Annotated in this window: 52 protein-coding genes (1 of these 52 running past the window's edge); 33 read left to right on the plus strand and 19 right to left on the minus strand. The window is 66.7% G+C overall.

Annotation, left to right across the window (positions count from 1 at the left end):
* Window positions 1–176: 176 nt before the first annotated feature.
* From B5X78_RS10610 to B5X78_RS10630, 4 genes are read right to left on the minus strand one after another with little or no spacing between them, the layout of a single operon-like run.
* Complete coding sequence (locus B5X78_RS10610) at window positions 177–563, minus strand: STAS domain-containing protein (protein ID WP_079724522.1); 387 nt, start codon at window positions 561–563, stop codon at window positions 177–179.
* A gap of 31 nt (window positions 564–594) precedes the next feature.
* Entirely contained in the window at window positions 595–978 is a 384-nt protein-coding gene (locus B5X78_RS10615) for an STAS domain-containing protein (protein WP_079724523.1), read from the minus strand.
* Window positions 975–1,409, minus strand: coding sequence for an ATP-binding protein (locus B5X78_RS10620; protein ID WP_079724524.1), 435 nt, complete (start codon window positions 1,407–1,409; stop codon window positions 975–977). The genes B5X78_RS10615 and B5X78_RS10620 overlap by 4 nt, the downstream gene beginning before the upstream one ends.
* Window positions 1,403–3,385, minus strand: coding sequence for a SpoIIE family protein phosphatase (locus tag B5X78_RS10630; protein WP_176140842.1), 1,983 nt, complete (start codon window positions 3,383–3,385; stop codon window positions 1,403–1,405). Before B5X78_RS10630 ends, B5X78_RS10620 begins: the two co-directional genes overlap by 7 nt.
* A 231-nt stretch (window positions 3,386–3,616) precedes the next feature.
* Here B5X78_RS10630 and aceE point away from each other — a divergent pair, with 231 nt between their 5' ends.
* Together aceE and B5X78_RS10640 are read left to right on the plus strand one after the other, a co-directional pair.
* Window positions 3,617–6,310 carry a pyruvate dehydrogenase (acetyl-transferring), homodimeric type gene (gene aceE / locus B5X78_RS10635; protein WP_079724525.1) on the plus strand — a complete coding sequence of 898 codons (2,694 nt, stop codon included), beginning with the start codon at window positions 3,617–3,619 and terminating at the stop codon, window positions 6,308–6,310.
* Between the two features lie 268 nt (window positions 6,311–6,578).
* Window positions 6,579–7,571: a hypothetical protein gene (locus tag B5X78_RS10640; RefSeq protein WP_079724526.1), complete on the plus strand. Its 993-nt coding sequence runs from the start codon at window positions 6,579–6,581 to the stop codon at window positions 7,569–7,571.
* An 11-nt stretch (window positions 7,572–7,582) separates the two neighbouring features.
* On the opposite strand, the gene B5X78_RS10645 is transcribed toward B5X78_RS10640, so the two are convergent.
* On the minus strand, window positions 7,583–8,596 hold the full coding sequence (locus tag B5X78_RS10645) for a DUF2272 domain-containing protein (RefSeq protein ID WP_176140843.1): 1,014 nt from the start codon (window positions 8,594–8,596) through the stop codon (window positions 7,583–7,585).
* Between the two features lie 135 nt (window positions 8,597–8,731).
* Between B5X78_RS10645 and B5X78_RS10650 the strand changes: the two genes are divergently transcribed.
* Window positions 8,732–10,012, plus strand: a complete 1,281-nt coding sequence (locus B5X78_RS10650; RefSeq protein ID WP_229730704.1) for a serine hydrolase domain-containing protein — start codon at window positions 8,732–8,734, stop codon at window positions 10,010–10,012.
* A 49-nt stretch (window positions 10,013–10,061) separates the two neighbouring features.
* Here B5X78_RS10650 and B5X78_RS10655 read toward each other — a convergent pair whose 3' ends face one another.
* Complete coding sequence (locus B5X78_RS10655; protein WP_079724528.1) at window positions 10,062–13,163, minus strand: discoidin domain-containing protein; 3,102 nt, start codon at window positions 13,161–13,163, stop codon at window positions 10,062–10,064.
* 275 nt (window positions 13,164–13,438) lie between these two features.
* Here B5X78_RS10655 and B5X78_RS10660 point away from each other — a divergent pair, with 275 nt between their 5' ends.
* The 3 genes from B5X78_RS10660 to B5X78_RS10670 all read left to right on the plus strand — a co-directional run bounded on the left by B5X78_RS10660 (window position 13,439) and on the right by B5X78_RS10670 (window position 16,854).
* Window positions 13,439–13,645 carry a hypothetical protein gene (locus B5X78_RS10660; protein ID WP_079724529.1) on the plus strand — a complete coding sequence of 69 codons (207 nt, stop codon included), beginning with the start codon at window positions 13,439–13,441 and terminating at the stop codon, window positions 13,643–13,645.
* A gap of 164 nt (window positions 13,646–13,809) precedes the next feature.
* Window positions 13,810–14,787 (plus strand): polysaccharide deacetylase family protein, encoded by a 978-nt coding sequence (locus B5X78_RS10665; RefSeq protein WP_079726136.1) that lies wholly within the window; start codon window positions 13,810–13,812, stop codon window positions 14,785–14,787.
* A gap of 114 nt (window positions 14,788–14,901) precedes the next feature.
* Window positions 14,902–16,854 carry an alpha/beta hydrolase family protein gene (locus B5X78_RS10670; RefSeq protein WP_079726137.1) on the plus strand — a complete coding sequence of 651 codons (1,953 nt, stop codon included), beginning with the start codon at window positions 14,902–14,904 and terminating at the stop codon, window positions 16,852–16,854.
* A gap of 1 nt (window position 16,855) precedes the next feature.
* Here B5X78_RS10670 and B5X78_RS10675 read toward each other — a convergent pair whose 3' ends face one another.
* The 3 genes from B5X78_RS10675 to B5X78_RS10685 form a co-directional block, all read right to left on the minus strand.
* On the minus strand, window positions 16,856–17,806 hold the full coding sequence (locus tag B5X78_RS10675) for a GAF domain-containing protein (protein WP_079724530.1): 951 nt from the start codon (window positions 17,804–17,806) through the stop codon (window positions 16,856–16,858).
* An 88-nt stretch (window positions 17,807–17,894) separates the two neighbouring features.
* Complete coding sequence (locus tag B5X78_RS10680) at window positions 17,895–18,686, minus strand: DUF2884 family protein (RefSeq protein WP_079724531.1); 792 nt, start codon at window positions 18,684–18,686, stop codon at window positions 17,895–17,897.
* A 96-nt stretch (window positions 18,687–18,782) separates the two neighbouring features.
* The gene (locus B5X78_RS10685; RefSeq protein WP_079724532.1) at window positions 18,783–19,040 is read right to left on the minus strand and encodes a helix-turn-helix domain-containing protein; all 258 of its coding nucleotides are present in this window, start codon (window positions 19,038–19,040) and stop codon (window positions 18,783–18,785) included.
* 147 nt (window positions 19,041–19,187) lie between these two features.
* Here B5X78_RS10685 and B5X78_RS10690 point away from each other — a divergent pair, with 147 nt between their 5' ends.
* Window positions 19,188–19,610, plus strand: a complete 423-nt coding sequence (locus B5X78_RS10690) for a hypothetical protein (RefSeq protein WP_079724533.1) — start codon at window positions 19,188–19,190, stop codon at window positions 19,608–19,610.
* Here B5X78_RS10690 and B5X78_RS10695 read toward each other — a convergent pair.
* Window positions 19,607–19,987, minus strand: a complete 381-nt coding sequence (locus B5X78_RS10695) for a YciI family protein (RefSeq protein WP_079724534.1) — start codon at window positions 19,985–19,987, stop codon at window positions 19,607–19,609. The genes B5X78_RS10690 and B5X78_RS10695 overlap by 4 nt on opposite strands.
* Before the next feature lie 192 nt (window positions 19,988–20,179).
* Between B5X78_RS10695 and B5X78_RS10700 the strand changes: the two genes are divergently transcribed.
* The 7 genes from B5X78_RS10700 (at window position 20,180) to B5X78_RS10730 (ending at window position 26,004) form a co-directional block, all read left to right on the plus strand.
* Window positions 20,180–20,599: a YciI family protein gene (locus B5X78_RS10700; RefSeq protein WP_079724535.1), complete on the plus strand. Its 420-nt coding sequence runs from the start codon at window positions 20,180–20,182 to the stop codon at window positions 20,597–20,599.
* A gap of 81 nt (window positions 20,600–20,680) precedes the next feature.
* The gene (locus tag B5X78_RS10705; RefSeq protein WP_079724536.1) at window positions 20,681–21,091 is read left to right on the plus strand and encodes a VOC family protein; all 411 of its coding nucleotides are present in this window, start codon (window positions 20,681–20,683) and stop codon (window positions 21,089–21,091) included.
* A 29-nt stretch (window positions 21,092–21,120) separates the two neighbouring features.
* Entirely contained in the window at window positions 21,121–21,534 is a 414-nt protein-coding gene (locus B5X78_RS10710) for a VOC family protein (protein ID WP_079724537.1), read from the plus strand.
* Window positions 21,535–21,544: 10 nt separating this feature from the next.
* Complete coding sequence (locus B5X78_RS10715; RefSeq protein ID WP_079724538.1) at window positions 21,545–22,210, plus strand: dihydrofolate reductase family protein; 666 nt, start codon at window positions 21,545–21,547, stop codon at window positions 22,208–22,210.
* Between the two features lie 89 nt (window positions 22,211–22,299).
* The gene (locus tag B5X78_RS10720; protein ID WP_079724539.1) at window positions 22,300–23,559 is read left to right on the plus strand and encodes an RNA polymerase sigma factor; all 1,260 of its coding nucleotides are present in this window, start codon (window positions 22,300–22,302) and stop codon (window positions 23,557–23,559) included.
* A gap of 104 nt (window positions 23,560–23,663) precedes the next feature.
* Window positions 23,664–24,050, plus strand: a complete 387-nt coding sequence (locus tag B5X78_RS10725) for a BlaI/MecI/CopY family transcriptional regulator (protein WP_079724540.1) — start codon at window positions 23,664–23,666, stop codon at window positions 24,048–24,050.
* Between the two features lies 1 nt (window position 24,051).
* The gene (locus tag B5X78_RS10730) at window positions 24,052–26,004 is read left to right on the plus strand and encodes a M56 family metallopeptidase (RefSeq protein WP_079724541.1); all 1,953 of its coding nucleotides are present in this window, start codon (window positions 24,052–24,054) and stop codon (window positions 26,002–26,004) included.
* Between the two features lie 47 nt (window positions 26,005–26,051).
* Here B5X78_RS10730 and B5X78_RS10735 read toward each other — a convergent pair whose 3' ends face one another.
* Entirely contained in the window at window positions 26,052–26,297 is a 246-nt protein-coding gene (locus B5X78_RS10735) for a DUF3297 family protein (RefSeq protein ID WP_079724542.1), read from the minus strand.
* Between the two features lie 131 nt (window positions 26,298–26,428).
* On the opposite strand from B5X78_RS10735, the gene B5X78_RS10740 reads away from it, so the two are divergent.
* The 3 genes from B5X78_RS10740 (at window position 26,429) to B5X78_RS10750 (ending at window position 28,256) form a co-directional block, all read left to right on the plus strand.
* The gene (locus B5X78_RS10740) at window positions 26,429–26,971 is read left to right on the plus strand and encodes a DUF6630 family protein (RefSeq protein ID WP_079726138.1); all 543 of its coding nucleotides are present in this window, start codon (window positions 26,429–26,431) and stop codon (window positions 26,969–26,971) included.
* Between the two features lie 88 nt (window positions 26,972–27,059).
* Complete coding sequence (locus B5X78_RS10745; RefSeq protein ID WP_079724543.1) at window positions 27,060–27,941, plus strand: MBL fold metallo-hydrolase; 882 nt, start codon at window positions 27,060–27,062, stop codon at window positions 27,939–27,941.
* A 66-nt stretch (window positions 27,942–28,007) separates the two neighbouring features.
* Window positions 28,008–28,256: a hypothetical protein gene (locus tag B5X78_RS10750; RefSeq protein WP_079724544.1), complete on the plus strand. Its 249-nt coding sequence runs from the start codon at window positions 28,008–28,010 to the stop codon at window positions 28,254–28,256.
* A 13-nt stretch (window positions 28,257–28,269) separates the two neighbouring features.
* Here B5X78_RS10750 and B5X78_RS10755 read toward each other — a convergent pair whose 3' ends face one another.
* The gene (locus B5X78_RS10755) at window positions 28,270–28,638 is read right to left on the minus strand and encodes a VOC family protein (protein ID WP_079724545.1); all 369 of its coding nucleotides are present in this window, start codon (window positions 28,636–28,638) and stop codon (window positions 28,270–28,272) included.
* Between the two features lie 213 nt (window positions 28,639–28,851).
* On the opposite strand from B5X78_RS10755, the gene B5X78_RS10760 reads away from it, so the two are divergent.
* On the plus strand, window positions 28,852–29,244 hold the full coding sequence (locus tag B5X78_RS10760; protein WP_079724546.1) for a hypothetical protein: 393 nt from the start codon (window positions 28,852–28,854) through the stop codon (window positions 29,242–29,244).
* A 28-nt stretch (window positions 29,245–29,272) separates the two neighbouring features.
* Here B5X78_RS10760 and B5X78_RS10765 read toward each other — a convergent pair whose 3' ends face one another.
* Entirely contained in the window at window positions 29,273–29,653 is a 381-nt protein-coding gene (locus tag B5X78_RS10765) for a hypothetical protein (protein WP_079724547.1), read from the minus strand.
* Between the two features lie 249 nt (window positions 29,654–29,902).
* Here B5X78_RS10765 and B5X78_RS10770 point away from each other — a divergent pair, with 249 nt between their 5' ends.
* From B5X78_RS10770 to B5X78_RS10780, 3 genes are read left to right on the plus strand one after another with little or no spacing between them, the layout of a single operon-like run.
* Window positions 29,903–31,702: a sensor histidine kinase gene (locus tag B5X78_RS10770; RefSeq protein WP_079724548.1), complete on the plus strand. Its 1,800-nt coding sequence runs from the start codon at window positions 29,903–29,905 to the stop codon at window positions 31,700–31,702.
* Window positions 31,699–32,139, plus strand: coding sequence for a response regulator (locus B5X78_RS10775; protein WP_079724549.1), 441 nt, complete (start codon window positions 31,699–31,701; stop codon window positions 32,137–32,139). The genes B5X78_RS10770 and B5X78_RS10775 overlap by 4 nt, the downstream gene beginning before the upstream one ends.
* Window positions 32,140–32,141: 2 nt before the next feature.
* The gene (locus B5X78_RS10780; protein ID WP_079724550.1) at window positions 32,142–33,650 is read left to right on the plus strand and encodes a sensor histidine kinase; all 1,509 of its coding nucleotides are present in this window, start codon (window positions 32,142–32,144) and stop codon (window positions 33,648–33,650) included.
* A 25-nt stretch (window positions 33,651–33,675) separates the two neighbouring features.
* Here B5X78_RS10780 and B5X78_RS10785 read toward each other — a convergent pair whose 3' ends face one another.
* From B5X78_RS10785 to B5X78_RS10795, 3 genes are all read right to left on the minus strand, one after another.
* Window positions 33,676–36,015, minus strand: coding sequence for a GH92 family glycosyl hydrolase (locus B5X78_RS10785; RefSeq protein WP_079724551.1), 2,340 nt, complete (start codon window positions 36,013–36,015; stop codon window positions 33,676–33,678).
* Window positions 36,016–36,103: 88 nt separating this feature from the next.
* A complete protein-coding gene (ada, locus tag B5X78_RS10790; protein ID WP_139381531.1) occupies window positions 36,104–37,159 on the minus strand; it encodes a bifunctional DNA-binding transcriptional regulator/O6-methylguanine-DNA methyltransferase Ada in 1,056 nt (351 codons plus the stop codon).
* Window positions 37,160–37,281: 122 nt separating this feature from the next.
* On the minus strand, window positions 37,282–38,208 hold the full coding sequence (locus B5X78_RS10795; protein WP_079724552.1) for a LysR substrate-binding domain-containing protein: 927 nt from the start codon (window positions 38,206–38,208) through the stop codon (window positions 37,282–37,284).
* A gap of 83 nt (window positions 38,209–38,291) precedes the next feature.
* On the opposite strand from B5X78_RS10795, the gene B5X78_RS10800 reads away from it, so the two are divergent.
* The 8 genes from B5X78_RS10800 to hemC all read left to right on the plus strand — a co-directional run bounded on the left by B5X78_RS10800 (window position 38,292) and on the right by hemC (window position 47,564).
* Window positions 38,292–39,347: a YeiH family protein gene (locus B5X78_RS10800; protein WP_079724553.1), complete on the plus strand. Its 1,056-nt coding sequence runs from the start codon at window positions 38,292–38,294 to the stop codon at window positions 39,345–39,347.
* An 83-nt stretch (window positions 39,348–39,430) separates the two neighbouring features.
* Entirely contained in the window at window positions 39,431–39,823 is a 393-nt protein-coding gene (locus B5X78_RS10805; protein WP_079724554.1) for a DUF2946 family protein, read from the plus strand.
* An 86-nt stretch (window positions 39,824–39,909) separates the two neighbouring features.
* On the plus strand, window positions 39,910–41,988 hold the full coding sequence (locus B5X78_RS10810; RefSeq protein WP_079724555.1) for a TonB-dependent receptor family protein: 2,079 nt from the start codon (window positions 39,910–39,912) through the stop codon (window positions 41,986–41,988).
* Window positions 41,989–42,091: 103 nt separating this feature from the next.
* Complete coding sequence (locus tag B5X78_RS10815) at window positions 42,092–43,654, plus strand: serine hydrolase domain-containing protein (RefSeq protein WP_217698673.1); 1,563 nt, start codon at window positions 42,092–42,094, stop codon at window positions 43,652–43,654.
* A 56-nt stretch (window positions 43,655–43,710) separates the two neighbouring features.
* A complete protein-coding gene (locus B5X78_RS10820; protein WP_079724556.1) occupies window positions 43,711–44,964 on the plus strand; it encodes a serine hydrolase domain-containing protein in 1,254 nt (417 codons plus the stop codon).
* Between the two features lie 48 nt (window positions 44,965–45,012).
* Window positions 45,013–45,696, plus strand: a complete 684-nt coding sequence (locus tag B5X78_RS10825; RefSeq protein ID WP_176140844.1) for an alpha/beta hydrolase — start codon at window positions 45,013–45,015, stop codon at window positions 45,694–45,696.
* 110 nt (window positions 45,697–45,806) lie between these two features.
* Window positions 45,807–46,562 (plus strand): LytR/AlgR family response regulator transcription factor, encoded by a 756-nt coding sequence (locus B5X78_RS10830; RefSeq protein ID WP_079724558.1) that lies wholly within the window; start codon window positions 45,807–45,809, stop codon window positions 46,560–46,562.
* Between the two features lie 81 nt (window positions 46,563–46,643).
* Entirely contained in the window at window positions 46,644–47,564 is a 921-nt protein-coding gene (gene hemC, locus B5X78_RS10835) for a hydroxymethylbilane synthase (protein WP_079724559.1), read from the plus strand.
* Window position 47,565: 1 nt separating this feature from the next.
* Here the strand turns inward: hemC and B5X78_RS10840 are convergent, their stop codons facing one another.
* Together B5X78_RS10840 and B5X78_RS10845 are read right to left on the minus strand one after the other, a co-directional pair.
* Window positions 47,566–48,531 (minus strand): DUF481 domain-containing protein, encoded by a 966-nt coding sequence (locus tag B5X78_RS10840; RefSeq protein WP_079724560.1) that lies wholly within the window; start codon window positions 48,529–48,531, stop codon window positions 47,566–47,568.
* 207 nt (window positions 48,532–48,738) lie between these two features.
* Entirely contained in the window at window positions 48,739–49,425 is a 687-nt protein-coding gene (locus B5X78_RS10845) for a hypothetical protein (protein ID WP_139381532.1), read from the minus strand.
* Window positions 49,426–49,614: 189 nt separating this feature from the next.
* Between B5X78_RS10845 and B5X78_RS10850 the strand changes: the two genes are divergently transcribed.
* The gene (locus B5X78_RS10850) at window positions 49,615–50,586 is read left to right on the plus strand and encodes a helix-turn-helix transcriptional regulator (protein WP_079724562.1); all 972 of its coding nucleotides are present in this window, start codon (window positions 49,615–49,617) and stop codon (window positions 50,584–50,586) included.
* A gap of 61 nt (window positions 50,587–50,647) precedes the next feature.
* Here the strand turns inward: B5X78_RS10850 and B5X78_RS10855 are convergent, their stop codons facing one another.
* A complete protein-coding gene (locus B5X78_RS10855) occupies window positions 50,648–51,247 on the minus strand; it encodes a lipocalin family protein (RefSeq protein ID WP_079724563.1) in 600 nt (199 codons plus the stop codon).
* A gap of 185 nt (window positions 51,248–51,432) precedes the next feature.
* Here B5X78_RS10855 and B5X78_RS10860 point away from each other — a divergent pair, with 185 nt between their 5' ends.
* The 3 genes from B5X78_RS10860 to B5X78_RS10870 all read left to right on the plus strand — a co-directional run.
* Window positions 51,433–51,756: a hypothetical protein gene (locus B5X78_RS10860; RefSeq protein ID WP_079724564.1), complete on the plus strand. Its 324-nt coding sequence runs from the start codon at window positions 51,433–51,435 to the stop codon at window positions 51,754–51,756.
* 79 nt (window positions 51,757–51,835) lie between these two features.
* Window positions 51,836–53,950 (plus strand): prolyl oligopeptidase family serine peptidase, encoded by a 2,115-nt coding sequence (locus tag B5X78_RS10865; RefSeq protein ID WP_079724565.1) that lies wholly within the window; start codon window positions 51,836–51,838, stop codon window positions 53,948–53,950.
* Window positions 53,951–53,965: 15 nt separating this feature from the next.
* On the plus strand, window positions 53,966–55,904 hold the 5' portion of the coding sequence (locus tag B5X78_RS10870; RefSeq protein WP_425478720.1) for a S9 family peptidase. 191 nt of this gene lie beyond the right edge of the window; 1,939 of the gene's 2,130 nt are visible here — the first part of the coding sequence; it begins with the start codon at window positions 53,966–53,968; its stop codon lies off the right edge, out of view.

Genomic DNA, 55,904 nt, shown 5'->3' on the forward strand with positions numbered 1-55,904 from the left:
CATCTCCAAGCCGGTGCACATCCTGACCACCAGCGCCACCCCGCGACGGGTGGTCAACATGACCGCCATCGCGGCGGTGGATGCGCAGATACGCGCGCAGCTGGATGCGGAAAAGGCCAGCCTGGGCTGATGGGCGACCACGGATGGAAGCAGCCGCAGGCTGCTTTCATCCTGCGTCACGCGGCCGGATCACCCTCGCCGAGGATGCGCCGCTGCAGCGCATCCAGATAGATGTCCACTTCCTCGGCGCTGGCGAAGATGCTGTCCAGCGGCACCGCCTGCACGATCTCGATCACGCGGCGGATCTGTTCCTGCGGATGCAGGATCAACACGCGGCCCTCGTGCGGGGCCAGCGCCTTGCGCGCTTTCAGGATGCAGCGCACGCCGGCGCTGCTGATGTAATCCAGGTTGGCCAGATCCAGCACCAGCGCATTGGGCTTGCCTGCGAGCAGCGGCTCCAGCCGCTCGTCCAGAAGCTCGTGACTCATGGAATCCAGGCGCCCGGACAACAGCACGTACTGGTTGCCGTTGACCGGCGGATAGACCTCGATGTCCAGCGTCATGCCGATGTTCCTTCCCTGGCGTGTGGGTCCGTCATTCGTTTTCGTCGCCCTGCAGCACCTTGCGCTGCATCGCGTCCAGGTAGGCGTCGGCCTCGGCGGTGGAACCGAAGATGTCGTTCAACGGCACCGCCTTGACCACGTCGAAGACCTTTTGAATCTGCGGCTGCGGATTGACCACCAGCACTTTGCCGCCGTGTCCGGCCAGCGCCTTGCGCGCCTTGAAGATCGAGCGGATGCCGGCGCTGCTGATGTAGTCCAGGTCGGAGAAGTCCAGCACCAGCGAATGCAGTTGCCGGGTCAGCAGCGGCGCCAGCGCCTCGTCCAGATCCTCGTAGGTATGGGTGTCCAGGCGACCACCGACGGCGACGCGCTGGCTGCCCTTGCCGGGCGGAAGAACGTTGATGGTCAGGTTCATGCTTGGCTCTCCGGCTGGCCCATCCGCAGGGTGACGCGCAGGACGTTGCAATCATCCACGCGTTGGTAGGTGATCTCGTGCGCCAGTTGTCGGATCAGGTACACCCCCAGTCCGCCAATGGCACGTTCCTGGATGTCGGCATCCAGGTCCGGTTCTGGAGCGCTCAGGGGATCGAACGGCGCGCCGGTGTCGCGGAACTCCAGCGTCAGCAGGTCGTCGTGGATGCCGATATCCACCGACAGCTCGTGCTGGGCGCGGCCGCTGGGCTGGCCACCGTAGTCGATAGCGTTGCTGGCCAGCTCCTCGACAATCAGGCGCACGTCGTCACGCAGGGCGCGGTCGATGCCGTGCCGGCCGAGCACCACTTCCAGCGAAGCATTGAGATCTTCGACCCGGGCATATTCACCGGGCACGATCAGGCGTATCAGCATGGTCCCGTCTCCTTTGCGTCCTGGCGCAGGCGCATGGCCAGCACCGTGATGTCATCCGATTGTGCGGCAGGGTGGGCGAACTGGTGCACCTGCGCGATGACGTGTTCGCACTGGGCCTGCGCGGTGAGCTCGGCGCCGAGGATGGCGCGCAGGCGCTCCAGGCCAAAGGCCACCTGCTGCGGATCGAAGGCCTCGGTGACCCCGTCGGTGTAGGCCAGCAGGGTGGCGCCGGCGGGCAGGCGGCCGCGCCAGGTCGGGAACTCGCCGCTGACCTCGAAGCCCAGCGGCGGGCCCGATTCCATCGGCACCAGCTCATGGCGACCGTCGGCGTGCAGCAACAGCGGCGCGTCATGGCCGGCGCTGGCCAGCACGATGTCGCCATGGCGCAGATCCACCTGGCCAAACAGGACGGTGGCGAACATGCAGGTGTCGTTGCCGTCCACCAGCCGCCGCGACGCTTCGGCCAACACCTGGCTGGGCGTGCCGCCCGTGCGCGCGGCCACTTCCAGCACGGTCACCGTGCGCGCCATGAACAACGCCGCCGGCACGCCCTTGTCAGAGACATCGCCAATGGCAAACCAGAGCAGGCCTTCGCTGCCTTCGATGAAACTGTAGAAGTCGCCACCCACTGCCTTGGCCGGTTCCAGCAGCGCCGCCACTTCCAGGTGGCGATCATCCTGATCGATCACGCGTGCGGCCGGCAGCATCGCCAGCTGGATTTCGCGGGCGATGGCCAGTTCGCTTTCAATCTTCTGGCGGGCCGCGCTCATCTCCTCGATCGCGTCCAGGTGCTGGCGGATGGAACTGCGCGCATGCTCCAGCGTGCGCGCCAGCAGGCCGACTTCGTCGCGGCGTTTCTGTGAGGGCACGGGCAGGTCGTAGCGGCCATTGGCCAGCGAAGCGGCCGCGGCCGTGATGTCTTCCACCGGCCGGCTGATGCGCTTGGCGAGGTGGCGCACCAGCAAGGTACACACCAGCGCCAGCAGCGCGCCGACGCCCAGCAGCAGGGTCAACGCCTGGTTCAAGCGCTCGATGATCAGCGGATACGCCTGCGCCACCAGCAGCGACCAGCCGGTCTGGCCGACCGGCTCGACCACGGTGAAGCGGGTCTCGCCGGTCAGCGTGTCGGTATGTACCAGCTGCAACGGCTGGCGCAGGCGGGCGGCATCGGCGGTGGGCAGCAGATCCGAGCGCCCGCTGCGGCGGATGAACTGCTCCAGGGTGAGGTTGGCGGCCACGCTCACATCCGGATTGGTGGCCAGCGTGCCGGCCGGCGCCACCAGCGAGACCCGCCAGCCGGGCAGGTGGGCCAGGCTCTCGAAATTGCCGGTCAACTCGGCCAGCGGCAGATCCAGGCTGACCATGCCGCGCGTGGTCACGCCCTTGCCGCGCGGCCGCAGCGGGCGGTTGTAGGTGACCATCCAGATGCCGCCGGCGGTTTCGTTGCGATACGGTTCGGACCACCAGCCATCCGGCGCCGACAAGGTCCGCTGGAACCAGCCCTGGCGGCGATAGTCGTAGCCATCGGCAACGAAATCGCGATCCCGCGCGGGACCGCTGGCCGAGATGTAGCGCGCGTAGGGCGTGGTGCGCGTGCCATCGGGCTCGAGCACGATCAGTCCGCCAGCACAGCCCGGCGTGGCCAGCACCATCGCGCGCAAGGTGGTGGTGAGCTCCTGCGGGTCCAGATCCGAATTGGCCACCAGGTCGGACACCCCGCGGGTGGTGATGGCCACCGCGCGCAGCGACGCATCCAGGCGGTCGGCCGCTTCCTGCGCACTGGCAATGGTGTCGCGGCGCGCATCGGCGAAAATCACCCGGCGGGCGAACCAGGCGGTGGCCACCGCCAGCGCCAGCAGCAGCACGATGTTGATCAGTGCCGACCACAGCGCGATGCGGGTGCGCAGGCTCTGGCGCCAATGCACCACGCCGGTGTTGACCGGCGACAACGGCGACTCCTGCCGACTTGCGGTCATCCGACCCCGACTCCCTGCGCTGTTCCCCTGGCCGGATGATACGTCGGCATGACCTGCCCGGCGTGACTGCAGAGGTCTGATTTTGGTGTGGTCCCGGGCGGGCCGGGAATCGCTGAAACAGGCTATTCCATACGCCCGCGTAGCCATTGGAACGGGGAGCGGTGCGTTACACTTCGTGGTCCTGAATACGACAACGTCAGCGCGGGCCCCGCGCGACCGATGGGAGTGGTGATGAACTGGTTGAACGAGATGTTGCAGAGCGATCCCGATCCGCAGGAAACCCGCGAGTGGATCGACTCGATGCAGGCGGTGATCAACAACAACGGCGCCCTGCGTGCACATCAGTTGTTGGAAGGCATGGTCGAGGTGACGCGCCGCGCGGGCGCCTACCTGCCGTTCTCGCCCACCACCGAGTACGTCAACACGATTGCGCCGCCGAACGAGGCCAAGTCGCCGGGTGATGCGGCGCTGGAATGGCGCATCCGCTCGATCATCCGCTGGAACGCGATGGCCACCGTGGTGCGTGCCAACCGCAAGCCGGGCGATCTGGGCGGCCACATCGCCAGCTTCGCTTCCGGCGCCACCCTGTACGACGTGGGCTTCAACCACTTCTGGCGCGCGCCGAGCGAGAACCACCCGGGCGATCTGCTCTTCATCCAGGGCCACAGTTCGCCGGGCATCTATGCGCGCGCGTTCCTGGAAGGCCGCATCAACCAGGCGCAGCTGGACAACTTCCGCATGGAAGTCGACGGCCAGGGCATTTCCTCGTACCCGCATCCGTGGCTGATGCCGGGCTTCTGGCAGACCCCGACCGTGTCGATGGGCCTGGGCCCGCTCGCCGCGATCTACCAGGCGCAGTTCATGAAATACCTGGAGCACCGCGGCCTGATCGAGAAGTCCGATCGCAAGGTCTGGTGTTTCATCGGCGACGGCGAGTCGGACGAGCCGGAAACCCTGGGCGCGATCGCACTGGCCGGCCGCGAAGGCCTGGACAACCTGATCTTCGTGGTCAACTGCAACCTGCAGCGCCTGGACGGTCCGGTGCGCGGCAACGGCAAGATCATCCAGGAACTCGAAGGCGTGTTCCGCGGCGCCGGCTGGAACGCCATCAAGCTGCTCTGGGGCGGTTACTGGGATCCGCTCCTGGCCCGTGACAGCGACGGCGTGCTGAAGAAGCTGATGATGGAAACCGTCGACGGCGAGTACCAGAACTGCAAGGCCTTCGGTGGCGCTTACACGCGCGCCAATTTCTTCGGCAAGTATCCGGAGACGGCGGCGATGGTGGCCAACCTGTCCGACGATGACATCTGGCGCCTCAACCGTGGCGGCCATGATCCGCACAAGGTCTATGCGGCGTACCACGAGGCGGTGAACACCAAGGGCATGCCCACCGTGATCCTGGCCAAGACGGTCAAGGGCTACGGCATGGGTTCGGCCGGCGAGTCGCTCAACCCGACCCACCAGACCAAGAAGCTGGATGACGAAGCCATCCGCACCTTCCGCGATCGTTTCAACATTCCGATCAGCGACAAGGAGCTGGAAGAATCGGCGCAGGTGCCGTTCTACCATCCGGGCGAGGATTCGCCGGAAGTGCAGTACCTGAAGGAGCGCCGCGCCGCGTTGGGCGGTTACCTGCCGCAGCGTCGCCAGAAGGCGGCCGAGTCGTTCGACGCGCCCAAGCTGGAGAACTACGAGCGCCTGCTCAAGTCCACCGGCGAACGCGAGATCTCCACCACCATGGCGTTCGTGCAGGCCCTGAACATCACCCTGCGTGACAAGGCCATCGGCCCGCGCATCGTGCCGATCGTGGCCGACGAGGCGCGCACCTTCGGCATGGAAGGCATGTTCCGCCAGATCGGCATCTACGCGCCGTTCGGCCAGAAGTACAAGCCGGTCGATGCCGACCAGCTGATGTACTACCGCGAAGACCAGAGCGGCCAGGTACTGCAGCAGGGCATCAGCGAGCCGGGTGCGATCTCCTCGTGGATGGCCGCTGGCACCAGCTACTCGGTCAGCAACGTGCCGATGCTGCCGTTCTACATCTACTACTCGATGTTCGGCTTCCAGCGCGTGGGCGACATCGCCTGGCAGGCTGCCGACATGCGTACCCGCGGCTTCCTGCTCGGCGGCACCGCCGGCCGCACCACGCTCAACGGCGAAGGCCTGCAGCACGAGGACGGCCACAGCCACCTGCTGGCCGGCGCCATTCCCAACTGCCGCAGCTACGACCCCACCTTCGGTTTCGAAGTGGCGGTGGTGCTGCAGCACGGCGTCAAGCGGATGATGGAAGAGCAGGTCGATGAGTACTACTACATCACCCTGATGAACGAAAACTACGCCCACCCGGACATGCCGGAAGGCGCGGCCGAAGGCATCATCAAGGGCATGTACCTGCTCACCGATGCGGGCAAGCCGAAGAAGGGCGAGCTGCGCGTGCAGCTGCTCGGCAGCGGTACCATCCTGCGCGAGGCCATGGCGGCGGCGGAACTGCTGGACAAGGATTTCGGCGTGACCGCCGACATCTGGTCCTGCCCGAGCTTCAACGAACTGCGTCGCGATGGTTTCGATGCCGAACGCTGGAACCGCCTGAATCCGGAAGCCAAGTCGCCGCGCAAGGCCTACGTGACCGAACTGCTGGAAGGTCGCCAGGGCCCGGTGATTGCCGCCACCGACTACGTGCGTGGCTACGCCGATCAGATCCGCGCGTTCGTGCCCACGGCGTACACCGTGCTGGGCACCGACGGATTCGGCCGCAGTGACACCCGCGCCAACCTGCGCCGCTTCTTCGAAGTGGATCGCTACTACATCGCCCACGCCGCCATCGCCGCCCTGGCCAAGGACGGCAAGATGACCGGCAAGGACGTGGCGCGCGCGATCAAGCAGTACAAGATCGACGTGGAAAAAGTGAACCCGCTCGGCGTGTAAGCGCAGCGGGGAGCAAGACAGGAAAGGCGCCTTCGGGCGCCTTTCTTCTTTTCCGGCTCTCGTGTGCGATGGCGGCCGTGTCGCTCCCTCCCCACGGCGTCAAAGATCCGACGCCGATGCCTGCGCATGAACCCGACACAACACCGGCCATGCGCACTTAGCGAAATACGTACATGCCGGGAACTAGCATGCGGTGACCCGGTCAACCAACGTCCAGACCCGCGCGATACCTGCACGTGGCATTGATGAGCACACGCCTTCCGTGAGATTGGCATTACCCGACGAAGCGGCATCCCGCTGGCTGGCCATTGCCATCACGGCGGCGATCCTCGTGCTTGTTACGCAGCTGTTGTTGCGCGGCCCCTTGTTGCCGGAGCGCGTGGCGGGCGTGCTGATGCGCGTGTCGTTCATTCCGCGTCCGCGCAGCGTCGCTGCCCCCGCACCTCTGCCTGCCACGACAACGATGACATCGGAGCAGGCGCGCGCGATCCTGCAGGCGCATGCAGGCGATGCGTCGGCGGATCTGGCGCCACCGGCCGTGCGGCCCGCGCCCACCACGCCTGCGCAGACCATGACCGAGCGCGTGTACACCAGCATCGGCACCGTGCGCGTGCCGCCGGGTTCGCGTATCGATCCGATGAAAGCCGCGGAAATCCCCGCAACCGCACCGGGATTGCCCAACGAGCGGCAACTGGCCGAAGCACGCAAGGTGCTGGAACGTCCCAATCCCATCCAGTACGACGAAACCCGATTCGCCAAGGACTGGGTGAGCGATGGCACCCTTGGCGACGTGGCGGCGCAGAAGTTGAACAGCGCCGCGGCCACCATCGCCAAGAAGATCTTCGGAGAGGACATCCAATCGCCGGTGGCGCGACCACCGCCGGACGTGCGCTACAACCCGGCCCTGTACGAACAGTCCGCCGACCTGGGGCGTGCCGCCACCGGCGATGCCTACAAGGCCGCGCCGATCGCTTACGAAAAAGTCCCCGACCTGAAGGGCGAAGGCAGCCGCCGCATCCGCGTGGCGATGGAAGCGCTGCAGAAACGCATCAGCGCCTGTGATGCCGCCAAGGTGAAGCCATTGATGGCCACGGTGCGATCACACCTGACCGAGCTGGAACGGGTGGAGTACGCCTTGGCCCATGGCGCCGATCCCATCCAGGCGCAGCAGATGCTGCCGCGCCGGGGTGACAGCAACTACGACCTGGCGCGGCGCGCGCTCTGGTACGCCGATCACGAGCTGGCCAGCTGCAAGCGATGAGCGCCTGATCGTCACGGCGACGGCGTGTCCTTCGCCGGGCAGCGCGGAATGCTCGAACCCACCACGCAGTACACGCAGCATTGTTTTGCGACGACGGCCGTGGTTGGCAATGACAGCGGCACGGGCGGCGCCAGGCCCACCAACTTCGCCGCGGGCTTGAGCTTGAGCCAGACCGCCCAATCCTGGCGGTTGAAGTTGCAGGCGGCCTCGTTGTCGGGCGTGCAGGTCGGCTCGATGCTGCCGCGCAGCGGCAGATTCCACAGCTCGCCTTCGCGGTTGAGCGGCAACAGGCGCATGGTGACGCCTTGCAGTACGTTGCCGCCGACCAGGTAGGCCGTATTGTCGTTGCCGAAACTGGCCGCCACCACGATCTCGCAGTGCATGTTGAGACCTTCCCGGCTGTTGGCCACCGCCTCGCGCAGGCCGGCATGACCATAAACGTCCGCGCCACGCACGTAACACAACATGTCACCGGTGGCGGGCCGCGCACCGGCGATGTCGCGGAATTCGTAAGCGTTGTCCGCACCTTCGCGGAAGGCCTGGCGGACGTAGTCCACATGGCTGGCTGAAGCCCGGAAGCCGGGCACGCGCGCCTTCATCAGCACCCACGATACGAAGACCGCCGACCACGCGTGATCCACCACAAAGGCGCGGCAGGCCGGCGCGCCGATGCTGCCGCGTTCGGCCACGGCGCACTCGCTGGCGCCACTTTGGCCGCGCATCTGCGGCAGCAATCCGCTCTCGCGCCAGTAGCCGGCCACGCGTCGCCAGGCCGGTGTGCGGTCATCGTCCAGGTTGCGGTTCTCCGCCTCCGTCACCGCGCCATTGGCCATGTGTCCCTGACGATCGATGAAGGCGCGGAACCACAGCCATTGCTCGGCGCACGCCACCGCGGCGATGCGGCTGGCCGGATCCACCGCCGCCGTCCGGGCGCGCGTCGAGGGGCAGGGGTCGACCGCGCGCGCAGGCGCGATCACGGCCCAGAACAAGAGACCAACAAGAACGCTCAAGCAGGGTTTACGCATCGTGGGGCTCCGCGTGTGATCGGGCCAAGACCCGCCCATCTTCCGCAAACGCGGTGAGGGTCAGGTGCAGGCCGGCCTGTTCGTCCCGTGGCAGGCGCGTTATGGTCGCCGCTGACCAACGCGAGAGGGGACGACGTGATCAAGGCAAGCACATGGACGCTGGCGCTGCTGCTGCTGGCCGGCCCGCTGATGGCGCAGCAGAAGACGGCTTCGCCGGCCACCCCGGCTGCCGACGTGCCCGCGCCGTCCACGTCGACGCAGGCGCCGGTGGCGAGCGTGCGCGTGAGCTTCGATCGCGCTGGCGTGACCCGTGTGCAGGCGCAGGGCTGGGCCGACATCGCTGGGGGGCGCCGCATCAGCGCAGACGACCCCGTGCGCATTGCTTCCATTTCCAAGCTGGTCACCGCCGTGGGCGTGATGCGGCTGGTGGAGGCGGGGCAGCTGGATCTGGACGCCGACGTGTCCGACACCTTGGGCTGGCCCCTGCGTCATCCGCAATTTCCCGAAACGCCCATCAGCCTGCGCCTGCTGCTCTCGCACCGCGCGGGCCTGACCGATGCCGCGGGTTACTACGCGGTGCCGCTGGGCGGCCAGGTGCGTGATCTGCTGGCCGATCCGCGCGCCTGGGATGCGGCGCACGCGCCGGGCAGTTTCTTCCGCTACGCCAACGTCAATTTTCCCTTGATCGCGGCAGTGATGGAAAAGGCGACCGGCGAGCGTTTCGATCAGCTGATGGATCGCCTGGTCATCAAGCCACTCAAGCTTTCGGCCTGTTTCAACTGGGCCACCTGCGATCAGGCCACGCTGGCCCGCGCCGTGGTGTTGTACGACGCCGAACACACCCCGGTGCGTGATGACCTGCACGGCCAGCGTCCGGACTGCGTGGTGGTGGCGGCCGAAGACGGCAACTGCGATCTGTCGCGCTGGCGCGCCGGCGACAACGGTGCCCTGTTCTCGCCGCAGGGCGGGCTGCGCATTTCGGCGCGCGACCTGGCCAGCCTCGGGCGCCTGCTGCTCAACCAGGGGGAAGTGGACGGCGTGCGCCTGCTCACACCCGCTTCCATCAAAACGCTGACCCAGGTGCAGTGGACGTTCGATGGCGGCAACGGCATGACCTCGGAAGAAGATCCCAGTGGCCAGGGCGGAAGTGGCTTCCTCTGTCGCTATGCGCTGGCGGTCATGCATCTGGCGACGAAAGCGCCGGGCTGCCACGACGACCCGTTCGGCGATGGTCGCCAGCGTATCGGCCACTCGGGTTCGGCTTACGGCCTGTTGTCCGGCCTGTGGGTCGATCCACAGCGCGGCGAAGGCGTGGTCTATTTTGTCACCGGCATGCCCGATGCGCGCGGAGGCGGCCACTCGGCGTATTCGGCGATCGAGGAAATGATGGCGCAGGGAACGTTGGCCAGCCCGTGAGCGCGATGGCAAAGGTGGCGCTATTCGACGCCACCTTTGTCGACCTGCATTACCACGTCGCAACCAGGCGCTTGAACGGCGCTTTCAGCTGGATACCTTCGGCATCGAAGTCGCGGACCGCGCGGCCATCCACTGAAACTTGCCTGGGCGCCACGCGGCCCGGCCACTTCACTTCGATGCGGGTGTCGGATCGCAGGCCTTCGCCCAGGCTCAGCTGCAGTTCCTGGCCCTGGCGCCGCGCCTGCATCTGCAGCGGGCCAAAGGCGGTGGGCAGGCCATCGACGGACAGGCCGTCGCCCTGCAACCAGTCCGGCGGCGTGCCGGGCAGCAGCACCAGCCGATCATCGGCTTCGTACATCAGCATGCCGAACAACGAGCGTGCGTATTCGGCGCCAATCCAGGTGTGCGGCATGTCGCCCAGGTAGATGGCATGGCGCAGATCGGAGTAGATCACCTCGGCCAGCACCTGCCATTCGGCGGGACGGCGATGGCCGAGGAAGCGCTTGAGCAATTCATTGGCCTGCGCCGGCTGATCCAGGTGCACGTAGGTGAGCACGTTGCGGATTTCGTATGGCGTGTAGGCATACAGCGCATCGGGTTCGTCGCGCTTGCGCACGTCGGCCAGGTAGCGCGCGAAGGTGGTCTCCAGCGCCTGCCGGGGCATCACATCCTGCTGGCCGGCCGGATCCAGGCCGATCGACACGCTGGTGGGATCGCTTTCGCCCAGATCGGCGGAGGCGGGTATGAAATCGATGCCCTTCCATTGCATGGTGGCGCGCAACGACGCGGTCACCGAAGCGCGCAAGGCTGCGTATTGTTCGCGCGCCCAGGCGGCGCCTTCGGCATCGCCCCACTGCGCCAGCAGCCAGGCGCCGTCGTGCCAGCCCTTGAGCGCCCAGTAGTCGTCCCAGTAGCTGTGGGTCGGCACCGGATAGCCTTCGTGGCTGATCGAGGGCGCGATGAGTCCATGGAAGCGTTCCGGCGCCTCCCGATCCGCCAGGTACCCCGGCACCAGCGTGCGCTCGCGCAGTTCCTGCAGGAAGCGCAGTGCACGCTTCACCTTGTCCTGGTAGTCGCGCACGCTCCGACTGCCGCCATCGAGCCGCGCGATTTCCGCCACCAGCCAGACGAACTGGCCCTGGCTGTCATGCTCCAGATCCGAGCCGAAGCCGGTGTTGACCGAGCCATCGTCGTTGAGGATGGGCGAGACCAAGCCGTTGGCGTGGACGGCGTGTTCGGCATACCAGCGCAGATAGTCGCGCGCGCTGTCGTTCATGCCCATGCGCAGCAGGATCGCCGCGGTGGCCGAGCCATCGCGGATGAACGAGCGGTTGTAGTTGCGCGGGCCCGGCTGCATCGCGTGGCCACTCTGGTTTATCAGCATGTACGCCGCCTGCGCACGCAACATGTCCACCAGCGAGGCATCCGGCAGCGACAGGCCAATCTTGCCCAGGCGTGTCTGCCACTGCTTTGCCACATCGTCGGCCAGGTGATCGAAGGCGGCGCCGGCATCCCTGCTGTTACCCAGCAGCGCAGCACGATCCAAGGCCGGCGAATCCGGCAGGCTTTTGGCTTGCGCATCGATCCGCGTCGAGCCCAGCGCAAACGCCAACACGATGTCGCGTTGCTCACCCGGCTGCAGGTCCACGCCGTATTGCAGGGCGGCAGCGGCCAGTCCGTCGGCGTCGTCGGTTTGCTGCTGCGTGGGCAGCCGACCACTCGCGACGGCTGCGGTGATTTCGTTCTGGCCATGCGTGCCAAACGCCGCCGCGCCCCCGGCATTCGGCGCGGTCAGTGAGTGCAGCAGCACGCGGCCATTGACGCGCACCCGATCGCCTTCCACGGCGATGGCATGGATCGGCGACAGACCACCGTTCTGCCAGGGCGGACTGATCTGCATCGGCCGGGTGACCAGCGCCAGCGTGCCATGTACCGGGGCGCTGCCGGTGTTGCGCAGGCGATGACGCAACAGGGTCACCGGCGCGCCGTTCTGTTCGATGGTGAAGGCTTCGCTGCGCAGGCTCAGGTCGGGCTGCGGCTGCCATTCCACCGCCGGCATCGGCATCCAACTTTCACGCAGGCTGTGGCAGAGTTTGGCATCGAAGGCGGCGGCGCTGCGCCCGGAGGCATCGCGCCAGATCGGCTGCACCAGCGGCGCGCCCTTGTACGCTTCCAGGTTGCCGTATTCGTCGAATACCGATTTCTGCTGGCCCGCAGGGATGCCCACTGCCGTCCAATACACCTGCTGCTGACGCAACGAGGAAGGAAACAGCGCGGCATTGCGCTGGCTGGCGGCGATTTCATAACGTCGCAGCGGTGTCATCAGCTGCTTGGGCCCGAGCAGGCGCAGCCGTTGCAGTGAGGCCTTGCCCTGCACGCGCAGACGCAAGGCATCGACGTCGTGTGCGGCATCGCCGGCCAGGAACGACGTGCTGCCTTGCACGTCAGGTTGTTCAGCCAGCCGCTGCCAGCGACCCTGCGCGTCACGCCCTTCCAGGCTCACGCTGCGCGGCGCCTGCGCCCAGCGCACCTCCAGACCCGCCAACGAAAGGCTGCGCGGCAGCGCAAGCTCCAGCGTCTGTGCCGACAACGCGGTTGGCTGCGCCTGATCAGTCCACAGCGCTTCGGCCTGCGCCGCCGGCACGCCCTGCACGCGCGGCAGCGCTTGTTGCAGCGGTTCGAACTCGAACACCGACACGCCCCAATCGGCACTGCGCTCCGGCGCGGCCAGGCGCAGGTAGCGCGCCTGCACGGTGGGGAACAGCACGTACTCGGTACCGCCGCTGCCATCGCGCATGCGCAATGCCGTCTGCCATTGCTGGCCGTCTTGCGAGTACTGGATCAGGTAATGCCTGGCGAAGCCGCTGTCCCACTGGATCAGCACGCCGTTGACGGTGGCGGTGCGACCGAGATCCAGCTGCCACCAATGACCGGGCGAGAACGGACCGCCCCATTTGCTGGCCGGGTCGTTGTCGATCGCCATGTCCGGCGCCATCGACGGATTGAGGGTGGAGGACGTGCTGGCTTTCCATTGGCTGCGATCCGGCAGCGGCTGCACGGCCTGGGCCAGGACCGGCGCTGCGATGACCAGCAGCCAGGCGAACAGCGCACCATGCAGCAGGGCAGGGACACGAAGCGAACAGCAGGGCATGCGGCATCCTCTTCAAGCAGGCGGGGCGCCACGGCCGGGCCGCGACGGATGCCCGGATACTAGGCTTGAAAACGTTTACATTCGAGTTGCAGTGCGGCAATCCGCAGCGGTCTGGAGCATGCACGCGCGCATCACCCGCGATCTGGCGCAATGCACCTCGTGGCCGTCCCGCCGGACGCGCCACGTTGTTTCGAGCAAGCACGCTTGCCACGAAGTTGCTGCCAAGACCCCGGGTGGCGTGCGGTCCCAGCCCCGAACGAACACAGGTGGTTGCCATGAATTTCCGCTTCCGCGACACCGCTGCTACGCCGCGTCCCGGTCCGCTGGCTTTCCTGTCGCTGCAACATCCTGAGCGCCAGGGCGTACCCAATGCGCCCACCAACGAAGATCGCATCCGTGCCTATCGCAACCTGTTGCCGATCCTGCCCGGCAACAACTACGAGTGGCGCTTCCGCAACAGCGATCTGCCCACCGCCGCCTGAGCCGCGCCTGCCTGGCGCCATCGGTTGGCGCCGGGCCCCGGATCATCCGATGTCGCCGTCGGCGTGCGTGCCGAGGCCTGACCGACGTCGCGCGCCGGAGCTTGGCTTACGCTTGTGCCACGCAGCCCGTAAGCTGGCCGCCACTTTTTCGTGTGGACTTCGGCATGTCGAAACGCTTGCGCGCCGGCCTGGGAATGATCTGCCTGCTGTCCAGCCTGTGTGTGCACGCACAGGCCGTGGATCGACGCATCGCCGTCACCATCGACGATCTGCCCTGGCAACGCATCGGCCAGACACCGGAAGCGTCGCTGCCCGCGCAACACGCCGCCTTGCTGGCGCAATTGCGCCAGGCCGGTGTGCCGGTGGTGGGCTTCGTCAACGAAGACAAGCTGGAGATCGCAGGCCAGGTGGCGCCGCAACGCCTGTCCATGCTGCAAGACTGGCTCGATGCGGGTTACGAGCTTGGCAACCACACCTATGGTCACGTGGATCTGCACGAAGTCGGCCTGCCTGCCTTCGAAGACGCGATCCTGCGCGGTGAACGGCAGCTGCGTCCGCTGCTGGCCGAACGCGGGCAAATGCCGCGCTATTTCCGTCATCCCTATCTGCGCGCCGGCCGCACGCCTCAGGAGCGCGCCGCGCTCAGTGGCTTCCTCGGCGAACATGGCTACCGCATCGTCCCGGTCACCGTCGACAACGGCGAATGGGTCTGGGCATTCGCCTACGCGCGAGTGCTGGAACAGCAGCCGGCCGGAGCGGCGCGCGAAGCCACGCTGCGCCAATTGCGGCGTGGCTACGTGCCTTACATGCTCAACAAGCTGGATTACTTCGAGCACCAGTCGCAGGCCCTGCTCGGCTATGCCTTGCCGCAGATCTGGCTGATGCACGCCAACGAACTCAATGCGGTGTGCTATGCCGAGTTGGTGGCCGCCGCCCAGCGTCGCGGTTACCGCTTCATCACCGTCGAGGAAGCCCTGCGCGACCCCGCCTACGCGCGCGGCGAAGCCGGCTACGACGGGCGCTTTGGACCCAGCTGGCTGCATCGCTGGGCGATGGCGGAAAACAAGCCGCGCACATTCTACGCGGGCGAACCCGAGGTGCCGAAGTGGGTGCTGGACCTGGCCGGCCTGGAAGGCGAGTGAGCCGTCCCGCCCGGGCAGCAGGGGACTGGGAAAAACGCGCATCCAGTTGCTAGCATGCCAGCGCCCGGGGAGGGTGCGACGCCGTGGGGACGGCGCGCCGACAAGGACGAACGCATGAAGCTCGGGTGGATGCTGGCCTTGCTTGCCTGCGCACAGGCGGCGCCCGCGGCGGCGCAGGTGGATCTGGAACCCTTCCTCAAGGAAGACCCGTACCAGCAGCTCAAGATCTCGCCCAAGGGCGACTACCTGGCCACAACCTCGCCGGTCGAGGATCGCACGGTGCTGGTGGTGCTCAGCCTGCCCGATCTCGAACTCACCGCCTCGGTGGGCGGCGATCGCAATTCGGTGGTCGACGAATTCTGGTGGGCCAACAACGAACGCGTGGTGGTGGCGCTGGCCGACAAGTTCGGCTCGCGCGACACGCCCTCGATCACCGGCACGCTGCATGCGGTCAACGCCGATGGCAGCAAGGGCAAGGTGCTGGCCAGTCCTTACGGCGAAGACCCGGAAGCGCCAGGCATCAGTACGGGCGTGACCACGCCGCGCTATTACCTGATGTCCGATCCCCTGCCCAACAACGACAAGCATGTGCTGGTCGAGGCGATTCCGCTGACCAGCAACGATGCCTACGTGCGCCTGGAAACGCTGGACATCTATTCGCGCCGCCGCACCCTGGCGGCGACCGCGCCGGTGCGGCGCGCCAGCTTCCTGGCCGACGGGCAGGGCGTGGTGCGCTTCGCCTACGGTCGCGATGCCGACAACACCCAGCGCCTGTATTACCGGCCCACCCAGCAGGCCGAATGGAAACTGGTCAACGACGAGAAGAGCAGCCGTCACAGCGAGTATCCGATCGGATTCTCGGCCGATGGCCAGACCGCCTCTCTGCAGGTGGAGCAATCCGGTGGTCCTGATCGCCTGTTCTCCTGGCAGCCGGCCGACGGCCGCTACACCGAGCTGCTGAAAGACACCACGGTGGACCCGTACCGCATCCTCTACGACCTGGACAACCGCACGCCGATCGGTGCGCAGTTCATGACCGATCGCGTGCGCAACCGCTTCTTCGATGATCAGCATCCCACCGCGCGCCTGTATCGCAGCCTGGAAAAGGCCTTTGGCGAAGACGCCTTCTTCATCACCTCGGTCACCGACGATCGCCGGCTGGCGGTGATCTATGTGTGGAGCGACCGCAACAACGGCGACTACTTCCTGTTTGATCTGGTCAACAAGAGCGCCAAGCGCCTGCTCGGTCGCCGCGAGTGGATGAATCCGGCGCAGATGCCGCAGAACCGGGCCATTTCCTACCAGACCCGCGACGGGCTGACCGTGCACGGCTACCTGACCAGGCCGGTGAAGGCGCCGCCGGGCCCGCTGCCGATGGTGCTGCTGCCGCACGGCGGTCCGTTTGGCATCTTCGACAGCTGGAACTTCGATGACGATGCCGCGATGTTGTCGCAGGCCGGCTATGCGGTGCTGCGGGTGAACTATCGCGGCTCCGGAAACTACGGCAGCGACTTCACCGAGGTCGGTGCGCAGGAATGGGGCGCCAAAATGCAGGACGACCTGACCGACGCCACCCGCTGGGCGATCGAACAGAAGATCGCCGAACCCGGCCGCATCTGCATCTACGGCGCCAGCTATGGTGGCTATGCGGCGCTGATGGGGGTGGCGCGCGAGCCGGATCTGTACCGCTGTGCGGCAGGCTACGTGGGCGTGTATGACCTCAACCAGTTCCACCGGCGCCAGTCCAATCGCAGCCGCTCAGGCCGCACCTGGGCGGGGGAATGGATGGGCTCACCGGAGACGCTCGCGGCGCGCTCGCCGGTGAATCTGGCCGACCGCATCAAGGTGCCGGTGTTCCTGGCCGCGGGCGGCAAGGACGAGCGTGCACCGATCACCCACACCAAGGCGATGGAGAAGGCGCTGAAGAACCACGGTGTACCGGTGGAATCGCTGTACTACCCCAACGAGGGGCATGGCTTCTACACCAAGGAACACAAGCGCGAGTACTACACACGGCTGCTGGCGTTCCTCTCGCGGCACCTCGGCGGGCAAGCCGCCAAGCCGTAGGTCAGGCAGCGGCCGCCGACGCCAGCGCCGCGGTCTTCGCCGCACTCAGCGCCGCATCGGCGCGCAGGAACACCTGGGTGGCCGCTTCATGCCCGGATTCGGCCGTGGCGGCGGCCATCAGCACCTGCAGGCCGCTGCGCTGGTTGAAATCGGCCAGCGCCCGCGCCAGCGCCTGCTGGCGATCCTGGCTGTCCTGGCCATGCAGCACGGCGACGAATTCGGCGCTGCCGGTGACCCGATCCACGCTGTCGCCGCGATCGCGATCCAGCAGCGCCTGCAGCACCAGCTCGAGCGCGTGCAGTTCCTTTTCCAGCACGCGCTCGCCACGCTTCTCGACTGCCGCCGCCAGCCCCTGCAGTTCCAGGATCGCCACGCTGTAGACCGGCGCATGCGACGGCGTGCTCGCGCCTGCCGACTGCGCCTGGCCCAGCAGGTCGTCGACATTCTGCGCATGTTCGCGCTCGCGGGCCTGCAGCAGGCGCATGGTGGTGCGCCCCAGCGCGTGCATGGCTTCGCGTTGTTCCGGAGTGAGCACGCGCGGTTGCTGGTCGACCACGCAGACGGTGCCGATCGGCGCGCCTTCGGGCGTCACCAGCGGGATGCCGGCGTAGAAACGCGCGGCCACCTCGCCGGTGACCACCGGGAAATCGGCGAAGCGTGGGTCCTGCCGCAAATCCGGAATCTCCAGCAGTTGATCCGGGTGCCGGATCGCGAAGTCGCAGACCGCCGCATCGCGGGTGGTCTGGCTGGCGTCCAGGCCCAGTTTGGCCTTGAACCACTGGCGATCGCGATCGAGCAGCGAGACCAGGGCGATCGGCGTGCCGCAGACCGTGGCGGCCACCTGCACGATGTCCTGATAGGCCGCTTCGGGCAGGCTGTCGACGATGCGATAGCGATCCAGCGCGTGTTGGCGGCTGGCTTCGTCCAGGGCGTGCGTGTTGGATTGCGTCATGGGCGGGATCGACAAGGCGGGTCTGTCGCCACGTTACCCGGGCTTGCGCATGATCTCTGTCAACGCGATGTTCACGCGTTGTAACCGCTCAGTGAACTTCGCCGGCCTCCGGTGCGGATACCACTTCGCTGCGATCCATTTCCAGCAACTGCAGCGGCTGGCCCTGGTAACGGAACTCCAGCTGCGCCTGCAAAGCGTCCATCGTGCGCACGCGCGTGCACAGACCGTCGGCGCGCGCTTCCAGCCCGCGTGCGCGCTGCTCCAGGCTGCGCTCCAGTTCGGCTTCCAGCTTGTCCGCGCGCTTCTCGATGCGACTGGCGCCACCGGTCAGCATCGACCACATCACACTGCGGCCCAGGCTGGCGGTCATCGATTCGGCCGCGTCTTCCAACTTGGACTCGAAGGTTTCATCAAAGACTTCCTGATCCCAACGTCCGCGCCCGAGCGTACTGTCGACATGGCTCAGTGCATCGCTGCGGAAGCTCTCGATCTTGCGTGCCTGACGGCGGCTGCCGGTCATCATCTCCACCACGCCGGCCAACGCGTCGAAGCCGATCTCGACCGACTCGCGCGCCACCCCGGCCACTTCCGGCATCAGCAGGCGCGACTGGTATTCCAGCTCGCGCAGTCGCTGGGCGTCGGCCGCGCTGACCTCGCGCACCTGTTTGTCCACACTCAGCTCGCCGTCGTGGAAAAACACTTCCTTCGGCGTGCCCTCGTCGCGATACAGCCAGACGCCGCCGCCATCGACCAGCACATTGAAGTCCGTGCTGATCCCGCATTGATGCGAAGACAGCTGGGGCTGGGTCGGTTCGTCGGCGCGGGCGAGGGCTGGCAGGGCCAGCAGCAACGACAACGCGAGGGGCGCTACGCGGCGCATCGGCTCATTCCCATCAAGGTGGATGCACAGCCTGACGATGCAGGGTTCTTGGTACCTGTGGAGAAAGTCACTGGGCCACCTGGCCCAGGCCCTGGCCTAGGGCTTGAGCAGTTCGCGAACGTCCACGTCCAGCGCCTTGGCGACCTTGCCCAGGCCATCGATGGAAATGTTGGTGATGCAGCGCTCCAGCTGGGAGACGTAGGTGCGGTGGAAGCCGGAAATCTCGGCCAGCTTTTCCTGGCTCAAGCCCTGTTCCTTGCGCAGCTTCTTGAGGTTGGCGGAGATGCGCTGGCGGGCTTCGGAGGGGCCGTCGTCGTCGACGGCGGTGGCGGCGGAGGCGGTCTTTCTGGACATGGGATCAGCCTCGTCCGCTACCGTTTGACAATCTACAGCTATAGCCTCTACTGTCTTTGCATCTCGTCAATTGTCAGGGCAAGGGGCGGGATTGCACCGGGTGGTAGGGAGGCCACCTGGCCTTTGTTTTCGTTATGGATCAGTCGTATGCACGTCATCAGCCCCTGTGAGCCACCGGCCAATGAAGGCCGCTTTGCCCTTCCTGCGTTTCCTTCCTGGAACGCCAGCCCGCTGGCAGGCGTCCTGCAGCTGCTGCAGGACACGCGCGAAATCACCTTGGCCGATGCCGGCCTTTCCCGCTTCGAAGGCGGCCGGCTGGATCAGCTGCAGAAGCTGGCCAGCGAGGAAGCCGGCATCTGCCTGGATCGGGTGGACGTCCTGAGCAGCCTGCTGGAAGAGACCCTCGGCAGCACCGAGCCGGCCGACACCGCCCTGTTGCTGCAGACCGTGCAGCAGCTGCGGCGTGGCATGGCCGATCACCGGCGCTGGCTGGCGTTCGCCGACAATGCCGGCTACTACCGCGACTCGCCGGACGCGCGGGCGCGGATTGCGCGCTCGCTGCGCCTTTAGGCGCCTGCGCCGACGCGCCTGCGTTCCTGGTCCATGTCATGGACCGGGCGTACCTCGATGGCGCCAAAGCGCGACCACGGGAATTCGTGGGCGATGCGCACGGCTTCGTCCATGTCGGCGGCTTCAATCAGGTTGAAGCCGGCCAGCACCTCTTTGGTTTCGGCAAACGGACCATCGGTGACACTGGCGCGGCCATCGCGTTGGCGCAGGCTGCGCGCGCTCTGCGCGGGCTTGAGCTGTTGGGATCCGAGCAGGGTGCCGGCCTGTTTGAGTTCATCGGCATGTTCCAGGCACCCGCGCATCAGGCGGTCGTATTCGGCCTGCGGCAATGCGTCAAGCAGGGTCTTGTCGGTATAGATCAGCAACAGGAATTGCATCCGTCTCTCTCCTGCACCGGCGCTCCGGCGCGAGGGCGCATCATGCCGCAGAACCGGCGGCCACCGTCACCTTCACAAAAAAACTTTTCCGGCGGCTGTCGATCCGCCACCCCGCCGTTCGTCGTACCCATGAAAGCGCGGCAATCCCTTGCCTCCCGCTTGCTGACAATCCTTCCCAGAACGGAGTACGACATGAAAGTCATGGTCATCGTGAAGGCTGACGCAGAATCCGAAGCCGGCGTCATGCCCAGCCAGCAACTGCTTGAAGAGATGGGCCGCTACAACGAAGAACTGGTCAATGCCGGCATCATGCTGGCCGGCGAAGGCCTGCATCCCAGCTCGCGCGGTGCACGCGTGCGCTTCGACGGTCGCCAGCGCACGGTCATCGATGGGCCCTTTGCCGAGTCCAAGGAACTGATCGCCGGCTTCTGGCTCTGGCAGGTCCGATCCCTGGACGAGGCACTGGAATGGCTCAAGCGGGCCCCGTTCGACGGCGGCGCCGAAATCGAAGTCCGCCCGATCTTCGAAATGGAAGATTTTGGCGATGCGATGACGCCGGCCCTGCGCGAGCAGGAAGAACGCCTGCGCCAGAAGACCGAACAGCGCAGCTGAGCGCCGCATCGCAGCAAACCCGCCACACCGGATCCACCCCCGCGCCTAGCGGCGCAGTTCCATCGCCACAGGAGTGCCACCATGCAGATCATTCCCTACCTGGGTTTCCGCGGTGAATGCCGCGACGCCTTCGCGTTCTACGCGCAAGCGCTCGGCGGCAAGATTGTCGCCATGATGACGTATGCCGAATCGCCCGTTGCCGACCAGGTGCCGGCCGAGACGCGCCACTACGTGATGCACGCCAACCTGATCGCCGACGGCGCCAGCCTGATGGGCGCCGACGGTCCCTGGAACGAAGACGACACGGCCAGCCAAACCTGCATCAACGTGATGGTCGATGATGATGCCGAGGCCGAGCGCATCTTCAACGCTCTGGCCGAAGGCGGCAACGTGACCATGCCGATGGCCGAGACTTTCTGGTCGCATCGCTTCGGCATGCTGACCGATCGCTACGGCAAGCCGTGGATGGTCAACCACCTCAAGGACGGCTGAGCCGTCGACAACAAGGAGCAAGCAAACGCATGAGCACGCAAATTTTCGTCAACCTGCCGGTCGCGGACCTGCCGCGTTCCAAGGTCTTCTTCGAAGCCCTGGGCTGGCATTTCAATCCGCAGTTCACCAACGAGCAGGGCGCCTGCCTGGTGATCAGCGACACCATCCACGTGATGCTGCTGACCAACGAATTTTTCCAGACCTTCATCCCGGGCAAGACCATCGGCGATGCACGCAAGCAGATTGAAACCATCACCTGCCTGTCGGCCGACAGCGCCGGGGAAGTGAACCGCCTGGTCGATGCGGCCGTTGCCGCAGGCGCCACCATTCCGCGCGAGCCGCAGGACATGGGCTTCATGTACTCGCGCAGCTTCGATGATCTGGACGGCCATCAGTGGGAAGTGGTGCACATGGACATGAGCAAGGTTCCCGAGCAACTTTGAGGACACGGCGATGAAACTGGTAGTGCAAGCTTTCGTAAGCCTGGATGGGGTCGTGCAGGGTCCGGGTGGCCAGGACGAGGACCGCAGCGGCGGCTTTCGCCACGGTGGCTGGGCCGCGCCGTATTTCGATGAGGCGATGCTGGGCAACATCTTCGCCAGCATGGATGCCATCGATGCGCTGCTGCTGGGTCGCCGCACCTACGAGATCTTCGCCGCGCATTTTCCCCACCAGGGCGCCGACGATCCGGTGGCCTCGCGTTTCAACCGCATACCCAAGTACGTGGCCTCGCACGAATCCGGCGCGCTGGCCTGGGCCGGCAGCGAGCGGCTCGAGGGCGACGTGTCGGCGCAGGTGGCACGCCTGAAGCAGCAGCCTGGCCAGGAACTGCACGTGCATGGCAGCGGCACGCTCGTGCAGAGCCTGTTGCGCGATGGTCTGGTCGATGAATTGCGCCTGTGGTGGTTCCCGGTGGTGCTGGGAGCCGGCAAGCGCCTGTTCGGCGTCGACAGCCAGGCGTGCTCATTCGCGCTGGCCGGTCACCAGGCCTTCGACAGCGGGGTCAGTTCCCAGCGCTACCTGCGCCGCGGCGAACTCGACTACGGCTACATGGGGTCGGCCGAACCCAGTGCCGAAGAAGTGCAACGGCAGCGCAAAGTCGCTGCCGGTGACGGCTGAGGCCAGCGCCACCGCGATTCGATACCGGCTCATGAGACAGGACCTTCGCCGCTTGCTCCGGTCCGCCGCCGATGTTCAGATCGGCGGTCATGAGCACACCGGACCTGCACCGACGCATCGACACCCTGTGGCGAATGGAATCGCCGGCGCTGATCGCGCGCCTGACCCGCATGCTTGGCGATGTGGGCCTGGCCGAGGACATGGCGCAGGACGTGCTGGTCTCTGCGCTGGAACGCTGGCCGGACGCCGGGATACCGGACAATCCCGCCGCCTGGCTGATGCAGGCGGCCAAGCATCGCGCCATCGATCGCCTGCGCCAGCGCCAGCTGCATGCGCGCAAGCACGAGGAGCTGGCCTACGAACTGGACGGACAGACCATGGCCGGACCGGATGACGATGCCTGGCTGGAAGACGACATCGGCGATGACCTGCTGCGCCTGGTGTTTGTCACCTGCCATCCTTCCCTGCCCACCGAAGCGCGGGTGGCGCTGACCCTGCGCCTGCTGGGCGGATTGAGCACGGACGAAATCGCGCGCGCCTTCCTGCAGGCCGAGCCGACCATCGCGCAACGCATCGTGCGCGCCAAACGCACCCTGTCGCAAAAACAGGTGGCCTTCGAAGTGCCGCGCAAACAGGAGCTGGACGAGCGGCTGGATTCGGTGCTCGAGGTCATCTACCTGATCTTCAACGAAGGCTATTCGGCCACCGCCGGCGACGACTGGATGCGTCCGGCGCTGTGCGAGGAAGCGCTCCGCCTGGGCCGCGTGCTGGCCGGCCTGATGAAGGACGAATCGGAAGTCCATGGCCTGTTGGCGCTGATGGAAATGCAGGCTTCGCGCGCCAAGGCGCGCACCGCGCGCGACGGCACCCCCATCCTGTTGCTGGAGCAGGATCGCGCGCGTTGGGATCGCCTGCAGATCCAGCGCGGCTTGAACGCGCTGGATCGGGCGATCCGCCTCGGCGGCGCCTTCCAGCCCTACGCCCTGCAGGCTTCGATTGCGGCCTGCCATGCGCGTGCGGTGCGGCCGGAGCAGACTGATTGGGCGCGCATTGCCGCCTTGTATTCGCAACTGGCGGCGGTGACTCCGTCGCCCATCGTCGAGCTCAACCGCGCCGTGGCGATCAGCCGTGCCACCGGCGCGGCGACGGCGTTGCCGTTGGTGGATGCCTTGAATGCGGATGAGCGCCTGCGCGATTACCCGCATCTGCCGGCGGTGCGCGGGGATCTGCTCGAGCAGTTGGGTCGGCGCGACGAGGCACGGCTGGAATTCGAGCGCGCGGCGGAACTGACCCGGAATGCCCGCGAACGCGCCTTGATGCTGGCGCGGGCGTTGGCGTGCGGTGCTTGATCGGGCGGTAGGCCGTCATTCCCTGGCCCCATGACTTCCGTCAGGGTTGACGACAGTTGTAGTCAGTGCCATCGTGACTACAGTTGTCGTCACGGAGCCCGGTCATGCCGCGCACATCGATTGGAGATCAGGAACTGGCCTTGCTGCAGCACATCTCGACGCTGGGCGATGCCAGCGTAGGAGAAGTGGCCAGCGGCTTTGGCGAAGCGCGCGGCCTGGCGCGTTCGACCGTGCTGACCATGATGGAGCGGCTGCGCGGCAAGGGATTCCTGGAGCGGGACCAGGTCGACGGCGTCTTCCGCTACCACCACACGCATGGACCGGACGATGTCGTGCGTGGCGCGGTGGGCAAGTTTGTCGAGAACACCCTGCAGGGTTCGGTGTCGCCGTTCGTGGCCTGGATGTCCGAACGCGGCCGGGTGAGTGACGACGAACTGGCCGAACTCGAAGCCTTGGTGGCCAACCTGCAATCGCAACGCAAGGAGCGCTGAGATGGACGCCGCCCTGCTGGAAGCCTTCCTGTTGCGCCTGGGTATCGCGAGCCTGCACTCGCTGGTGCTGGTCGCGCTCATCCTGCTGATCCAGCGGCTGGTGCCGCGCCTGCCTGCTGCCGTGCGTTGCCTGTTGTGGTGGATGGCCGCGCTGCAACTGGTGCTGGGCTTGATCTGGCCGCGACCGCTGGAACTGCCGCTGCTGCCTGCCATTGCGCCTGCGGTGCTGGAAGTGCACGCGTCGTCTTCCGGCTCCGGCTCCGTCTCCGCGGATCGCGGCGCGTCCACGGACGCCCTCCGCCTGGCGCCGGCCACCGTGCTGGCGGTACCCGCCGTCCGCGGCATGGACGAAGCCGACCGCGCCGTCGCTGCCGACAACCGCAGCGCCGCAAGCGCGTCATCGCTACCGTGGGCGCAACTGCTCGCGTGGCTGTGGCTGACCGGTGTGATCATGACGGCGCTGCAGACGCTGCACGCATATCAGCAATCGCGCCGCTGGCGACGCACGTCGCGGCCATGCATGCATCCGCAGGTGCTGGCGATTTACGCCGAGGTCGGCGCCCGCCTCAACCTGCGCAGCCTGCCGCCGCTGCGGGTGTCGAACCACATCGCCTCGCCGCAGTTGCTCGGCCCCTGGCGGCCGATCGTGCTGTTGCCGCAGGCGGTGCTGGAAGGATTCGACGATGACGAGATGCGGATGGCCTTGCACCACGAACTGAGCCATCAGCAGCGCCGTGATCTCTGGTGGGGTTGGATGCCGGCGATCGCGCGGCACCTGTTCTTCTTCCATCCCGCCGCCCATCTGATTGTGCGCGAGTACGCCTTCGCCCGCGAAGCCGCCTGCGATGAAGCCGTGCTGGCCTGTGATCACCACGCCGCCCACGACTATGGCCGCCTGCTGTTGCGGCTGGGCGTGGCGCCGCGACCCTGCGCCGGCATGGCCGGCGCCTCGCCCACCTACAGCTTGCTCAAGAGGAGATTGCTCATGCTGCAGAACTCCAACGCCGCCACCCGCGGGATGCCGCTGGTGCTGATCGCGGCCACCATCGTGGTCGCCGCCCTGCCGTGGCGTGTCACCGCGCAGGCCACCACCACCCCGGCGCCTGCCACGCAAGCGCGCGCCGCCGTGGTGGCGCAGGCAGCTTCCGCGTCCAGGCCGGCCGTCAAGGCCAACCCGGCGGTCAGCGCCAAACCGGCCGCCGCGCCCAGGCCGGTCGCCGCTGCGGCCTCCACTCCGCGGGCGCAGCCCACGGCGGCCGTGGCCCCCACGGCGCCGACTCCACCCCATGCCGATGAAGTGGACGCCTACGAAGGCACCGTGCGCATCCACGGCGCCAGTGACTACGCGTACGTGATCATGCGCGGCCGCGAAGTGACGGCATCGGCCGAAAGCCAGGATTTCAAGGTGTCGCGGCGCCTGCAGGCGGGCAGCACCGAACCGATGATCTATGTACGCAAGGGCGCGAAGACCTACCTGATCCGCGATGCGGCCACGGTGCAGAAGGCGCAGGCGATCTGGAAGCCGGTCAGCGATCTGGGCGAGCAGCAGGGCAAGCTCGGCGAAGCACAAGGCAAGCTCGGCTCGGAGCAGGGCGCGCTGGGCGCCAAACAAGGCGCGTTGGGCTCGCAGATGGGCGAGCTGGGTCGCCAGCACGCGCAGATCGCTTTGCGCCAGGTGTCGTTGTCGCAGGATGACAGCGCCGCCGCCGAACGCCAGCGCCAGGCGCTGGAGAAGGAAACCGAGGCACTGGCCGCACGCCAGGAAGCCTTGGGCAACCAGCAGGAAGCGCTGGGCCGGCAACAGGAAGCGTTGGGCAGCAAGCAGTCGGTGCTCGGCGAGCAACAGGCCGCGCTGGGCACGCGCCAGGCCGCGGCCAGTGATCGTGCCGACGCACAGATGAAGCAGTTGCTAGATCAGGCCATCGCCAGCGGCGTGGCGCAGCCGGCGGGCTGATCCGCACCGGCAGGTTGCCGGCCCCGCGCGGCTGGGCCGGCGCGCGATTACTGCTGTTCGCGGAAGTAGGCGACCACCTCGCCCTTGACCTTCAGCGTCATCGGATTGCCGCGGCGATCCTTGGACTTGCCCACCGGCACGCGGATCCAGCCTTCGCTGACGCAATATTCCTCGACGTTGTCGCGCTCCACCCCATTGAAGCGGATGCCCACGCCTCGTTCCATCAGCTCGGCATCGTGGAAGGGGCTGCGCGGGTCGGAGGCCAGGCGATCGGGAGGCGTGTCGGAGCTCATGGGACGGCGTCTTGCGAGGGAATTGGGCCGCTAGGATAAACGCCCGCTGCGTCGCGGCCCAAATGGCGGGTTCCCGTGCCGCGCGCGACACGGCAGGATCGGACCCTCCCCCCGGAGCCTTGGCCATGATCCTGCCCGACGACGACTTTGACGAAGACCCCGGCTACGCCGGCGATGACGAGGACGAGATCGACACCGGCGATCTGGAAGCGATGATCTGGAACCTGCTGGTGCTGATCAATCCGGGCGATGAGGAGTCGGCGCTGCGCCAATTCTCGCTCTGGCGCGACGGCATGGCCGAGGCGCAGGGCGATGAAAGCCAGGCGCTACCGATCCTCAAGGACGCGATTGACTGGTCGGCCGGCTTCTACGTGGACTGGAACGACACCGAATCGCTGGTCGACAGCATCGAGGAACTGGCCGCGCGCTGGAACCTGGATATCGATTGGGGCGGCGACCCCAGCGACGATGATTTCCTCGACGCCACCGATGTGCCGGCGCTGATGGCGGTGGCCTACGATCGCCTGCGCGAATACGGCTACACGCTCTGGAACTGGAACACCGACGGCGATGCCTACGCCGGCTGGATCGCCCTCAGCCGCGACGATGAGGGCATGCAGCAGCTGTGTTCCGCGCTGGGCATCGAAATACGTCCGGCCAGCGACGCCTTCTGAGCGGGCCGGCGCAGGGCGGCTCCGCCGCGCTTGCAGCCGGCGCGGTGCGGGTGTCTAGTAGCGGCAACCCGCGCCTGCCCGGATCTCCATGACGGTCAACCCGCCCACGCCACGCGTGGACAGCCTGTTCCATGCCGATACCAACACCTTCACCTACCTGGTGGACGATGGCCAGGGCCATGCGCTGATCATCGATCCGGTGCTGGATTTCGATCTCGCCTCGGTGCGCACCTGGACCGCCTCGGCCGACCAGGTGTTGGCGCAGGTGCGCGAGCGCGGCTTGCAGGTGCAGTGGATTCTCGAAACCCACGCCCACGCCGATCACCTCAGCGCTGGCGGCTACCTGCGCGATGTGCTGGGCGCACCGCTGGCCATCGGCCGCGGCATCGTGCAGGTGCAGCAGCGGTTCAAGACCCTGTTCGATCTCGGTGAGGACTTCATTGCCGACGGTCGCCAGTTTGATCGGCTGCTGGATGACGGCGACCGGCTGGAGTTCGGGCAGCTCGGCGTGCAGGTGTTGGCCACGCCCGGACACACCGACGATGGCATGACCTTTCTGGTCGGCGATGCCGCCTTCATCGGCGACACCCTGTTCGCACCGGAAACCGGCACCGCGCGCGCCGATTTCCCCGGCGGCAGCGCGCGCCGCCTGTACGCCTCGCTGCAACGGCTGCTGGGCCTGCCGGCATCCACGCGGCTGTTCCTGTGCCATGACTATCCCAAGGATCGCGCACCGCAGCCGGAGACCAGCGTGGCGGCGCAGCGGCAGGGCAACATCCATGTGGGTCAGGACGCAAGCGAAGAACAGTTCGTGCAGCTGCGCGAAACGCGCGACGCCACCTTGCCGGTGCCGCGGCTGCTGCTGCCGGCGCTGCAGATCAACATCCGCGGCGGGCACCTGCCGCCGGCCGATGCCCATGGCGTGGCGTGGCTGCGCCTGCCCATCAACCAGATCGGACGCGCGCCATGACGCGCGCGAGTCGCACGGCCGTCATCGGCGCCTGCGACCCTGCCTCTTCCCCCCGGGAGCCATGCCATGCATAGCCTGATTCTGTTGTACGACGCCCAGCGCTTCGAACGCGAGCAAGCCGAACAGGCGCCGGATCTGCTCGAGCGCGACGGCCTGCAGTTCTCACGCCGCGCCGGTCCGCGCACGCCCTTGCGCACCGATCACGACTGGAACCCGGTGTCGGTGTATGCGCCGGACGATCTGAGCGAGGAAGAGTTCCAGGAGCTGTACGAACAGCATCGCGCCGGCGTCGAAGAACTGCACCTGCACTACTGACGGACGGCGGTGCTCACTTCGGCTTGAGCTGGTGCAGCAGGATCGAGTTGCCTTCACTGTCCAGGCATACCGACATGCGGCACACCGGGGTGTCGATGACCTCGCACTTGAATACCACCTGGTGTCCTTTTAAGTGCGTGATCAGGGCGTCCAGGTCCTCCACCTCGAAGGCGATGGTGCCGCCGGCATTGTCGCTGGGCGCTTCGTTGGTGAAGTTGGTCAGGGCCAGACAGCCGCCGCCCGGCAGGTCGTACTCGATCCAGTACTGGTCGCCCTGGTTGCCCATCGAACCCGGCGTCAGGCCCAGGACCTGCTCATAAAAGGCGCGCGCTCGCGGCACCTCGCGGATCGGGTACATGGTGAAAGCCACCTTCCTGAGCATGGTCGTTTCCTTCCGCCGCGCGTAGTGCGCCGGCGCACGATAACGGACTGGGCCGGGTTCATTCCGTTTGGCTATGACGTGCCGAATCAATTGCAGCGGTTTCCGACGAACGGTGGCGCCGACGACCGGCAAACAGGCGCGAAATGCGTTCTCCCTGCTGTTCCTGTCATGAATCGGGCGAAAACTGGGCGCCCGTGAGGAGGAGTAGAGCCAATGGACGCCATCCAGATCGCCCCGGACGGGGTCAAGTGCGAAGCAATAGACGTCGCGGCGGAGTTGCGGCGCTGGCAGAGCGATTACTTCATTCCCGGTGCAGCGGCCCCGGCCGCGTTTCCCCGCTTCGAGCCCACGTTCAAATTTGCCTACGATCTGTATCTGCAATGGCACCGCGAGCCGTTGGACAACCTGGCCGATCGGATCGAGTGCGCCTACGAACGGCAACTGCCGCCCTCGCAGCGTCTGGATCGCGACACCGTGCAGGCGATCGTGGCGGCGGTATGGGAGCGCATGGGCGGGCAGTTGCACGTACGGCGCCTGCCGACCACGTTGAGCCTGCATCGCGAGCCGCCGAGCATGCCGCTGCGGCAACCCCCGCCGGCGGTATAGCCGGCGAGGGCCATTGCGCGCAGATGCGTCAGTGGTGCAGCAGCGCGACGTCATCCTGCTGCGTGGCCAACCAGCGCCAGGCTTCGCGCACGATCACGCGTGCCACGGTCCAGTCCATGCTGGATGCGCCGCGCAATTCATCCCACTGCGCTTCCAGTTCGTCATCCGCACTCAGGCTCAAGCGACCCTGGTAGGCGTCATGCGTGGCCAGCGCCAGCGCATAGGCCGGGCATGCATCGTCCCAGGCCAGGTCCGGATGCAGGCGCGCGCGCCGACGATGATCGGCCTGACTGAAAGCTTCGAACTCGTCGGGGATGTCCATCATGCCTTCGTAAGCCAGGCAGTCGCTCAGGCGTTGAGCGGTGCCGCGGACGGAGGGCGAGGTGCGAACGGGGCGAAGACGCTGCATGGGCACTGCTCCGATGGGGGAGTGGCCGATGGTGGAAACCACGGCATCAGCGGTGCGTGAAGGCATTTGCCTGGCGCGGTGAATCATTGCGACGAAAACTCCGGCCCGTCACTTCAATCCGGCCCGCAAGTGGCTCCTGCCGCGCTCGCGGCAGCGCCGTTGTGACGTTCGTATCTTTCAATCCGGGCATGGGTTAGCATCAGTCGGCCAGGCGGATGCATCACCGCCACCACGGCCTTCCAGGGGAAAATGAACGACACGAGCGCCCGCTTTGCGTGGGGACGTTGGCAGCTGCCCCTTTTGGGGCTGGCCGTCCTGTTGATCGTCGTGCTGCCCTTTCTGCTGCTGCAGGAACTGTCCGAGAACAATCTGGAAGCGGCCGACGCCATCGCCCATACCCATCAGGTGGAAGCGGCGGTGGATCGGTTGGCGGTGGAAGTGCGTGAAGTGGAAACCTCGGCCATGTTGCTGACCCTGGCCGGCGAACTGCCGACGGCGCGTGCGCGGGTCATCGAAGGCCAGGCCGGAATCCCGGGCCACCTGCAACGCCTGATCGATCTCACCCGCGACAATCCCAAGCAGCAGATCCTGATCGGCCAGTTGCGTGAGCTGATCCAGAGCCGCATGGATATCGTCAACGAACTGCTGCGCACCGACCCGGCGCAGGCCGGCGATGTGGTGCGGCCGATGGCCACGCGCTTCCCGATTCGCGGCGTGCTGCAGGAAATGCTGGCCAACGAGCGCGCCCTGCTGGCGGCGCGCGCGCGCGACTCGGCGCGGCAACGCGCACTGGCGATCTGGCTGGGCTGGGGCGCCATGGTCGTGCAGCTGGTGCTGCTGGCCACGGTCATCACCGCGCTGGGCAGGCAGGTCTCCCGTCGCCTGCAGGCCGAACAGAAATCGCGGCGCGCCAGTGAACGCGCGCTGGTGATGCTGCAGACCGTGCGCGAACCGATCGTGCTGTTCGACGCCGATCTGCACGTGCTGATGCACAACGCCGCCTTCGCCGAACTCTATGGCCTGGAAAGCGGGCAGGTGATCACCCGCCTGCAGGAAGTTGGCGAAGCCTGGTCCGATCCGGTGCTGGGCCAGCGGCTGGGCGATGTGCTCTCGCGCGGCCGCGAGCTGTGGGACTACGAACAGGTACAGAGCACCGGCGACAACACGCAGCGCACCGTGCTGCTCAATGCCCGCCGCATGCCGCTGCCGGATCAGGACGATCACGTGGTGCTGATGACCATCAGCGACATTTCCGTGCAGAAGGCCGTGCAGCGTCGGATTGCCGATCTGAACACCCAGTTGCAGGGCAAGGTGGAACAGGTCTCGGAAGTGAACCGCGAGCTGGAAGCCTTCAGCTATTCGGTCTCGCACGACCTGCGCGCGCCGCTGCGGCACGTGGCCGGTTTCTCCGACAAGCTGGGTCGCCACCTGGGTGATGCGGCCGACGACAAGAGCCGCCACTACCTGGACGTGATTGGCAACTCCGCGCGGCGCATGTCGCAGCTGATCGATGATCTGCTGGTGTATTCGCGGCTGGGCCGCAGCGCGCTGCGCCTGCAGGCGGTGGACATGCAATCGCTGGTGGCCGAAACCCGGGCGATGCTGGATTCCAATGCGGCCGATGCCGGCTCGCCCCGCCCGGAATGGCGGATTGCGCCGCTGCCCATCCTGGTCGCCGACGAAAACATGATGCGCCAGGTCTGGCAGAACCTGCTGGGCAATGCGGTCAAATACAGCAGCCGTCGCGAGCGCCCGTTGATCGAGGTCGAGCATCACCTCACCGACGAGGGCGCCCACCATTTCAGCGTGCGCGACAACGGCGCCGGCTTCGACATGGAATACGCCAGCAAGCTGTTCGGCGTGTTCCAGCGCCTGCACAAGGCCACCGAGTTCCCCGGCACCGGCATCGGCCTGGCCAGCGTCCGGCGCGTACTATCACGCCATGGCGGACGCATCTGGGCCGAATCCGTACCCGACCAGGGCGCCACCTTCCACTTCGTCCTGCCCAACGCGCTTGAAGCGCCTGCCCCACGAGACCCGCATCCATGACCGAATACCGCACGATCCTGCTGGCCGAAGACAGCCACGCCGACGCCGAGATGGCGATCGACGCGCTGCGCGAAGCCAACCTCCTCAATCCCATCGTGCACGTGGAAGACGGCGTGGAAGCACTGGATTACCTGCTGCGGCGCGGCGTGTATGCGCAGCGGCCCGAAGGTCTGCCGGCGGTGCTGCTGCTGGACATCAAGATGCCGCGCATGGACGGGCTGGAAGTGCTCAATACGATTCGCACGCACGATTCGCTCAAGACCCTGCCGGTGGTGATCCTGTCGTCCTCGCGCGAGGAAAGCGACCTGGCGCGCAGCTGGGATCTGGGCGTTAACGCCTATGTGGTCAAGCCGGTCGACATCGACCAGTTTTTCCAGGCGGTGAAGACGCTCGGCACGTTCTGGGCGGTCATCAACGAAACGCCCGCCAAGGACTGACCATGCCTCTGTCGGCAGCGCCCCTGGGACCGGTCCGCATCCTGCTGGTGGAAGATTCACCGGAAGATGCCGAGCTGATCAGCCTGCAGCTGGTGGATGCCGGCCTGGAGGCGGTGTTCGTGCGCGTGGACAGCGAAGGCGAGTTGCGCCAGGCGCTGGTCGGCGACGCCTTTGACCTGGTGCTGTCGGATCTGGATCTGCCCGGCTTTTCCGGGCACCAGGCGCTGACCCTGCTACGCCAGCATGATCCGGTGCTGCCCTTCATCTTCGTCTCCGGCACCATCGGCGAGGACACCGCGGTGATGGCCCTGCAGCAGGGCGCCAATGACTACGTGCTCAAGCACAACACCGTGCGGCTGCCGGCTGCGGCCGCCCGCGCGATCCGCGAGGCCCGCAACGAACGCGAACGCGAGCGCGCCGAGAACGAGCTGATGCGTTCGCAACGGCTCAACGCGCTGGCGATGCTGGCGGCGGGCCTGAGCCATGATCTGCGCAACATCCTGCAGCCGATGCTGATCGTGCCGGACCTGCTGGAGACCTACAGCGACGATCCGAAGATCCTCAAGCTGGGCGCGCTGATCGCCGAGAGCGGCCGGCGCGGCCACGAGATGGCCGAGTCGATGCTCTCGTTCGTGCGCGGCTCGCGCAAGCAGAGCGAGACGATCAAGCTGGCCGCGTTGTTCCAGGCCGTGCAGCTGTTGTTGCAGGGCAGCCTGCCGCGTTCGATCAAGCTCGACGTGGACATGCCTGCGGAAGACGTGACGGTGCAAGGCAATTTCACCGAACTGCAGCAGTGCCTGATCAACCTGTGCCTCAATGGCATCCAGGCGATGGAAGGCCGCGAGGGCAAGCTCGCCCTGTCGGCGCAACGCCAGGGCGACAAGGTCGTGGTGCAGGTCAGCGACCAAGGCGTGGGCATGTCGGCGCAGATGCAGGCGCAACTGTTCACCCCGTTCTTCACCACCAAGCGCAATGGCACCGGCCTGGGCCTGATGTCGTGCAAGCGGATTGTCGATGCCATGCACGGCCGCATCGAGGTGGACAGCGATGCCGAGCGCGGCACCCGATTCACGCTGCATCTGCCGGTGCGTCCACCTACCGTGGACGAGCCGGCCAGCGAGACGTTCCTGGAAGGACGCGGCCAGCGCATCCTGCTGGTGGATGGCGACACCACGCGGTTGTCGCTGCTGGCCACCGCCGTGGGCAGCCAGGGCTATGAACCGTGGGTGGCGTCGGATGGCGCGATGGCTCTGCGCCTGCTCGCTACCGATGGCCAGCCGGATCTGGTGATCGTCGACAGCGACATCCTGTTGCTGTCCGCGGTGAGCCTGCTGCTGGCACTGCGCGAGGCGGGCTTCCAGGGGCCGGTGGTGAGTCTGGAAGATCCGCTGCACCCGCTTTCGCATCACGATCTGCCCAGCGGCACCATTTCGGCGGTGGTACACAAGCCGCTGCAGATGACCGAGATCCTGCGCACGGTCGAGCGCACGCTGGCGCGCGCCGCGCATTGAGCGCGGCGCACCCCGGGCCGCGCGATCAGCGGCTCATCGAGTACGGCCGTTCGGCCACGCCCCATTGCTTGTTCGGTTCGGCCTGCATGTGGAAGCGCAGTTCGCCGCCGGCCAGGATTTCCTCGTGGCCCAGGAACGCACGCTCCAGCGGCTTGCCGTTGAGGGTGGCGCTGCCGATGTACGGATGCGCGTCATCCAGGCCCTCGGCGATCACGCTGAACTGTTTGCCATTGGGCAGGTTGAGTTGCGCGCGCGGCAGGAACGGCCGGCCGATGATGTACTGGTTGCTGCCCGGCGTGACCGGATAGAAGCCCAGCGCGGTGAACACATACCAGGCCGACATCTGGCCCAGATCGTCATTGCCGGCCAGGCCATCGGGGCGTGCCGCATATTGGCTGCGCATGATCGCGCCCAGCCGCGCCTGGCTGCGCCAGGGCTGGCCGGCGTAGGCGTACAGATAGGCGACGTGGTGGCTGGGCTCGTTGCCGTGTGCGTACCAGCCAATCAGGCCGGTGATGTCTTCCATGTGCTCGAAGATCTTCGGATCCACCTTGGCGTCGAACACCTGGTCCAGCCGCGCCAGCAGCGCGTCTTCGCCGCCATGCGCACGCGCCAGCCCGGCCACGTCCTGCGGCACGTACCAGGAGTACTGCCAGGCATTGCCTTCGGTGTAGTCGCTGCCGTAGCCGCTGACCGTGGGATCGAAGGGCTCGCGGAAGGCGCCATCGCGCTTGCGTGCGCGCATGAAGCCGGTCTTGGCGTCGAAGGCGTGCTGCCAGTTGCCGGCGCGGCGCTGGAACTCCGCGGCCACGTCCTGCCGGCCCAGCGCCTGCGCCATGCGCGCGATGGTCCAGTCATCAAAGGCGTACTCCAGCGTCTTGGAGGCCGCCTCGCCTTCTTCATCGATCGGCACGTAACCCAGCTCGCGGTATTGCGCGATGCCGTCATAAGGGCCGTGTTTGGCCGTGGCCACCATGGCGTCCAGCGCCTGCTGCGCATCGAAACCACGGATGCCCTTCATGTAGGCGTCGGCGATCACCGGTACTGCGTGGTAGCCGACCATGCACCAGGTTTCCTGCCCGTGGAAGGCCCAGATCGGCAGCATGCCGTACGGGCTCTGCCGCTGCGAGGCCAGCAGCGAGTTGATGAAGTCGCTGTTGCGCTGCTCCGGCTGCACCAGGGTCAGCAGCGGATGCAGCGCGCGGTAGGTGTCCCACAGCGAGAACGTGGAGTAATGGGTGAAGCCCTTGGCCTGGTGCACGGCGTTGTCCGGCCCGCGGTAGCGGCCGTCGTGATCCATGAACAGCGTGGGGCCCAGCATGGTGTGGTAGAGCGCGGTGTAGAAACTGCGCTGTTGCTCGGCGCTGCCCTGCGCATCAATCGCGCCCAGCGCCTGTTGCCACTGCGACCGGGCGGCGGCGCGTGCGCCGTCGAAATCCCACGCAGGCGCCTCGGCTTCGAGATTGGCGATGGCGTTGTCTTCGCTCACCGGCGAAATTGCCACCTTCACCAGCAGCTCCTGGCCGGCCGCATCGGCAAAATCGAACGCCGCGACAATCTGGCGTCCTTCAATCTGCGCGCGCTGGCGCGGATCCTTCTCGCCCGGCGGCGGGAAGCCTTTGTAGACGACGTCCTGTTCGGTGTCGTGCAGTTGCTGGCCGCCGCTGCGGCGCGAGAAGCGCATGGCGAAGTACAGCTGCCGGCCCGGCGCCCAGCCGCGGGTTTCGCGGAAACCGGTGACGGTGCCGTCGCTGCGCACGCGCAGGCGCGACCACTGCACCTTGCCCGGGTAGTCGTACATGCTGGTGCGCAGATCGATCAGTACGTGCGCCGGCTTGCCTTTTGGAAAGTGGTAGCGGTGCCAGCCGACGCGCGCACTGGCGGTCAGTTCGGCGCGTACGTCGTAGTCCTGCAGCGTCACTGCGTAATAGCCGGGCTGGGCCTGCTCGCTGGCGTGGCTGAAACGCGAGGTGTAGCCGCTTCCCGGCTTCGTCGCGTCGCCGCGCTCCAGTTTGACCTCGCCGCTGATCGGCATCAGCAGCACGTCGCCCAGATCCGAATGACCGGTGCCGGAGAAATGCGTGTGCGAGAAGCCGACGATGGTCTGGTCACCATGGCGGTAGCCGGCGGCCCAGCCATAGGCTTCCTTGCGCGGCTTGATCTGCGTGTCGGGGCTCAGTTGCACCATGCCGAAGGGAACGGTGGCGCCGGGATAGGTATGGCCCTCGCCACCGGTGCCGATGAAGGGATCCACGGCGGCCCATGCGCGTTCGCCGACGGCTTTGTCATGGGCGGTCGCGGCAATCGCCGGCGCGGCCAGCAGGCAGGCGAACAGGGAAAGGGGTCGCAACCAGGGTGTGCGCATGCGTGCTCTTCAGTCCAGGCGAAGGCGCGACCCTAGCACGCGCCGACACTGCGGCCGAGTTACGCGGTCACGCTCCCGCACTTGTGCGTCACGCGGTGCCTTCGCGCTTGAGCAGTTCGCGCTTGCGCTCCACGCCCCAGCGATAACCGGACAGGCCACCATCACTGCGCACGACCCGATGACAGGGAATGGCGATCGCCAGCGGATTGGCCGCGCAGGCCTGCGCCACCGCGCGCACCGCGCGCGGCATGCCGATCTGCCGGGCAATCTGCGCGTAGCTCGCGGTCTGGCCGGCGGGGATGTGCCGCAAGGCCTGCCAGACGCGTTCCTGGAACGCGGTGCCGCGCACATCCAGTGGCAGTTCCAGGCCCACTGCCGGCGCTTCGACCAGGCCCACCACGCGCGCGACCAGTTGTTCAAACGCGTCGTCGCCGCCGATCAGGCGTGCGCGCGGAAACTGATCCTGCAGATCGCGCAGCAGGGCATCGGGATCATCGCCCAGCAGGATCGCGCACACCCCACGCGCACTGCGCGCCACCAGGATCGCGCCCAGCGAACACTGGCCCAGGGCGAAATGGATGTCGGCATTGAGCCCGCCGTCGCGGTAGTCGCTGGGGCGCATGCCCAGACGCTGGTTGGAGGTTTCGTAGAAGCGGCTGCTGGAACCGAAGCCCGCATCGACGATGGCCGTGGTGATCGAGCCATCGCTGTCCAGCCCGCTGCGCAGGCGACGCGCGCGATGGGCATCGGCATAGGCCTTGGGCGTGAGCCCGGTCGTGGTCTTGAACAAGCGATGGAAGTGGTACGGGCTGAGCCCGATCTGCGCCGCCAGCGCCGTCAGGCTGGGCGGTTCCTCGGCTTCCAGCAGGCGACAGGCTTGGGCAACCAGCGCGGCCTGCTGCGCGGCGACGCTGCTGCGGTCGGCATGGGCGCGACGGCTCGGCCGATAGCCTGCCGCCTCGGCGGCGTCAGGCGTGTCGAAGAACTCGACATTCTCCCGTCGCGGCAGGCGCGCCAGGCTGCTCGGCCGCGCATACACGCCGGTGGTCTTCACTGCATAGACGAATTGCGCGTCCGCCTGCGGATCCCGGGTCAGCAAGGCGGTCCAACGAAGGTCGTGCGCGGCGGTGGGCGAGGGCGACATGGCCGGATCTCCTGGCGGGGGCATGGACGCATGCTGTTCCCCTCGCGTGGGTCGCGCACTCCGCGGCTTGCGGTCGAATTCCGGCATGGCGGCATTGTCCGCCATCGGCGGGCGCAACGCCGTCAAACTGTCCCGGAGCCGGGCAAGTCATCCAGGAATGCCTGCAGCGCCGGCGAACGTCGCCGGTTGAGCAGTTCCAACTGGTACAGCGGGCGGGTGAACAACACCTGTTGATCCATCGTCAACGCGCGCACGCGGCGCATGGCGATCAGATCTTCCACCACCACCGATGGCAGCAGCGCCACGCCGGCCCCTGCCGCCACCGCCCGCGCAATCGCTTCGTTGCTGCCGATGGCCAGCTGCTGGCGGGGGGTGATGCCATGCGAGCGCAGTACTTCCTGGGCCACCCGACGCGTGCCGGAGCCCGGCTCGCGCAACAGCCAGGTCTGTTCGCTCAGCGCGGCAGCGGTGGTGCGGCGGCTGCCGGCCTTGCCCATGTCTTCCGGCGCGATGATCACCAGCGCTTCCTCGCGCCAGATGCGGGTGTCGATGCGCGGGTCTTCCACCGGGCCTTCCACGATCGCCGCATCCACCTCGCAGTTGATGATGGCCTCGGCGATCTGCGCGGTATTGGCCACCACCAGCTCCACCGCGATATCCGGATGGCGGCGGGCAAAAGCGGCGATGTGCGCAGGCAGCCAGTAGCCGGCCACGGTGGTGCTGGCGCCGATGCGCAGGCCACCCTTGCGCAGCCCGACCCGCTCGCGCACGTCTTCCAGCGCAATCCGCTCCATCGCGAAAATGCCACGGGCATGCTCGAACAGCGCCTGGCCGCCTTCGGTCAGGCGCACCCCGCGCACGCCGCGGCTGCCGCCGGGACCGCGGTCGATCAAGGGCAGGTCCAGCTGATGCTCCAGCTCGCGCACGGCCTTGGACACGGCGGACTGGGTGATGAAGAGAATCTCAGCGGCCCGCGAGAAGCTTTGCTGCTCCACGACGGCGGCAAAGATGCGGAGCAGGTGCAGATTGAGGGAATGAGGAATATTCATGCATGAGTGAGTTATATGCATTGGACTCATTCTGCCACGGCCACTAAGGTGCCGCGCATCGGCTGTCCTTTGTTGTCCTGTCCATGTCTTCGCAATCGTTGCCCGGTCTGTCCATCCCCCCGCACGCCCCCGGCCGCTGGCCCGGCCTGCTGCTGGCCGTGGCCCTGGCCGGCATCGGCCTGTGGCTGGCCAGCCTGCCCAGCGTGCAGGGCTGGGGCATCAGCGCGCTGACCGCGGCGATCCTGCTGGGCATCGTTGCCGGCAACACCGTGTTCCCGCGCATCGCCGGCCAGGCCGCGCCGGGCGTGGATTTCGCCAAGAGCACGCTGCTGCGGCTGGGCATCGTGCTGTACGGATTCCGGGTGACCTTCCAGGACATCGTCCAGGTCGGCACCGCCGGCCTGGTGATCGACGCGATCATCGTGGCCTCGGTGTTCCTGCTGGCGGTCTGGCTGGGCACGCGGGTGTTCAAGCTGGATCGCGAAACCTCGATGCTGATCGGCGCCGGCAGCGCCATCTGCGGCGCCGCCGCGGTGATGGCCACCGAGCCGGTGGTCAAGGCGCAGGCGCACAAGGTCTCGGTGGCGGTGGCCACCGTGGTGGTGTTCGGCACGCTGGGGATGTTCCTGTATCCGGCGCTGTATCCGCACCTGGTCGCCAGCCTGGGCATCAGCGAACACGCTTACGGCGTCTATGCCGGCTCGACCATCCACGAAGTGGCGCAGGTGGTGGTGGCAGGCAAGTCGATCAGCGAAGCGGCCGCCTCGGTCGCGGTGATCGAGAAAATGATCCGGGTGATGCTGCTGGCGCCGTTCCTGCTGATCCTGTCGGCGCGGCTGGGCGGCACGCAGGCCGGCGAAGGCAAGCCCAAGCTGATGATTCCCTGGTTCGCGGTGCTGTTCATCGCGGTGAGCCTGTTCAATTCCCTGCACCTGCTGCCGGCCAGCTGGGTCGCGGCCATCGTGCAGCTGGATACCGTAATCCTGGCCACGGCCATGGCCGCGCTGGGCCTGCGCACCCACGCCGGCGCCATCCGCCAGGCCGGGCTCAAGCCGCTGCTGTTGGCGCTGTGCCTGTTCGCCTTCCTGATCCTGGGCGGCGGCGCGATCAACCTGCTCGTCACCCATCTGCTGGGTTGAGGCTCAGGCCCGGCGCTGACTTGCGACATCGGGTCGCAGCTTGTGGGGCTGCCGCGGCCATCGCAGCCCCTACACTACGCGCCGTGATTCGACACCGCGCCCTCCACCGAACCTTTGCAGGCCTGGCCCTGGCGGCCGCCCTGCTGATGGTGTTCGCGCCGGCGATGAACCGCCTGCTCGCCAGCGCTTCGCCGCAGCTGCTCAACGGATTGACCGAGCTGTGCACGGTATCGGGACTGAAGCTGGTCGATCTGTCCGGGTTGGAAGCCAAGGGCGCCTCGCCCGTCCAGACCGTGATGGCCGACTGTCCGTACTGCGTGTTGCTGGGGCCGGTCCTGCTCAGCCTGATCGTGCTGGCCGCCTGCCTGTTTCCCCGTCGAGTGGACCTCGCGCCGCAATGGCGTGATCGACTCGCGCCCTGGCCGGCGCCGCCGCCGCGCGGTCTGGGTTCGCGCGGACCACCGCTGGTTCTCTGAAAGATTTCTCCATCGCCTGAGCCACGCCGGCTTCCCGCCGCGCGTCTGCGCCTTGGCTTGAATCCGTCTTCTGGAGTCACCGCCTCATGTTGTCTTCCCTGCGCGCGACGGCAGCCGCCTCGCGCCTGAGCGTGGCGATCACGCTCGCCCTGATTTGTCCTTCCTCGTTGCTTGCGGCCGAAGCCGCCAGCGCACCCACCGAACTCGATCGCATCGAAGTGCGCGCCCGCAACGCCGGTCCCGTCACCGCGCCCAGCCCACAACAGGCACGCGAACGCCTGCGCGAGCGCGCCGGCGGCACCGGCCTGGTCGATGCCGAGCGCTATCGCGACGGCCGCGTCAGCAACCTGGTCGATGCCTTGGGGTATGCGCCCGGCGTGTTCGTGCAGCCGCGCTTCGGCAGCGAGGAATCGCGCCTGTCCATTCGCGGTTCCGCCGTGCAACGCACCTTCCACGGCCGCGGCGTGGAGCTGCTGCAGGATGGCAGTCCGCTCAACCTGGCCGACGGCGGCTTCGACTTCCAGGCGGTTGAGCCATTGTCGGCGCGCTACATCGAAGTGTGGCGTGGCGCCAATGCGCTGGAATACGGCGCGGCCACGTTGGGTGGCGCCATCAACTTCGTATCGCCCAGCGGATACAGCGCGCCGCCGCTTGATCTGCGCGCGGAAACCGGCAGCGACGCCTACCGGCGTGCACAGATCGCGGTGGCCGGCCAGGCCGGCGCCACCGATGGCTACCTGAGCCTGACCGGATTCTCCCAGGACGGTTATCGCGATCACGCGCAGCAACAGACCTGGCGTCTGTTCGGCAATGCCGGCCATCGCTTCAGCGACACCCTCGAAGGCCGGGTGTATCTGACCCACGTGGACACCCGCTCCGAACTGCCCGGCAGCCTGACCCTGGCCGAAGCACGCGACAACCCGCGCGCGGCCGCACCTGCCAACCTCGCCAACGATCAGCGTCGCGACTTCCGCCTGGATCGCCTTGCCGGCAAGCTGGCCTGGACGCCCGCCGACGGCCAGGAGCTGATGCTGTCGGCGTACTACTCGGACAAGTCGCTGCATCACCCGATCTTCCAGGTGCTGGATCAGCAAAGCCGCGATGTCGGTGCGGATCTGCGCTGGCGCAGTGACACCACCGTGCACGGGCATCGCAATGTGCTGAGCGCCGGGCTGAGTCTTGCCCAGGGCGACATCGATGACGATCGCCATCTCAACAACGGTGGTCATGCCGGTGCGCGCAGCAACCGGTTCCGCCAGCGTGCGCGCAACGCCAAGCTGTACGCGGAGAACCAGTACTGGGTCTCCCGCGATCTGAGCCTGGCCCTGGGTGCGCAGGCCCTGCGCTCGGATCGGCGCAGCCAGGATCTCTTCATCAGCGGCGGGCGTGACGAGAGTTTCGATGTCGACTACGCGGGCGTCAGTCCCAAGCTCGGCCTGCGCTGGCGGCTGGATGCGGACAGCGAACTGTTCGCCAATCTGAGCCGCAGCCTGGAGCCGCCGAGTTTCGGTGAACTCAGCGGTGGCCCCAACGTCACCCCGGTGGACGAACAGCGAGCGACCACGCGCGAAATCGGCTTCCGTCGGCAGACCCCGGCGCTGTCACTGGACCTGGTGTACTACCGCGCCAGCGTGCAGGACGAACTGCTGTCGTTGACCGATGGCCAGGGCAATCCGCTCGGCACCACCAATGCCGCGCACACGCTGCACCAGGGCATCGAAGCGGGCATGGACTGGCGCTTCGCCCAGGCCTGGAGCGCATCGTTCAACTATCTGTGGAACGACTTCCGCTTCGACCGCGATCCGGTCTACGGCAACAACACCCTGGCCGGCCTGCCGCCGCAACAACTGCGCGCGCAACTGCGCTGGCAGCCGCGGACCGGGCTGTACCTGTCGCCGAACATCGATTGGGCGCCCCAGGACTACTACATCGATCACGCCAATACCTTCCGCGCGCCCGGTTACGTGGTGCTGGGCCTGCGTATCGGCGGAGAAGTCGGCAAGGACTGGAGCTGGTTTGCCGACGCGCGCAACCTGCAGGACCGCCGCTGGATCGCCAGCACCGGGGTGATCGCCAACGCGATGGGCCGCGACAGCCGCAACTTCCTGCCTGGCGACGGGCGCTCTTTCTATGTCAGCCTGCAGTGGCGGCCCGGCATGAACTGAGCGCGGCACGGCGGGCGACGGGCGGCGTGCAACCCTTCGCCCGTCTGCTGCATCTGAACAAGGACCCGCCCGCGTAACGCAGGCGAACGCCAGGGATGCATGCATGAAGATTCTGTCGCTGCTGTTCACCGCCATGCTGACCTTCTGGCAGGCCCTGACCGCCACCGCGTCATTGCCTGCCGCTGCGCCTGCGGCCATGGCGGCTGCCGCCGCGACGACGCTGCCCGCAGCCGCTGCGGCGCCGGCCGGGCTGGAGGATTACCTGCACGAGAAGATGGCGCACAAGCGCATCCCGGGCATGCAGGTGGCGGTGGTGCGCGATGGCCGCATGGTGTTTTCCGGCAGCTACGGCGTGGCCAATCTGCAGGATCAGATCGCGGTGACGCCTGGCTCGGTGTTCTCGATCAATTCGGCCACCAAGACCTTCACCGGCGTGGCCATCCTGCAACTGGTACAGGACGGCAAGCTGGAACTGGACGCGCCCATCAGCCGTTACCTGGACGGCTTGCCGGTGCAATGGCAAACCATCCGCGTGCGCCAGCTGCTCAATCACACCTCCGGCCTGCCCGACATCCTGGTGCCGCCGCGCGCGCAGGGCACCGGTGTGCTGGTCGGCGACGGCGGCGAAGAACAGGCCTGGGAAAAGGTGCAGACCCTGCCGATGGATTTCCCCACCGGCAGCGCGTACCGCTACAACCAGACCAACTACGTGATCCTCGGCAAAATCATCGACAAGCTGTCAGGTCAGCCGTTCTCCGACTTCATCCGCCAGCGTCAATTCGTCCCGGCCGGGATGACCACGGCGACGTTTGGCGACTCGCGTGACGTGACCGCGCACCGCGCCGTGCCCTATCGCTATCCGCAAGGCGCGGTCAGTGGGCGTGCCGGTGCACTGGAAAACGCCTTCGATGAATTTCCTGCTTTCCTGCGCACCGGCGCCGGCATCAATGCCAGCGCCGACGACATCGCGCGCTGGTTGATCGCGTTGCAACAAGGCCGCCTGCTGTCGGCCGAACAGCGGGCCGCGTTGTGGTCGCCGGGCCGGTTCAATGACGGGCGCGCCACGCCGTGGGCCAATGGCTGGCCGGTGGTCGCACGCGAAGAGCATCCGGCCGTCGCCGGCATCGGCGGCCGTCGCTCGGCGTTCTACGTCTATCCGCAGGATGATCTGGCGGTGGTGGTGTTGACCAACCTGGCCGGCGCCAATCCAGAGGATTTCATCGATGAAATTGCCGGCTTCTGGTTGCCGGAATTGAGTGCGGCCAATGGCGGTGGCCTGCCGGGCAACGTCAAGGCCCTGCGCAAGGCGCTGATCGCGCACGACTGGCGCGATGGTCCGGCACGGGTGGCCGAACTCAAGCGTGCCGATCCCGGTTTCGACGTCAGCGAAGATCAACTCAACCGCTGGGGTTGGCGGCTGGTGGCGGACGAAGGCAAGACCCGCGAAGGCCTCGCCGTGCTGGAACTCAATACCGTGCTGTACCCGCGCAGCGGCAACACCTACGACACGCTGGCCGAAGCCCATGCGCTGGGCGGTGATCGCGCGGCAGCGATCCGCAACTATCAACGCTCATTGGAACTGGATCCCGGCAACGGACACGCCGTGGACGAACTGCGCAAGTTGGGCGTGACGCAGCAGGCCATCGACACGAACCAGCGGCAGTGAACCCCGGCGCCCGCGCCGGCTACACTCCGGCCACGACACGGGAGCGGGGATCGGGGATGGGCAATGGATTCAACGCCGGCCGGCGCAAGCTGGCCGGACAGTTCGCGGCGGCCGGTCTGCTGTCGCTGGCACCGGCTTCGCTGTGGGCCATCTCGCCGACGCGTTATGACCACCCGTGGATTCCCGATGATCAGTTCCTGGCCGACCTGCCCGAGTGGATGAGCGCCTTCGGCGTGCCCGGCGTGGGCATTGCGGTGCTGGAAGCGGGCGAGGTGGCGTGGACGCATTCGGTGGGCATGGCCGACACCGCCACTGGCAAGCCGGTGGAAGAAGGCTCGCGGTTTGAATGCGCGTCACTGAGCAAACCCGTGTTCGCCTGCCTGGTGCTGCAACTGGTGGATGCCGGGCGCATCGATCTGGAGGCGCCGCTGTTCCGCTACCTGCGCCCGGATTATCTGGCCAGCGACGACCCGCGCCTGTCGCGCATCACCGTGCGTGATGTGCTGCGCCATACCACTGGCCTGCCCAACTGGCGCGAACATCCCGAGCGCACGCCGCTGCGTACCATCGCCGAGCCGGGCGCGGAAATCCGCTACTCGGGCGAGGCCTTCTTCTGGCTGCAGCTGGCGGTGGAAGCGGTCTGTGATGAAAGCCTGGATCGCTTGGCGCAGCGCCTGCTGTTCGCGCCGGCCGGCATGCAGCGCAGCACCTATACCTGGAACGCCGATGCCGCCCGTGACTCGGTGATGGGCGTGGCGGCGCCGGGTGAAACGCCGCCGGTGCAGACCTTCCGCGAGCAATGGGCGATCCTGCAGCGAATCGCCGACGCCGAAGGCAAGCCGATTGCCGACTGGCGTTGGCCGGATGCGGTGCGCCTGCAGCCGCGTGCGGTGGCCTTGAGCGACAGCGCGCACTTCGTCTGGCCGGGCGATCTGATTGCCAATTCCGCCGCCAGCCTGCGCGGACCGGTGAGCGACTACGTGCGCTTCCTCGACTTCGCCATGCGTGACAGCGAACACGGCGGCGCGCTGCGCCCGGCCACGCGCGATGCGATGTTCTCGCCGCAATTTCCGGTGCGGGCGGGCTGGATCGACAAGGGCCTGGGCTGGAATCTCGAAATGATTGGCGAAGGCCAGCGCTGGTGCTGGCATGGCGGCGCCAATGCCGGCCGCTACAAGACCTTCGTGGTCGGCGATCCGCTGCGCCGGCGCGGCATCGCGGTGATGACCAATGGCGGCGGCGCCACGCCGGTGTACCAGCGCGTGCTGCGCAACGCCATCGGGCGCGACATGCTGGCCTTCGATATCTGAGGCCGGCGTACTGGCCGCGGCAGGCTCGCTGCGGCGACAATGGCCGGCATGGATACCCACCCCACTGCATTGCTCGACACCGTGGAGCAGGAAACCGGCGCCGCGCCGGCCTGGTCCGTCCTCTGGTTGCACGGCCTGGGCGCCGATGGCCACGATTTCGCGCCGATCGTGCCCGAGCTGGTACGCCCGGACTGGCCGGCGCTGCGCTTCGTCTTCCCGCACGCGCCGGTGCGCGCAGTGACCATCAACAACGGCGTGCGCATGCGCGCCTGGTACGACATCGTCGGCATGGACTTCGCCACCCGCGCCGACAGCGACGGCATCGAGGAATCGATCGTCCAGGTGCAGTCTCTGATTGATCGCGAACTGGCGCGCGGCATGGCGCCGGAACGGCTGTTGCTGGCCGGCTTCTCGCAGGGCGGGGCGATTGCCCTCAGCGCCGCACTGCGGCGTTCGCAGCCGCTGGCCGGGGTGATTGCGCTGTCCACCTACCTGCCGGGCATGGAGCTTGCCGCGCAGAAACTGGCCGATCAGGCCACCCGCCAACCCGTGTTCATGGCCCACGGCAGCGGCGACCCGGTGATTCCGATGGTGCATGCGCAACGCAGCGCGCAGGCGCTGCAGGCCATGGGCTTCGCTGTCCAATGGCATGCCTACCCGATGGGCCATCAGGTCTGCGCCGAAGAGATCGCCGCACTGGCTGACTGGATGTCGGGACTTTTTGCGTTGTGACGGAAAACGACGGTTTTTGCCACGGATGACGGCCGCTCGCGCGAGGGCTACTATCCACGGCAACCGCTGTGAACATCCTCCCTGCCGTTGAGCCCAAGGAACAGCGTCCCGTGAAAGTGGTCATTGCCGACGACGAATCACTGGCCCGCGATCGACTGCGTGCGCTGCTGGCCGAACATGCCGGCATCGAAGTCGTGGCCGAGGCGGAAAACGGGCTGGAAGCCCTGCAGGCCTGCGCCGAACACCAACCCGACGTGGTGCTGCTGGACATCGCCATGCCCGGCGTGGACGGCCTGGAAGCGGCGCGCCATCTGGCCGCGTTCGACCCGCGCCCGGCGGTGGTGTTCTGCACCGCCTACGACGCCCATGCGCTGTCGGCCTTCGAGGCCGCGGCCATCGACTACCTGATGAAACCCATCCGCGCCGAGCGCCTGCTGGCGGCGCTGGATCGGGCGCGCATGTTCATCGCCGGCCGCGGCGGCAACGGCGCCGGCAATGGCCACGCCGGCAATGGCGAAGCGTTGCGGCCGAGCGCGCGCACGCACCTCTGTGCGCGTCTGCGTGGCAGCCTGCGGCTGATTCCCATCGATGAAGTGCACTACCTGCAGGCCGAGGAAAAGTACGTGGTGGTGCACCACGCCCGCGGCGAGGACTTGATCGAGGAATCGCTGAAATCGCTGGAAGAGGAGTTTGCCGAACGCTTCGTGCGCATCCACCGCAATTGCCTGGTGGCCCGGCACGAGCTGGTTGAACTCAAGCGCGTGGGCGACGGCCATGTGCAGGCGATCCTGCGCCACGCCAAGGCGCCGCTGGAAGTCAGCCGCCGCTGCGTGGCCGGCCTGCGCGAGACGGTCAAGAACCTCTGAACCGCCGCTGCGCTGCGGCGCAGTGACGCAGCGCGGCCCGGATCGATTCCCGTGGCGCGGGCTTGCGCCGATAATGGCGCCATGAAACTGCGCATCGCCACCCGCAAGAGCCCGCTCGCCCTCTGGCAGAGCGAACATGTCGCCGAGCAGCTGCGCGCGGCCCATCCCGAACTCGAGGTGGTGCTGGTGCCCATGAGCACGCGCGGCGATGAAGTGCTGGATCGCTCACTGGCGGCCATCGGCGGCAAGGGCCTGTTCCTGAAGGAACTGGAGCTGGCGATGCTGCGCGATGAGGCCGACTGCGCGGTGCATTCGCTCAAGGATGTGCCGATGGATCTGGAAGGCCAGTTTGCGCTGTGCGCGATCCTGGCGCGTGCCGACTCGGCCGATGCCTTTGTTTCCAATCACCATGCCGATCTGCAGTCGCTGCCGGCAGACGCACGCGTGGGCACCTCGTCGCTGCGGCGCCAGGCGCAGCTGCGCGCCCGCCGTCCGGATCTGCAGGTGGGCGACTTGCGTGGCAACGTCAACACGCGCCTGGCCAAGCTGGATGCGGGCGAATACGACGCCATCCTGCTGGCCTGCGCCGGCCTGGATCGATTGGGATTCCACGATCGCATCCGCGCCCGCCTGCTGCCGCCGGAGTGGCTGCCAGCGCCGGCGCAGGGCGCCATTGCAGTGGAGTGCCGGCAGGACGATGCCGCCACCCAGGCCTTGTTTGCCGCACTGGATGACGCGCCCACCCGCGCCTGCGTGGAAGCCGAGCGCGCCATGAACCGGCGCCTGCATGGCAGCTGCCATGTGCCGGTGGCCGGTATCGCCGTGTTGTCCGCCGATGGCACCAGCCTGCACCTGCAGGGCCTGGTGGGTTCGGTGGAAGACGGACGCGCGGTGCGCGCCGAGGCTCAAGGCAGTGCACGCAACCCGGAAGCCCTGGGCATTGCCGTCGCCGAACAGCTACTCGCCGATGGCGCCGACGCGTTGTTGGCCGCGCACGGCTGACTTACTTGAAGCGGTAGACCACGTTCATCGTCGACAGCGTGTCGGTCTTCTTCAGATCTTCGGCGGCGTTGCTGTTGTGGCGCGCCTGCCAGCCGGCCTTCAAGGCCAGGTGCGAATTCATCGTCACCGACAGGCTCAGATCATTCTGCGCGAAGGTGTTGTACTCGCCCGATTCCACCAGCAGCTTGTTGCTCAGTTCGGTGCTTTCGCTCAATGACACCTTCAGATCCACCAGGCCGCGGCCGATCAGGCTGGTTTCGTTGCGTTCTTCCAGGGTGTCGTAGGCACGGCGATAACCCGGGCCCACCTGCAGATCCAGCTGGGTGCGATCGCCATCCACCACGCGGTTACCGTAGCTCAGGCTCAGCGAGGTCTGCTGGCTGAAGGTGCCGAAGTCATCGTGCTCATGGCGCAACGAAGTATTGACCGTGCCGCGCGAGTCGGTGCGATAGGCCGCATTGCCATTGAGCGTGTAGCGGTTGGCGGTGGTGCGGCGCTCGCGGGTGATGCTGCCGTCGGGCTGCTCGTTAGTGTACTCCGAGCTGGCGCGCAGGCCTGACAGGCTGCCGCTGTACTTCCACTCGCTGCCGTCGGCGTAGTTCAGATCCAGCTTGGCGTTGAGGCTTTCGTTGGAGCTGTTGCCATGCGCGGAGGCAAAGCCGAGCTCGCCGCCGCCGCTCCATGGCGAGCTGGGCTTGAGCGGTTCGGCCTCGACCACCGGCGGCGGCGGCAGCGGTACCACCGCAAAACGGTGGCTCTTGGCCAGCGAATCTTTCTGGGTCACGGCCCCTTCGACCTTGGCGGCGGGCGCATCGGTTTGCTGCTTCAGGTTTTCCTGCGCGCTTTCCGGCGGCGGGGGCGGGGTCGGCAGGGCGATGGGCGGTGCGGCATCCTGCGCGGCAGCCAGGCCCGGGCTGAGCGCCAGGGCAAGCAAGGTGGGGACGAGCAGGGACAACTTGGGCGGCATGGGGGGCCTCGACAGACAAGAAGCGCCGCACGCGGGTCTGGGCCAACGCGGGGCGGAAAACGGTTACATGTTAACGAATCCCGGACCACCGCCTCAAGGCAAGTGATTGTTTGGATTCACTTTCGTGACCGATTCTGCCACGCGATCATTCAGTTTTGTCAGACGCCCCGACGTCGGATCAGGTGCATTTTATCTTCGCGGCCCGGCTCAGGGCGCGTTGATGGCGATGCTGGGGTCGTCGAAGCGCGAGTACTGCAGCGTCATCGTGTAGGGCCCGGCCTTGGCCTCGCCGCTGGTGCGCAACTGCAGGGGAAGGCCGTCGCGGTCGACCCAGTAGAGGAACTCGCCCGGCTCCGGCTGGCTGTGCTGGACCCGGTACTTGCGCGCCTGCTGGTCGCCCACCTGTTCCTGGCCCAGGAACTGCACCGACAGGCTGTTGCGGTTCTGCTCGATCTTCAGCGGGTCGCGCCAGCCGCTGATGGTGCCTTCGGGGATCGGCACGCGCGTGCGCTGGCCATGCATCTCCATGTACATGGTGTCGCCAATGATGATCTGCGTGCCCACCGGCATCGCCATGCGATAGCGATCCGGCGCGACGAAGTCCAACTCGTTCTGCATCGGCGCGCTGCCTTCCACCGTCATCACCGCATGGAAGCTCTTGGCGGCGAGGAACTTGTCCATCGACGTGCGCACTTCGGCCAGGGCGGCTTCGGTCGGCGCCGTGGCGGCAGCGGTCGCCGTTTCGGCCCCGGCCTGGGCTGGCGCGGCTGCCGCTGGCGCCGCAGCGGCCGACGGCGCGGCCGGCTCAGCGGCCGGCGAGGGCTCGCGCTTGCAGGCGGCCAGACACACCAGTGGAATCAAGGCAGACGACAACAACTGAGCGCGACGCGACATGGCAGGCTCCACGAGTCAGGACAACGGCCGCTTGGGTCCGTGCGTTGGGGGCGTCCGGGCGGGCGGAAACAAGGACGTGGACACGCGCCGGACTCCTGGCACCGCACGGGCCCAAGCGGCCGAGGGCTCATACCGATGCCAACGCGAACCGGGCGGCGAAAACGGCCACGGCTCGGCCATAATCATGGCATGGACAAGATCGAACGCATCACTTCCCTGCATCGCATCCTGAAAGCCTCGCGCTATCCGGTGACGGTCAAGCGCCTGCAGGAAGAGCTGGGCTGCTCCCGCGCCACGGTCTACCGCGACCTGGCCTACCTGCGCGATGCCTTGATGGCGCCAATTGAAGGCGATGGCGAAGCCGGGTTCCGCTACAACGCCAGCGAAGGCGACCGTTTCGAACTGCCCGGCCTGTGGCTGAGTTCCGAAGAGTTGTATGCGCTGCTGGCGGCCCAGCAACTGCTGGTGCGCACCGGCGGCGGCGTGCTGTCCGGCGCGCTTGCGCCGCTGCAGAAGCGCATCGAAGGCCTGTTGGCCGACCACGCCGGCGTTTCGCAATGGCCGGTGGACCGGGTCCGGGTGATTCCGCACCGCGGCCGCCATATCGATGAGGCCAGCTTCCGCGCCGTCGCCTCGGCCGTGCTGGAGCGCCGCCAGCTGGCGTTCGAGTACCGCGCCCGTTCCACCGACGAGCGCACCCGCCGGCTGGTATCACCGCAGCGGATCACCCACTACCGCGACAACTGGTACCTGGATGCCTGGGATCACGAACGCCAGGGCCTGCGCAGCTTCGCCGTGGATCGGATGGGCCAGGCCCGTGCGCTGGACGAGCCGGCCAAGGACCTGTCCAACGATGACCTCAACCACCACCTGGCGTCGAGCTACGGCATCTTTTCCGGCGAACCCAAAGGTTGGGCGACCATTGTCTTCAGCGCCAAGGCCGCGCGCTGGGTGGCCGACGAACAATGGCACTCCAAGCAGCAGGGGCGGATGCTTTCCGATGGTCGCTACGAGCTCAAGGTGCCGTACAGCGTCTCGCGCGAATTGCTGATGGACATCCTGCACTACGGCGCCGACGCGGAAATCGTCGAGCCGGCGGTGTTGCGCGAGCAGGCCAAGTCGCTGCTGGAACTGGCGCTGGCCAATTACGCAAAGGCGTAGTCGCAGTAAAAACCACACACGCCTGCGCGCGTCGGCGGCAGGCGCGCACACCCGCCCGGCGTTACGGCAGCTTGGGCTCGGCGAATCCCGGCTGGCCGACCTGCGCCGGCAGCTGCGGCTCACGCACCAGCTGACGTGCATTGATGCCGTAGTCGCGCATCTTGCGGATCAACTGCTGGTACAGCGCGTCGTCCACATCCGGGGTACGCGCGAAGATCCAGCCCAGATCGCGTTCGGGGTAATCGATCAACGCCCAGGAATAGTCCGGCGCCACTTCCAGCACGCGGAACTTGGCCGGCACCACGCCGACAAACCACAGCGTCCATTCGCGGTTGCCGCTGCCACCCTTGACCGAGGCGCGCGCCTCGCGCACCAGTTCCGGTTGCGAGAAACCTTCGCGGTGCAGGTAACGCACGCCGATCTTGTCGTCGTCGCGCGCGCTGTATTCATAACGGCCGGTGACATGTCCGCGCTCGGCGAAGTACGGGATATGCGCCACCACATACCAGGTGCCCATGAAGCGGGACAGGTCCACATCGCCCTGCACGCGGCTGGCCGGATCAAGCGCTTGCGGCAGCGGCTCGCTGGTGGCGCAGGCCGACAACGTCGCAATCAAGGCACCCAGCAAAAAGGTGCGAAGAAGGCGCGGCGTTGAAAACATGCAGGACTCCTGTCTGGAAACCAAAGTCGGAAACCACGCTTACCGCCTCCCCGGCGTCATGCGCAGACGTTGCCGACTATCGCATACCGGCCGTGATCGGAGAATGGCGGGGCCCCATTGAACGTCGCAATGTGTGAGAAAGCAGTGACGCACCGTGGCGCCCTTCCATACACGGGCCTCACACCATGCTGACCCTCGCCTCGCAATTCGACAGTCGCCACGCACCGTTGCTGCCCCTGGATCGTTGGTTGCGCCGCATGGTGGTGTGCGGCCTGCTCATCGTGCTGCTGTTTCCGCTGGGGCGCGGACAGATCCCCTGGCTGGGTTGGGCGCCGCTGTGGCTGGTCGGCATGCCGTTGGCCGCGTGGTGGGCATTGCACCGCTTTCGCCTGCCCTGGCCGCGGCGGGGCGCGTGGACCGGGCGCCGTCGCCGTCGCTTGGGTGGCCAGGCTCGCCGGCGCGCGCCGATGCCGGCACACTGGGCGTCGCATGGGGCGCGCGCGACCTGACCTTCGGCAGGGGAGGGGCGTTCAGGCGCTGTGCTAGCGTGCCAGGCTGCTCACCGCACGCCATTGGAGTCGCTCGCCCATGCCCACATTCGCCCATGCCTGCCTGGCGGCAGGTATCGCCATCGCCGCTGCCGGCGCCGTCCATGCCCAGGAGAAAGCCCCCGTGTCCGCCGACCCGTATGCCTGGCTGGAACAAGTCGAAGATGCCAAGGCATTGGAATGGGTGAAGGCGCAGAACGCCAAGGCGGAGGCGGAAATCGCCAGCACGCCGCGCTTCAAGCAGCTCGAAGCCAGCATCCTGACCATCCTGGACTCGGACGCCAAGATTCCCGCGGTCCAGAAGATCGGCGAGTACTACTACAACTTCTGGAAGGACAAGCAGCACGAGCGCGGCCTGTGGCGCCGCACCACCCTGGCCGAATACCGCAAGCCGCAGCCGCAGTGGGAAACCGTGCTGGATCTCGATGCGCTCAACCAGGCCGAGGGCCTGAGCGGTGACGAGAAGTGGGTCTGGCACGGCGCCGATTGCCGCAAGCCTGACTATCAGCGCTGCCTGATCGCGCTCTCGCACGGCGGCTCCGACGCCGACGTCACCCGCGAATTCGACCTGACCACCAAGACCTTCCTCAAGGAAGGCTTTTTCCGTCCCGCCGCCAAGGGTGGCCTGGGCTGGAAGGACGCCGACACCGTCTACGTCTACACGGATTTCGGCGACGGCAGCATGACCAGTTCCGGCTATCCGCGCATCGTCAAGGAATGGAAGCGCGGCACCCCGCTGTCGGCCGCCACCGTGGTGTACGAGGGCAAGACCGATGACATGTACATCGCCGCCATGCACGACGACACCCCGGGCTTCGAGCGCGACTTCGTCAGCCGCACCATCGCCTTCTACAACGATGAGCTGTACCTGCGCGGCGCCGACGGCAAGTTGAGCAAGATCGATGCGCCCAATTCGGCCAACAAGGGCGCCTTCCGCGAATGGCTGACCCTGGAACTGCGCGAACCCTGGACCGTCGGCGGCAAGACCTACGCCGCCGGCTCGCTGCTGGCCGCGCGCTTCGACGATTTCATCGCCGGCAAGCGCGAGTTCGACGTGCTGTTTGCGCCGACCGATCGCACCTCGCTGGCCAGCTTCAGCTTCACCCGCCACCACCTGGTCCTGAACGTGCTGGAAGACGTCAAGAACAAGCTCAGTGTGCTGACCCCGGGTGCGGACGGTTGGAGCAAGAGTGCTTTCGTCGGTGCGCCGGCATTCGGCACGCTGGCGGTGGCGGCGGTGGATCCGGATGAAAGCGATGCGGTGTGGTTGACCGCCGCCGACTACCTGACCCCGTCGACCTTGTCGCTGGCCGAGATTGGCAAGGCGCCGGAACAGCTCAAGTCGATGCCGGCCTTCTTCGATGCTTCGCGCGATGTCATCGAGCAGCACTTCGCCACCTCCAAGGACGGCACCAAGGTGCCGTACTTCCTGGTCCGCCCCAAGGACCTGAAGTACGACGGCAACGCGCCCACCCTGCTGTATGGCTATGGTGGTTTCGAGATCTCGCTGACCCCGGCCTATTCCGGCTCGGTCGGCAAGGGCTGGCTGGAACAGGGCGGCGTGTACGTGGTCGCCAACATCCGCGGCGGCGGCGAGTACGGCCCGCGCTGGCACCAGGCCGCGCTCAAGGCCAATCGCCACAAGGCCTATGAAGACTTCGCCGCGGTCGCCGAGGATCTGATCGCCAACAAGATCACCCAGCCCAAGCGCCTGGGCATCCAGGGCGGCAGCAACGGTGGCCTGCTCACCGGCAACATGCTGACCCAGTATCCGGAGCTGTTCGGTGCGGTGGTCGTGCAGGTGCCGCTGCTGGACATGAAGCGCTACAGCCATCTGCTGGCCGGCGCCTCCTGGATGGCCGAATACGGCAACCCGGATACGGCCGACTGGGACTACATCCAGAAGTTCTCGCCGTACCACCTGTTCGATCCGGCCAAGACCTATCCGCCGACCTTGTTCATGACCTCCACCCGCGATGACCGCGTGCACCCCGGCCATGCCCGCAAGATGATGGCCAAGATGCTGGAAGCCGGCAAAGACGTGCGCTATTTCGAAAACGTCGAAGGCGGCCACGGCGGCGCGGCCAACAACGCCCAGACCGCCCATATGAACGCGCTGGCTTTCACATTCCTCTGGCAGCAGTTGACTAAATAAATCCGGACCCCATCCATGAAGCCGACTTCCCTTCTGTTCGCGACTGTCCTGATGACCACCCCGATCTCCGCCCCCGCCCTTGCCGCCGCCGTCACGCCGCCCGATGCGGCCAAGAAGCCGCACGTGGTCAAGGCGCCGTTCGGCGCCGAGCGCAACGACGAGTACTACTGGCTGCGCGATGACAAGCGCGAGAACCCGGAGATGCTGGCCTACCTCAACGCCGAGAACGCCTACGTCGATCAGCAGATGGCGCCGCTCAAGCCGCTGCAGGAAACGCTGTACAAGGAAATCGTCGCCCGCATCAAGCAGGACGACAGCAGCGTGCCGTACCGCGAGCGTGGCTACTGGTACTACACGCGCTTCGAGACCGGCAAGGACTATCCCGTGCATGCGCGCCGCAAGGGCAGCATGGAAGGCGTCGAGGAAATCCTGCTCAACGTCAACGAGCTGGCCGCCGACAAGAACTATTACAACGTCGGCGACTACGAGGTCAGCCAGGACAACCGCCTGCTGGCCTACGCCGACGATGACAACGGCCGCCGCCAGTACACGATCCGCTTCAAGAACCTGGACACCGGCGAGATCTATCCGGACGTGATCAAGGGCGTTTCGCCCAACCTGGTCTGGGCCGACGACAACAAGACCCTGTTCTACGTCGAGAACGATCCCGAGACCCTGCTCACCATCAAGGTGAAGAAGCACGTGCTGGGCACGCCGGTCGCGCAGGACGTGCTGGTGTACGAGGAGAAGGACGACAGCTTCTACATGGGCGTGGGCCGCACCCGCGATGACAAGTTCATCTGCATCGGCGTGGAGAGCACGGTCTCGTCCGAGTCGCGCTGCGCGCCGGCGGCCAACCCGCAGGAGTTCGTGGTGCTCGCCCCGCGCGAACGCGACGTGGAATACAGCGCCGATCACCTCGATGGCCGCTGGGTGATCCGGACCAACTGGAACGCCACCAATTTCAAGCTGATGACCGCGCCCAGCAACGCCACCTCGCGCACCCAGTGGAAGGACTTCGTTCCGCACAGCGACAAGGTCTACATCGAAGGCTTCGAACTGTTTGACGGCTATACCGCCATCAGCGAGCGTTCCGAAGGCCTGGAGCGGATCCGCCTGCTGCGTCCGGATGGCAAGGAGGAATACGTGAAGGCCGACGAGCCGGCGTATTCGATGGGCCTGGACGTGAACTCCGAGCACGACACCCCGTGGCTGCGCTACAGCTACACCTCGATGACCACGCCGGCCACCACCTACGAACTCAACACCCAGACCGGCGAGCGTCGCCAGCTCAAGCAGCAACCGGTGCTGGGCTATGACAGCAGCAAGTACACCACCGAGCGCGTGTGGGTCGAAGCGCGCGACGGCACCCGTGTGCCGGTGTCGCTGGTGTACAAGAAAGGCTTCAAGAAGGACGGCAGCGCCGCCCTGCTGCAGTACGGCTACGGCAGCTACGGCGCCTCGATGGACCCGGGCTTCAGCACCACCGTGGTGAGCCTGCTCGATCGCGGCATGGTCTACGCCATCGCGCATATCCGTGGCGGCCAGGAAATGGGTCGTGCCTGGTATGACAACGGCAAGCTGCTCAACAAGAAGAACACCTTCACCGATTTCGTCGACGTCACCGACGGCCTGGTCAAGCAGGGCTACGCCAGCAAGGATCGCGTGGCGGCGATGGGCGGCAGCGCCGGTGGCCTGCTGATGGGCGCGGTCACCAACCTGGCGCCGGACAAGTACCGCGTGATCGTCTCGCAGGTGCCCTTTGTCGACGTGGTCACCACCATGCTCGATCCGACCATTCCGCTGACCACCAACGAGTACGACGAGTGGGGCAATCCGGAGCAGCAGAAGTACTACGACTACATGCTCACCTACTCGCCCTACGACAACCTGGGCAAGCATGCCTATCCGGCGATCTTCGTCGGCACCGGCCTGTGGGATTCGCAGGTGCAGT

The organism is Pseudoxanthomonas indica (genome assembly GCF_900167565.1).
Classification (GTDB): Bacteria; Pseudomonadota; Gammaproteobacteria; order Xanthomonadales; family Xanthomonadaceae; genus Pseudoxanthomonas_A; species Pseudoxanthomonas_A indica.

Coding starts and splice junctions, on each gene's coding strand:
- B5X78_RS10610 (WP_079724522.1), bottom strand. CDS start 563: ATGACGCTGGACATCGAGGTCTATCCGCCGGTCAACGGCAACCAGTAC.
- B5X78_RS10615 (WP_079724523.1), bottom strand. CDS start 978: ATGAACCTGACCATCAACGTTCTTCCGCCCGGCAAGGGCAGCCAGCGC.
- B5X78_RS10620 (WP_079724524.1), bottom strand. CDS start 1,409: ATGCTGATACGCCTGATCGTGCCCGGTGAATATGCCCGGGTCGAAGAT.
- B5X78_RS10630 (WP_176140842.1), bottom strand. CDS start 3,385: ATGACCGCAAGTCGGCAGGAGTCGCCGTTGTCGCCGGTCAACACCGGC.
- aceE (WP_079724525.1), top strand. CDS start 3,617: ATGAACTGGTTGAACGAGATGTTGCAGAGCGATCCCGATCCGCAGGAA.
- B5X78_RS10645 (WP_176140843.1), bottom strand. CDS start 8,596: ATGCGTAAACCCTGCTTGAGCGTTCTTGTTGGTCTCTTGTTCTGGGCC.
- B5X78_RS10655 (WP_079724528.1), bottom strand. CDS start 13,163: ATGCCCTGCTGTTCGCTTCGTGTCCCTGCCCTGCTGCATGGTGCGCTG.
- B5X78_RS10660 (WP_079724529.1), top strand. CDS start 13,439: ATGAATTTCCGCTTCCGCGACACCGCTGCTACGCCGCGTCCCGGTCCG.
- B5X78_RS10665 (WP_079726136.1), top strand. CDS start 13,810: ATGTCGAAACGCTTGCGCGCCGGCCTGGGAATGATCTGCCTGCTGTCC.
- B5X78_RS10670 (WP_079726137.1), top strand. CDS start 14,902: ATGAAGCTCGGGTGGATGCTGGCCTTGCTTGCCTGCGCACAGGCGGCG.
- B5X78_RS10675 (WP_079724530.1), bottom strand. CDS start 17,806: ATGACGCAATCCAACACGCACGCCCTGGACGAAGCCAGCCGCCAACAC.
- B5X78_RS10680 (WP_079724531.1), bottom strand. CDS start 18,686: ATGCGCCGCGTAGCGCCCCTCGCGTTGTCGTTGCTGCTGGCCCTGCCA.
- B5X78_RS10685 (WP_079724532.1), bottom strand. CDS start 19,040: ATGTCCAGAAAGACCGCCTCCGCCGCCACCGCCGTCGACGACGACGGC.
- B5X78_RS10690 (WP_079724533.1), top strand. CDS start 19,188: ATGCACGTCATCAGCCCCTGTGAGCCACCGGCCAATGAAGGCCGCTTT.
- B5X78_RS10695 (WP_079724534.1), bottom strand. CDS start 19,987: ATGCAATTCCTGTTGCTGATCTATACCGACAAGACCCTGCTTGACGCA.
- B5X78_RS10700 (WP_079724535.1), top strand. CDS start 20,180: ATGAAAGTCATGGTCATCGTGAAGGCTGACGCAGAATCCGAAGCCGGC.
- B5X78_RS10705 (WP_079724536.1), top strand. CDS start 20,681: ATGCAGATCATTCCCTACCTGGGTTTCCGCGGTGAATGCCGCGACGCC.
- B5X78_RS10710 (WP_079724537.1), top strand. CDS start 21,121: ATGAGCACGCAAATTTTCGTCAACCTGCCGGTCGCGGACCTGCCGCGT.
- B5X78_RS10715 (WP_079724538.1), top strand. CDS start 21,545: ATGAAACTGGTAGTGCAAGCTTTCGTAAGCCTGGATGGGGTCGTGCAG.
- B5X78_RS10720 (WP_079724539.1), top strand. CDS start 22,300: ATGAGCACACCGGACCTGCACCGACGCATCGACACCCTGTGGCGAATG.
- B5X78_RS10725 (WP_079724540.1), top strand. CDS start 23,664: ATGCCGCGCACATCGATTGGAGATCAGGAACTGGCCTTGCTGCAGCAC.
- B5X78_RS10730 (WP_079724541.1), top strand. CDS start 24,052: ATGGACGCCGCCCTGCTGGAAGCCTTCCTGTTGCGCCTGGGTATCGCG.
- B5X78_RS10735 (WP_079724542.1), bottom strand. CDS start 26,297: ATGAGCTCCGACACGCCTCCCGATCGCCTGGCCTCCGACCCGCGCAGC.
- B5X78_RS10745 (WP_079724543.1), top strand. CDS start 27,060: ATGACGGTCAACCCGCCCACGCCACGCGTGGACAGCCTGTTCCATGCC.
- B5X78_RS10750 (WP_079724544.1), top strand. CDS start 28,008: ATGCATAGCCTGATTCTGTTGTACGACGCCCAGCGCTTCGAACGCGAG.
- B5X78_RS10755 (WP_079724545.1), bottom strand. CDS start 28,638: ATGCTCAGGAAGGTGGCTTTCACCATGTACCCGATCCGCGAGGTGCCG.
- B5X78_RS10760 (WP_079724546.1), top strand. CDS start 28,852: ATGGACGCCATCCAGATCGCCCCGGACGGGGTCAAGTGCGAAGCAATA.
- B5X78_RS10765 (WP_079724547.1), bottom strand. CDS start 29,653: ATGCAGCGTCTTCGCCCCGTTCGCACCTCGCCCTCCGTCCGCGGCACC.
- B5X78_RS10770 (WP_079724548.1), top strand. CDS start 29,903: ATGAACGACACGAGCGCCCGCTTTGCGTGGGGACGTTGGCAGCTGCCC.
- B5X78_RS10775 (WP_079724549.1), top strand. CDS start 31,699: ATGACCGAATACCGCACGATCCTGCTGGCCGAAGACAGCCACGCCGAC.
- B5X78_RS10780 (WP_079724550.1), top strand. CDS start 32,142: ATGCCTCTGTCGGCAGCGCCCCTGGGACCGGTCCGCATCCTGCTGGTG.
- B5X78_RS10785 (WP_079724551.1), bottom strand. CDS start 36,015: ATGCGCACACCCTGGTTGCGACCCCTTTCCCTGTTCGCCTGCCTGCTG.
- ada (WP_139381531.1), bottom strand. CDS start 37,159: ATGTCGCCCTCGCCCACCGCCGCGCACGACCTTCGTTGGACCGCCTTG.
- B5X78_RS10795 (WP_079724552.1), bottom strand. CDS start 38,208: ATGAATATTCCTCATTCCCTCAATCTGCACCTGCTCCGCATCTTTGCC.
- B5X78_RS10800 (WP_079724553.1), top strand. CDS start 38,292: ATGTCTTCGCAATCGTTGCCCGGTCTGTCCATCCCCCCGCACGCCCCC.
- B5X78_RS10810 (WP_079724555.1), top strand. CDS start 39,910: ATGTTGTCTTCCCTGCGCGCGACGGCAGCCGCCTCGCGCCTGAGCGTG.
- B5X78_RS10815 (WP_217698673.1), top strand. CDS start 42,092: ATGAAGATTCTGTCGCTGCTGTTCACCGCCATGCTGACCTTCTGGCAG.
- B5X78_RS10820 (WP_079724556.1), top strand. CDS start 43,711: ATGGGCAATGGATTCAACGCCGGCCGGCGCAAGCTGGCCGGACAGTTC.
- B5X78_RS10825 (WP_176140844.1), top strand. CDS start 45,013: ATGGATACCCACCCCACTGCATTGCTCGACACCGTGGAGCAGGAAACC.
- hemC (WP_079724559.1), top strand. CDS start 46,644: ATGAAACTGCGCATCGCCACCCGCAAGAGCCCGCTCGCCCTCTGGCAG.
- B5X78_RS10840 (WP_079724560.1), bottom strand. CDS start 48,531: ATGCCGCCCAAGTTGTCCCTGCTCGTCCCCACCTTGCTTGCCCTGGCG.
- B5X78_RS10845 (WP_139381532.1), bottom strand. CDS start 49,425: ATGTCGCGTCGCGCTCAGTTGTTGTCGTCTGCCTTGATTCCACTGGTG.
- B5X78_RS10850 (WP_079724562.1), top strand. CDS start 49,615: ATGGACAAGATCGAACGCATCACTTCCCTGCATCGCATCCTGAAAGCC.
- B5X78_RS10855 (WP_079724563.1), bottom strand. CDS start 51,247: ATGTTTTCAACGCCGCGCCTTCTTCGCACCTTTTTGCTGGGTGCCTTG.
- B5X78_RS10860 (WP_079724564.1), top strand. CDS start 51,433: ATGCTGACCCTCGCCTCGCAATTCGACAGTCGCCACGCACCGTTGCTG.
- B5X78_RS10865 (WP_079724565.1), top strand. CDS start 51,836: ATGCCCACATTCGCCCATGCCTGCCTGGCGGCAGGTATCGCCATCGCC.